The sequence below is a fragment of the Streptomyces sp. NPDC048659 genome (genome assembly GCF_040650575.1).
Classification (GTDB): Bacteria; Actinomycetota; Actinomycetes; order Streptomycetales; family Streptomycetaceae; genus Streptomyces.
On sequence record NZ_JBEZHM010000056.1, the window covers coordinates 1 to 54,857 of the forward strand.

Genomic DNA, 54,857 nt, shown 5'->3' on the forward strand with positions numbered 1-54,857 from the left:
ACGCCCGGTTACATTCCGAACCCGGAAGCTAAGCCTTTCAGCGCCGATGGTACTGCAGGGGGGACCCTGTGGGAGAGTAGGACGCCGCCGAACAACCCGCCCTTTTAGCTCAGTCGGTAGAGCGTCTCCATGGTAAGGAGAAGGTCAACGGTTCGATTCCGTTAAAGGGCTCAGAGAAAAGGCCCCCGCCATCTGGCGGGGGCCTTTTTGCGTTTCCCGGGCGATGAGAGAGCAAGGGGAGGGGGAGGGCCCAAGCCCTCCGCCTCCCCTTCTTCTAGCGGTTGTGCGGTTCCGGGATACGGAGGGCCAGGATGGCCATGTCGTCCGAGGCCGGCTCCTGGGCGAAGCGTTCGACCGCGCGCAGGACGCGGGAGGCGACCGCGCCGGCCGTCAGGCCCGTACACGACTTGAGGACCTCCGTGAGGCCGTCGTCGCCCAGCATCCTGGTGCCCTCGCGGCGTTCGGTGACGCCGTCCGTGACGCACAGGAGGACGTCGCCCGGGTCCAGGGTGACGGTCTGCTCGTACAGCTCCAGGTCGTCCATGACGCCGAGGAGGGGCTGCGGGTCCGCCGCGGGGCGGACCGTGCCGTCCTGGCTCAGGCGGAGCGGGAGCGGATGGCCGGCGCAGACGACCTTCAGGACCGCCGAGCCGTCCTCCTGCGGGCGCATCTCGCCGTACAGCAGGGTCAGGAAGCGGCTGCGGGCGCCCTCGTCGAGGATCGCCGCGTTGAGGCGCTCCAGGACGGCCGGGCCGCCGAAGCCCTCGCGGGCCAGCAGGCGCAGGGCGTGCCGGGCCAGGCCGGTGACGGCGGCGGCCTCCGGGCCCGTACCGCAGACGTCGCCGATGGCGAAGCCGTACGCGCCGTCGCGGATCGGGAAGAGGTCGTAGAAGTCTCCGCCGACCTCGTTGCCCTCGCCGGCCGCGCGGTAGATGACGTCGACCTCGACACCGGGGACGACGGGGAGGCCCGGCGGCAGCAGGCTGCGCTGGAGGGAGCGGCTGATGGCCGTGCGCTCCGAGTACAGGCGGGCGTTGTCCAGGGCCAGGGCGGCGCGGCGGGAGAGGTCCTCGGCGAGCTCCAGGATCTCCTGGCGGAAGTGGTCGTCCGAGGGCTTGCCGAGGGTCAGCATGCCGATGACGCGGTTGCGGGCCACCAGGGGCAGGACGACCGTCTCGCCGCCCACGGCCGTCGCGGTCGCCAGGGCCGTACCGATGCCGGAGGACACCGGGCCGCCGGGGCCGTCGAGTTCGCGCATCGAGGCGTCCAGGGCCGCGCGGTGCGCGGCGTCGCCCGGGGCGGTCCACACCCGGGCGCCGGGGGTCGTCACCGGGTCGGGCGGGGAGATCGACACGAGGAGGGCCTTCAGGCCGTCGATCAGGTCCTCGTCCTCGTGCAGGACGTAGGAGAGGTACGGGTCGGAAGCCTGGTCCGCGATCGTGTAGACGGCGCACCAGGTGGCCAGGGTCGGGACCGTCATCTGGGCCATCAGGGCCAGGGTCTGGTCGCGGTCGAGGGTGCCGGCCAGCAGGTCGGACGCCTCGACGAGGAAGCTGAGGGAGCCGCGGCGCAGGCGCTCCAGCTCGCCGAGGCGGGCGGACTCGACGGCCAGCGCGATCCGGTCGGCGGCGAACTGGAGGCGCAGGGCCTCCTCGTTGGAGTAGCGGTTGGCGCCTTCCGCGGCGACGCCGAGGGAGCCGGTGAGGCGGCCCTCGACCTTGAGCGGGACCGTGACGACCGAGCGCATCCCGGTGCCTTCGAGGAGGGGTACGGCGCCGGGGACGGCGGCCAGGTCCTCGTGGACGGCGGGCATCCGGGCGGAGCCGTAGCGGCTGGCGCCGGTCTCGACGGGGACGCGGGCGAAGCGCTGGCGGGCGGAGGGCAGGCCCGTGGTGGCCCGTACCTCCAGTTCGGTCTCGTCGTCGGTGGCGAGGAGGAGGAAGGCGGAGTCGCCGTCCAGCATGTCGCGGGCGCGCTCGACCGTGCGCTGGAGGAGGCCGTCGAGGTCGTCGGGGGCCGGGGAGCCGATGAAGACCTCGAAGGGGTCGGCGGCGGTGCGGCTCTCGGGGCCCGCGTCGGCGGCGGCGGGGCGCTGCGGGGTCTGGAGGACGGCGCGCTCGTAGTCGCGGACGAGCAGGCAGACCGTGGACGGCTCGCCCTGGGCGTCGCGGACGCGGAGGTGGGAGGCGTACACGGGGATGACGCGGCCGTCGGCGCAGCGGATGCCGTAGCTGCCCTCCCAGCGGGACAGGCGCAGGGCCTCGGCGAGGCCGGTGCCGATGCCGGGGGTGTGGGGCCAGGCGGCGAGGTCGCCGAGGGGTTTGCCGGTGACCTGCTCGGAGCCGTAGCCGAAGAGCTCCTCGGCGTCCTCGTTCCAGGCGGCGATGGCGCCGCCGCGGTCGATCTGGACGACGGCGACGCGGACGCGGCTCTCGGTGACGGGGAGGAGCGGATCCGGCAGGACGGGGCCCGCGGAGCGGGTGCCGACGGGCCGCTCGGGCAGGTCGAGGTGGAACCAGACGTGCTTGCGGGTGGGGCTGTACTCGACGCCCCAGCGGGTGGCGAGGGCGGCGCAGAGCAGCAGGCCCCGGCCGTTCTCGCGGTCGGGGCCGGTCATGGCGCGGCCCTGCTGGACCGGGATCTCGCGCTCGGGGTAGCGGTCGGCGACCTCGATGCGGACGCCGTCGTCGGCGCGCAGGCAGAGGACGTCGGCGGCGGTGCCGGCGTGGATGACGGCGTTGGTGACGAGTTCGCTGGTGAGGACGACGGCGTCGTCGACGACCTCGGCGTACCCCCAGCCCTGGAGGGTGTCCCGGACGAAGGCCCGGGCGGTGGCCACGGACCGTCCGACGGGATCGAAACTGGCAGCCGCCCGCGCGGTGATCACTGAACTCCTCGTACGCGTCTCGACACCCGGCTCCGCCATGGTCGGTCTGCCCCTCCCGCCGCCTGTGCTCTTTCCGGCCGTCCGTGCCGAACCCCGCCGCCGGGCGGACCGGGGCGGGTGGACAGCCGGATGCCAGGTTACTTACCTTCGCTGTCCCAGCGGATGCCGGTCATCGCTGTTTCCGTCCCTCGGGGGTGGGGACGCTGTGCGAAGCTGCCGAACTGTTATGGCCTGGTTCGGTCACGGTGAAACACTGGGCAGGCTGGTAGCGAGAGACCGAGTGCATGGTCGACCCCTTCGGGAGGGACACGGTGGAGTCTGGCACGACGACGCGGCGCGGTGGCGGTTCGCGGGCGTGGGGGGCCTCCGGTGGCGGGCGGTCCCGGGGTGGCGGCACGGTGCAGGTGGACGCGGCGGCGCTGCAGCGGCTGCTCGGGGCACTGGCGTCGATGCGCGACGGGAACTTCCGCAAGCGGCTGCCGGTCTCCGGCGACGGGGTGATGGCGGAGATCTCCGCCGTCTTCAACGAGCTCGCGGACCGGCAGACGCATCTGACGGGGGAGCTGTCGCGGGTGCGCCGGGTGGTGGGCCGCGAGGGCAAGCTGTCGGAGCGGCTGGAGACCGGGGCCGGCGAGGGGGCGTGGGCGGCGGCCGTGGAGGCCGCGAACGCGCTGGTGGACGAGTTGGCGCGGCCGGTCTCCGAGGTCGGGCGGGTGCTCTCGTCGGTGGCCGAGGGTGATCTGGGGCAGCGGATGGAGCTGCGTTCGGAGGGGGCGGACGGGACGACGCGGCCGTTGCGCGGCGAGTTCCTGAAGGTCGCCCGTACGGTGAACAACCTGGTCGACCAGCTGTCGGTGTTCGCGGACGAGGTGACCCGGGTCGCCCTGGAAGTGGGCACCGAGGGCAAGCTGGGCGGGCAGGCGCAGGTCCGCGGGATGTCGGGTTCGTGGAAGGACCTCACGGACTCGGTCAACACCATGGCGAACCGGCTGACGGCCCAGGTGCGGGACATCGCGCTGGTGACGACGGCGGTCGCGAACGGCGACCTGTCGCAGAAGGTCACGGCGAACGTGGCCGGCGAGATGCTGGAGCTGAAGAACACGGTCAACCGGATGGTGGACCAGCTCTCCTCGTTCTCGTCCGAGGTGACCCGGGTGGCCCGCGAGGTGGGCACGGAGGGGGAGCTGGGCGGTCAGGCCGAGGTGGCCGGGGTCGCCGGGGTGTGGAAGGACCTCACGGATTCCGTCAACACGATGGCGGGAAATCTCACCAATCAGGTGAGGGGTATCGCGGAGGTCACCACGGCGGTGGCCAACGGCGATCTGTCGCAGAAGGTGCGGGTGTCGGCGCGGGGCGAGATCGCGCAGCTCGCGGACACGATCAACCAGATGACGGAGACGCTGCGGACCTTCGCGGACGAGGTGACCCGGGTCTCCGGCGAGGTCGGCGCGCAGGGTCTGCTCGGCGGTCAGGCGCAGGTGCCGGGCGCTGCGGGGACGTGGAAGGACCTGACCGACTCGGTCAACACGGTCTTCCGGAACATCACCACGCAGGTGCGGGACATCGCGCAGGTGACGACGGCGGTGGCCAACGGCGACCTGTCGCAGAAGGTCACGGTGGACGTGGCCGGGGAGATGCTGGAGCTGAAGAACACCGTCAACACGATGGTGGACCAGCTGTCGGCGTTCGGTTCCGAGGTGACCCGGGTGGCGCGGGAGGTCGGCGTCGAGGGTCTGCTGGGCGGTCAGGCCGAGGTGCCGGGCGCGGCGGGGACGTGGAAGGACCTCACCGATTCGGTGAACACGGCGTTCCGCAACCTGACGGGGCAGGTGCGGGACATCGCGCAGGTGACGACGGCGGTGGCCAACGGCGACCTGTCGCAGAAGGTCACGGTCGACGTGGCCGGCGAGATGCTGGAGCTGAAGAACACCGTCAACACGATGGTGTCGCAGCTGTCGTCCTTCGCCGACCAGGTGACCCGGATGGCCAGGGACGTGGGCACGGAGGGCCGCCTCGGCGGCCAGGCCCGGGTCGACGGGGTGTCCGGGCGCTGGCGGGAGCTCACCGACTCGGTGAACTTCATGGCCGGCAACCTGACCTCGCAGGTGCGGCAGATCGCTCAGGTGACGACGGCGGTGGCGCGGGGCGACCTGTCGCAGAAGATCGACGTGGACGCGCGCGGGGAGATCCTGGAGCTGAAGAACACCATCAACACGATGGTCGACCAGCTCTCGGCCTTCGCGGACCAGGTGACCCGGGTGGCCCGCGAGGTGGGTACGGACGGGCGGCTGGGCGGTCAGGCGCAGGTGCCCGGTGTCGCGGGTGTGTGGCGGGACCTGACCGACTCGGTGAACGGCATGGCCGGGAACCTGACGGCGCAGGTGCGCAACATCGCGCAGGTCGCCACGGCGGTGGCGCGGGGCGACCTGTCGCAGAAGATCGACGTGGACGCGCGGGGCGAGATCCTGGAGCTGAAGAACACCCTCAACACGATGGTGGACCAGCTGTCCAGCTTCGCGGACCAGGTGACGAGGGTGGCCCGGGAGGTGGGCACGGAGGGCATCCTGGGCGGTCAGGCCGAGGTGCAGGGCGTCTCCGGCACCTGGAAGGACCTGACCCAGTCGGTGAACTTCATGGCGAACAACCTGACCTTCCAGGTCCGGAACATCGCCGAGGTCACCACGGCGGTCGCGCGCGGCGACCTGTCGAAGAAGATCACCGTCGACGCCAAGGGCGAGATCCTGGAGCTGGTGACGACCGTCAACACGATGGTCGACCAGCTGTCGAACTTCGCCGACGAGGTGACCCGGGTGGCCCGCGAGGTGGGCACCGAGGGCATCCTCGGCGGCCAGGCGCGGGTGCGCGGGGTGACCGGCATCTGGAAGGACCTGAGCGACAACGTCAACCTGATGGCCAACAACCTGACCAGCCAGGTGCGGAACATCTCCCGGGTCTCCGCAGCCGTCGCCAACGGTGACCTGACCAAGAAGGTCACCGTGGACGCGCGCGGCGAGGTCGCCGAGCTCGCCGACACCGTCAACACGATGGTGACGACGCTGTCCTCGTTCGCGGACGAGGTGACCCGGGTGGCCCGCGAGGTGGGCACCGAGGGCGAGCTGGGCGGTCAGGCGCGGGTGCCCGGGGTGTCGGGCACCTGGAAGGACCTGACCGAGTCGGTGAACTCGATGGCCGACAACCTGACGGGTCAGGTGCGACAGATCGCCGCGGTCACCACGGCCATCGCCAAGGGCGACCTCACCAAGAAGATCGACATCGACGCGCGGGGCGAGATCCAGCAGCTGAAGAGCACCATCAACACGATGGTCGACCAGCTGTCGAACTTCGCGGAGGAGGTCACCCGGGTGGCCCGCGAGGTGGGCACGGACGGGCAGCTGGGCGGTCAGGCCCGGGTGCGGGACGTCGAGGGCACCTGGTCGGACCTCACCCAGTCGGTGAACGAGATGGCCGGGAACCTGACCCGTCAGGTGCGGGCCATCGCGGCGGTCGCGACGGCGGTGACGCGCGGCGACCTCAACGTGAAGATCGACGGCGTGGACGCGGCCGGTGAGATCCAGGCGCTCCAGGACAACATCAACACGATGATCTCCAACCTGCGCGACACCACCCTCGCCAACGACGAGCAGGACTGGCTCAAGGGCAACCTGGCGCGCATCTCCGGCCTGATGCAGGGCCGGCGGGACCTGGAGGACGTGGCCTCGCTCATCATGAGCGAGCTGACCCCGGTGGTCTCGGCGCAGCACGGCGCCTTCTTCGTGGCGATGCCGACGGGCTCCGCGCACAACGACGCCGAGCCGCTGGGCGAGGGGGAGGGCTCGTACGAGCTGCGGATGCGCGGCAGTTACGGCTACTCCGCCGGGTCGATGCCGACCTCGTTCCGGCCCGGGGAGACGCTGATCGGGACGGCGGCGGAGGAGAAGCGGACCATCCAGGTCAACGTGCCGCCGGGCTACCTGAAGATCTCGTCCGGGCTCGGCGAGGCGGCCCCGGCGCATGTGATCGTGCTGCCGGTGCTGTTCGAGGGGCGGGTGCTCGGGGTCATCGAGCTGGCGTCCTTCCAGCCGTTCACGCAGATCCAGCGGGACTTCCTCAACCAGATCGCGGAGCTGATCGCGACGACGGTCAACACGATCAGCGTCAACACCCGTACCGAGGTGCTGCTCCAGCAGTCGCAGGAGCTCACCGAGCAGCTGCGGGAGCGGTCGGCGGAGCTGGAGCACCGGCAGAAGGAGCTGCAGAACTCCAACGCGGAGCTGGAGGACAAGGCGGAGCTGCTGGCCCGTCAGAACCGGGACATCGAGGTGAAGAACACCGAGATCGAGGAGGCCCGGCAGGTCCTGGAGGAGCGCGCCGAGCAGCTCGCGGTCTCGATGCGCTACAAGTCCGAGTTCCTGGCGAACATGTCGCACGAGCTGCGCACCCCGCTCAACTCGCTGCTGATCCTGGCGAAGCTGCTCGCGGACAACGCGGACACCAACCTGACGCCGAAGCAGGTGGAGTTCGCCGAGACGATCCACGGGGCCGGCTCCGATCTGCTCCAGCTGATCAACGACATCCTGGACCTGTCGAAGGTCGAGGCGGGCAAGATGGACGTCTCGCCGACCCGGATCGCGCTGGTGCAGCTCGTCGACTACGTGGAGGCGACCTTCCGGCCGCTGACCGCGGAGAAGGGGCTGGACTTCTCGGTGCGGGTGTCGCCCGAGCTGCCGGCCACGCTGCACACCGACGAGCAGCGGCTGCTCCAGGTGCTGCGCAACCTGCTGTCCAACGCGGTGAAGTTCACCGACACGGGCGCGGTGGAGCTGGTGATCCGGCCGGCGGGCGCGGACGTGCCGCAGTCGATCCGGGAGCAGCTCCTGGAGGCGGGGACGCTGCGCGACCCGGACGCGGACCTGATCGCGTTCTCGGTGACGGACACCGGCATCGGCATCGCGCCGGGCAAGATGCGGGTGATCTTCGAGGCGTTCAAGCAGGCGGACGGCACGACCAGCCGCAAGTACGGGGGTACGGGGCTTGGCCTGTCGATCAGCCGGGAGATCGCGCGGCTGCTGGGCGGCGAGATCCACGCGGCGAGCGAGCCGGGCCGCGGCTCGACGTTCACGCTCTATCTGCCGCTGAGCCCCGGTCAGCCGGCGCACCCCGGGCACGGGCACGAACTGCCGGAGACCGCCGAGGCGCACGCGCCGGTGGGGGAGTTCGGCGACGGGCTGGTGCACTTCGCGCCGGCGCCGCCCGCCGAGGCGCGGTCCGGGGCGCTGTTCCGGCACCGGCGCAAGGCGGTCGAGCAGCAGCGGACGGCCGCCCCCGGGCAGCCGGAGCGGACCGGCGCGGCCGAGGCGGAGGAGCGGCACGAGCCCGCTCCGCGCCGCAGCTTCGGCTTCGCGGGGGAGAAGGTGCTGATCGTCGACGACGACATCCGCAACGTCTTCGCCCTCACCAGCGTCCTGGAGCAGCACGGGCTCGCGGTGCTGTACGCGGAGAACGGGCGCGAGGGCATCGAGGTGCTGGAGCAGCACGAGGACGTGTCGGTCGTGCTGATGGACATCATGATGCCGGAGATGGACGGGTACGCGACGACGACGGCGATCCGGCGGATGCCGCAGTTCGCGGGGCTGCCGATCATCGCGCTGACGGCGAAGGCGATGAAGGGCGACAAGGAGAAGGCGCTGGAGTCGGGCGCCTCGGCCTATGTGACCAAGCCCGTCGACCCGGACTATCTGCTGACCGAGATGGAGAAGTGGATGCGGGACGGGGAGGGCTGAGCCGGGCCCGTGGCACCGGTCGGCCGGCGGGAGTCCGGCGGACCGGTGCCATCCGGGTGTGAGAGGCCCGGGGACGGGGAACCTTCTGGTCTCCCACCGCGTTCGACGTACGGGCACGGGGCCGTGCTCAGTGACAATGCGGTGACAGGGTGTGGCGACGGGCGGGGTGCGGCTACGATGACCGGCACAAGGACGGACGGCGCATGGGAGTCGTCTTCTGGGGCGGCGCCAGGTGCTTCCCCCGGCTCGCGGAGCCGGAGCGAGACAGTGCCGGGGCGAGGAGGACGGGGCATGGTGCAGAAGGCCAAGATCCTCCTGGTCGATGACCGGCCGGAGAATCTGCTGGCGCTGGAGGCCATTCTCTCGGCGCTCGATCAGACGCTGGTGCGGGCATCGTCCGGGGAGGAAGCGCTCAAGGCGCTGCTGACCGACGACTTCGCGGTCATCCTGCTGGACGTCCAGATGCCCGGCATGGACGGGTTCGAGACGGCGGCGCACATCAAGCGGCGCGAGCGGACCCGGGACATCCCGATCATCTTCCTGACCGCGATCAACCACGGCCCGCACCACACCTTCCGGGGGTACGCGGCGGGCGCGGTCGACTACATCTCGAAGCCGTTCGACCCGTGGGTGCTGCGGGCCAAGGTCTCCGTCTTCGTCGAGCTGTACATGAAGAACTGTCAGCTCCGCGAGCAGGCGGCGCTGCTGCGGCTCTAGCTGGAGGGCGGCGGGCACAACGGGCACGCCAAGGAGTCCGCGGGGCTGCTCGCCGAGCTCTCCGCCCGGCTGGCGGCGGTCGAGGAGCAGGCCGAGGCGCTGTCCAAACAGCTCGACGACGACTCCGCCGACGCGGCGGCCGTCGCCACCGCGGCCCATCTGGAGCGCAAGCTGACCGGGCTCCGCCGGGCGCTCGACGCGCTGGAGCCGGGCACGGGCGGCACGGCCACGCTGCCCGCGCAGGGCTGACCCGGCGTCACCCCGCCACGCCGAGGGCCGGCGCGGAACATCGGCCGAACGGTATCGGCCGTGAGCCTGTGTCAGTTTCGCGCCCCGTAGCGGCGACACGAACGGGTGAGCTGTTTCCCCGGCCGCGTACACCGGTAACCTCAGCATCATGGCCTCACGTACGTCCGGCAAGGGTTCCCAGGGCACGGCGGGCACCGCGAAGCCGCGCGCCGGCCGTACGACCGGCACCGCGAAGAAGGCGGTGCCCGCGAAGGCGCCCGCCAAGCCTGCCGCGAAGAAGGCGCCCGCCAAGAAGGCGGCGCCCGCCAAGCGCGCGCCCGCGCGCAAGACCGCCGCGAAGAAGGCCGCGCCGCGCCCCGCGCCGTCCCCGACCGGGGGCCTCTACCGGCTCGTGCGCGGGCTCTGGCTCGGTCTCGCGCACGGTGTCGGCGCGATGTTCCGGGGGATAGGGCGCGGAGCGAAGGGTCTCGACCCGGCGCACCGCAAGGACGGCATGGCGCTGCTGCTGCTCGGCGTCGCCCTGATCGTCGCCGCCGGGACCTGGTCCAACCTGCGCGGTCCCGTCGGCGACCTGGTCGAGATGCTGGTCACCGGCGCCTTCGGGCGGCTGGACCTGCTGGTCCCGCTGCTGGTCGGCGCGATCGGCGTCCGGCTGATCCTCCACCCGGAGAAGCCCGAGGCCAACGGGCGGATCGCGATCGGGCTGTCGGCGCTGGTCGTCGGCGTGCTCGGGCAGGTGCACATCGCCTGCGGCTCGCCCGGCCGCGAGGACGGCACCAAGGCCATGCAGGACGCCGGCGGGCTCATCGGCTGGGCCGCCTCCAAGCCGCTCGTCTTCATGATGGGCGAGGTCCTCGCGGTGCCCCTGCTGGTGCTGCTCACGCTCTTCGGGCTGCTCGTCGTCACCGCCACCCCGGTCAACGCGATCCCGCAGCGGCTGCGCGCCCTCGGCGCCCGGCTCGGGATCGTCGAGCCGGAGTACGAGCCGGAGCACGACGACCTGGGCGACGCGCGCGACGCGTACGGCGACGACTGGCGCGAGGCGGGGCCCGGTCCCGCGCGCCCGGCGCGCCGGCGTGCGCCCGGCGCGGGGCCGGGCTACGACCCGGACGGGGCCGACCGGGCGGAGGCCGCGGCCCTGGAGCGGCGCGGCCGGCGCCGTACGCCGTCCTCGTCGGCCTTCGACACGGGCGGGCTCGACCCGGTCGACGTGGCCGCCGCGGCCGCCGCCGCCCTGGACGGGGCCGTCCTCAACGGGATGCCGCCCTCGCCGCTGGTCGCCGATCTGACCCGGGACCTGACCGCCGACCGCGCCGCCGCCGTCGCGGCAGCCGCCGCCGAGGCCGCGGAGGCGCCCGGGGCTCCCGCGAAGCCGGTGCCGACCGCGCGCGGCGCGAAGGGGGCCGGGGAGCGGGCGTCCGGGGGAGTGCCGGACCTGACGAAGCCGGCGCCCGAGCCGACCGACCTGCCCGCGCGCGCCGAGCAGCTCCAGCTCTCCGGCGACATCACGTACTCGCTGCCGTCCATGGACCTGCTGGAGCGCGGCGGGCCCGGCAAGACCCGGAGCGCCGCCAACGACCTGATCGTCGAGTCGCTGACCAACGTCTTCGCCGAGTTCAAGGTGGACGCGGCCGTCACCGGCTTCACCCGGGGCCCGACGGTCACCCGCTACGAGGTGGAGCTCGGCCCGGCGGTCAAGGTCGAGAAGATCACCGCGCTGACCAAGAACATCGCGTACGCCGTGGCCAGCCCCGACGTGCGGATCATCTCGCCGATCCCCGGCAAGTCAGCCGTCGGCATCGAGATCCCGAACACCGACCGCGAGATGGTCAACCTCGGCGACGTGCTGCGGCTGGCCGAGGCGGCGGAGGACGACCACCCGATGCTGGTGGCGCTCGGCAAGGACGTCGAGGGCGGCTACGTGATGGCCAACCTGGCGAAGATGCCGCACATCCTGGTCGCCGGCGCCACCGGCTCCGGCAAGTCCTCGTGCATCAACTGCCTGATCACCTCGGTGATGATAAGGGCGACCCCGGAGGACGTCCGGATGGTGCTCGTCGACCCCAAGCGGGTCGAGCTCACCGCGTACGAGGGCATCCCGCACCTGATCACGCCGATCATCACCAACCCGAAGCGGGCCGCCGAGGCCCTCCAGTGGGTCGTGCGCGAGATGGACCTGCGCTACGACGACCTGGCCGCCTTCGGCTTCCGGCACATCGACGACTTCAACCAGGCGATCCGCGACGGCAAGGTCCAGCTCCCGCCGGGCAGCGAGCGCGAGCTCAAGCCGTACCCGTACCTCCTGGTGATCGTCGACGAGCTCGCCGACCTGATGATGGTGGCCCCCCGGGACGTCGAGGACGCCATCGTCCGGATCACCCAGCTGGCCCGCGCGGCCGGCATCCACCTGGTGCTCGCGACCCAGCGGCCCTCCGTGGACGTCGTCACCGGTCTGATCAAGGCGAACGTGCCCTCCCGGCTCGCCTTCGCCACCTCCTCGCTCGCCGACAGCCGGGTCATCCTCGACCAGCCGGGCGCCGAGAAGCTGATCGGCAAGGGCGACGGCCTGTTCCTGCCGATGGGCGCGAACAAGCCGACCCGTATGCAGGGCGCCTTCGTCACCGAGGCCGAGGTCGCCGTCGTCGTCCAGCACTGCAAGGACCAGATGGCGCCCGTCTTCCGGGACGACGTCACCGTCGGCACCAAGCAGAAGAAGGAGATCGACGAGGAGATCGGCGACGACCTGGACCTGCTGTGCCAGGCCGCCGAGCTGGTCGTCTCGACCCAGTTCGGCTCCACCTCGATGCTCCAGCGCAAGCTGCGGGTCGGCTTCGCCAAGGCCGGCCGGCTGATGGACCTGATGGAGTCGCGCAACATCGTCGGGCCGAGCGAGGGCTCCAAGGCCCGGGACGTGCTCGTCAAGCCGGACGAGCTGGACGGGGTGCTGGCCGTGATCCGCGGGGAGTCCGACGGCTGAGCGGGGGAGTCCGACGGTCGAGGGGAGTGGCCGGAAGACGCCGTGACGAGACCGGGGCGAGACTCACTCGTAAGGGAGCGGGGGCAACCGTTTCCCTTGGGCGTACGTCAAGTTGGAGGGAGGGACAGGACGATGTCCCAGCCTCATGGCGTACAAACGACGCCCGCCCGGTTGCCCCACCCTTTCGTACCACCCATAGACTGAACGTCCAGCAGGTGGCTACACGCTCGAAAGGCGCTCTCGTGTCCATCGGCAACTCCCCCGAATCCCCCGAGGACGACCGGAACTTCCCGGCAGATGACCGGGATTCGATCGGTCGCGCCCTCCAGCAGGCCCGTGTCGCCGCCGGTCTCACCGTCGAAGAGGTCAGCGCCTCCACCCGAGTGCGCGTGCCGATCGTGCACGCGATCGAGGAGGACGACTTCTCGCGCTGCGGCGGCGACGTCTACGCCCGCGGGCACATCCGCACCCTCGCGCGCGCCGTCCGGCTCGATCCGGCCCCCCTGATCGAGCAGTACGACGCCGAGCACGGCGGCCGGCCCGCCCCGACCCCCGCGGCGCCGCTCTTCGAGGCGGAGCGCATCCGCCCCGAGCCGCGCCGACCCAACTGGACCGCCGCCATGGTCGCCGCGATCGTGGCCGTCGTCGGCTTCGTCGGCTTCACCATGTTCAACGGCAACGACGTGCGCGGCAACGGCGCGGTCGCCGAGGGCCCCGCCCCGGCGCCCAAGGCCACCGCCAGCGCCAAGCCCAAGCCGGTGAAGCCCGCCCCCAAGCCCGCGCCCTCCGAGAGCGCCATCGCGGCGGTCCCGCAGGACAAGGTCACCGTGAAGCTCACCGCGACCGACGACAAGAGCTGGATCTCGGCCAAGGCGCACGACGGCAAGCTGCTCTTCGACGGGCTGCTCCTGCCGGGCGAGTCCAAGACCTTCCAGGACGACGAGCGCGTGGACCTCATCCTCGGCAACGCCGGGCCGATCGAGCTCTACGTCAACGGCAAGAAGGTCCAGGACACCTTCGAGTCCGGCCAGGTCGAGCGCCTGTCGTACACGAAGGGCGACCCCGAGGCCGGGTGATCCCGGTGACGTGAGTGACGAGGGTGAACCCTGCGCGACGGAGGTACGGCCGGGACGAAGTAGTCTTGAGTCCATGCCCGAACGCCGTACCGTCGCCCTTGTCACTCTCGGCTGCGCCCGTAACGAGGTGGACTCGGAGGAGCTCGCAGGCCGCTTGGCAGCGGACGGCTGGGAGCTCGTCGAATCCGCCGAGGACGCAGACGTCGCCGTCGTCAACACCTGTGGCTTCGTCGAAGCCGCCAAGAAGGACTCCGTCGACGCCCTCCTCGAAGCCAATGATCTGAAGGACCACGGCCGCACCCAGGCCGTCGTCGCCGTCGGCTGTATGGCCGAGCGCTACGGCAAGGAACTCGCCGACGCGCTCCCCGAGGCCGACGGCGTGCTCGGCTTCGACGACTACGCCGACATCTCCAACCGCCTCCAGACCATCCTCAGCGGCGGCAGTGTCGAGGCGCACACCCCGCGTGACCGGCGCAGCCTGCTGCCGCTGTCCCCGGTGGAGCGCCAGAAGGCCGCCACGTCGGTGGCCCTGCCCGGCCACGGGGCCTCAGCGGCCGCCGAGGCCCCGCAGGCGCCCGAGGCGCCCGTCGCCCCGGAGAACGTGCCGACCGACCTCCCCGACGGCCTGGCGCCCGCCTCCGGCCCCCGCGCGCCCCTGCGCCGCCGCCTGGACACCAGCCCGGTGGCCTCCGTGAAGCTGGCCTCCGGCTGCGACCGCCGCTGCTCCTTCTGCGCCATCCCGTCCTTCCGCGGCTCCTTCGTCTCGCGCCGCCCCTCGGACGTGCTGAACGAGACGCGCTGGCTCGCCGAGCAGGGTGTGAAGGAGGTCATGCTGGTCTCCGAGAACAACACCTCGTACGGCAAGGACCTCGGCGACATCCGCCTCCTGGAGAGCCTGCTGCCCGAGCTGGCCGCCGTCGACGGCATCGAGCGCGTCCGGGTCAGCTACCTGCAGCCCGCCGAGATGCGCCCCGGCCTGATCGACGTGCTCACCTCGACCGAGAAGGTCGTCCCGTACTTCGACCTGTCCTTCCAGCACAGCGCCCCGGACGTGCTGCGGGCGATGCGCCGCTTCGGCGACACCGACCGCTTCCTGGAGCTCCTGGAGACCATCCGCTCCAAGGCCCCGACCGCCGGCGCCCGCTCCAACTTCATCGTCGGCTTCCCCGGCGAGACCGAGGCGGACTTCGCCGAGCTGGAACGCTTCGTCACCCACGCCCGCCTCGACGCCATCGGCGTCTTCGGCTACTCCGACGAGGACGGCACCGAGGCCGCCACGTACGAGCACAAGCTCGACCAGGACGTCGTCGACGCGCGCCTCGCGCACCTCTCCCGGCTCGCCGAGGAGCTCACCGCCCAGCGCGCGGAGGAGCGGATCGGCGAGACCCTGGAGGTGCTGGTCGAGTCCTTCGACGAGGAGGCCGACGGCTGGATCGGCCGCGCCGCGCACCAGGCGCCCGAGACCGACGGCCAGGTGCTGCTCCCGGCGGACTCCGCCGAGGGCCTCGGCCTGGCCCCGGGCCGCATGGTCACGGCCAAGGTCGTGGACACCGAGGGCGTCGACCTGGTGGCCGAGTGCTGCGACGTCCTGGGCGAGCCCCAGGGCCCCGGAGCCGAGGAGGCGGCCAGATGACCGGAGTCCCGGCATCCGCGACGGGCGGGTCCGGTACGCCGGCGCCCCGCGGCAAGCTGGGCACTGCGGCCGTCGAGCAGGCGGGCCTCTGGAACATCGCGAACATCCTCACCATGGTCCGGCTCGTGCTCGTGCCCGGCTTCGTGGTGCTGCTCTTCCAGGACGGCGGGCACGACCCGGCCTGGCGCGCCTGGGCGTGGGCGGCGTTCGCCGTCGCCATGATCACCGACGTCTTCGACGGGCACCTGGCGCGCACGTACAACCTGGTCACCGACTTCGGGAAGATCGCCGACCCGATCGCCGACAAGGCGATCATGGCGGCCGGCCTGGTCTCCCTGTCGTACCTCGGCGACCTGCCGTGGTGGGTCACCGGCGTGATCCTCGCCCGGGAGCTGGGGATCACCCTGATGCGGTTCTGGGTGATCCGGCACGGGGTCATCCCGGCCAGCCGCGGCGGCAAGATGAAGACCCTCGCGCAGGGCACGGCGGTCGGCATGTACGTGCTGATGCTCACCGGTCCACTCGCCACCCTGCGCTTCTGGGTGATGGCGGTGGCCGTCGTGCTGACGGTCGTCACCGGACTCGACTACGTCCGGCAGGCCGTCGTGCTGCGCCGCCGAGGACTGGCCGCGGAGCGCGCGGCGGCGGCCGCGGAGGCGGACGGACGATGAACGAAGCCGCCCGGGTGCTGGAGCTGCTCGCGGAACGGGGCCAGACGCTGGCCGCCGCGGAGTCCCTCACGGGCGGTCTGGTGGCCGCGGAGCTGACCGGGGTCCCCGGGGCCTCGAAAACCTTCCGCGGCTCCGTCACGGCCTACGCGACACCGCTCAAGGCGCTGCTGCTCGGCGTCGACGGCACCCTTCTGGCGGAGCGCGGCGCGGTCGATCCCGAGGTCGCGCTGCAGATGGCGGCGGGTGTGCGGACCCGACTGGGGGCCGACTGGGGCATCGCGACCACCGGGGTCGCGGGGCCCGATCCGCAGGACGGACAGCCCGTGGGGACGGTCTACGTGGCCGTCGCCGGGCCCTCGGGGGAGCGCTGCGGGGCGGGCAAGGTGGCCTCGTTGCGATTGAACGGCGATCGCGCGGAAATCCGTAGAGAGAGCGTGCGGAGCGTGCTCGAATTGCTCCGAGAGCTGCTCGGCGGAGAACACCCGGAAAATGCGCGGGCACAGGATACGGAACAGAACGGGGGAGATTGATGTTTGCAGCCATGAGTGAACACGACATCGCTCCCCGCACGGCCGCGGCGCGAGGCGGTACGGTGGGGCGTGAAGGATGCGGCTACGCGGTCCGAGGAGGGAGCCACCGATGATTCTGCTCCGTCGCCTGTTGGGTGACGTGCTGCGTCGGCAGCGCCAGCGCCAGGGCCGTACTCTGCGCGAAGTCTCCTCGTCCGCCCGAGTCTCACTCGGCTATCTCTCCGAGGTGGAGCGGGGGCAGAAGGAGGCTTCCTCCGAGCTGCTCTCCGCGATCTGCGACGCGCTGGACGTACGGATGTCCGAGCTCATGCGAGAAGTCAGCGACGAGCTGTCACTGGCCGAACTGGCCGCGTCGGCAGCGGCGAGCGAACCGGTGCCGTCGCCGGTCCGCCCGATGCTGAACGCGGTTTCGGTGACGTCGGTGTCCACCGAGCGGGTGACCATCAAGGCGCCCGCCGAGGCAGTGGACGTCGTCGCGGCCTGAGGCCGACGATTTCGATGGTGCGCGACCGAGCCCCGGTCGGCATCCCCTGAGGGGGTGCCGGGCGGGGCTTTCGCTTGGGGTGAGGGCGGCTGGGGCGGGATCGGTTTTCCGGACCGGGGGGATCGGCCTTCTGGAGATGCCGGGTCCCGGTGGGGCGTGCCATGGTGGGGGCACGGCGGGGGGACGGACGACCGGCAGGAGACCCCTATGCCCCACGCCTGCGCGATACGGCGCTCGACGTTCCCTCCGCGCGCCCGGTCTGCCTCCGGTGCGCCCTCCCGCCGGGTGATCCTGCCGCACTAGCGTCGACCGGAGGAGGCGGCCATGGTACGGCGACGGGTTCCGCTGGTGACGCTCACGCTGGTCGCGGTCGGGCTGGTGGCCGGTGGGCTCTGGTGGTGGGCGGTGCTGCGCCTGCTGCTGGTGCCGGGGGAGGCGGGACCGGTCGAGGGGGCGGTGGCCGCGGGCGGCTGGGGGCTGAGCCTGTTGCCGGTGCACGTGGCCGCCTCTTCGCGACGGCGGGCGGCGGCCTCGGGGCGCCCGGACGCTCAGGGGACTCCCGGGGAGGTGCCGGAGCGCCCGGTCACCACGGCATCGCGACGCCGCCGTTGGGGCGGAGGATCTGGCCCGTCGTGAACGACGAGGCGTCGCACGCCAGGTGCAGGACCGCGTGCGCGATCTCCGCGGACTCGCCGACCCGGCCGAGCGGGGAGACGCGGACCATCACGGCCTCGGCCTGCTCCTGCGCGGCCGGCTCGTGGCGGTCGGTCATCGGGGTGCGGATCCAGCCCGGCGCCACCGCGTTCACCCGGATGCCGTGCCGGCCCACCTCGGCGGCGAGCGTCTTCGTCAGCTGCACCACGGCCGCCTTGGCGACGCTGTAGCAGAGCAGCCCTGGGCTCGCGGTGTCCATCGCGCCGGAGGCCATGGTCACGATGGAGCCGGGGACACCGTGCTCGATCATGGCGCCCGCCGCCTCCTGGCAGGCGTGCAGCACGCCCTTGAAGTTGACCGCGAGGACCCGGTCCAGGTCCTCCTCGCGGGTCTCCAGGACCGTGCTCGTGTGCATGATCCCGGCGACCGCCGCCATCACGTGCAGCGGGCCCGCGGCACGCACGGCGGCGGCGAGGGCCGGGCGGTCGGTGACGTCCAGCGCGTGGACGTGCGCGGTGCCGCCGCGCCGCCCGATCCGGGCCGCGGTCTCCTTGAGGCCGTCCTCGTCGCGGTCCGCGCAGTGGACGGCGGCGCCCGCCTCGGCGAGCAGCTCCGCGGTGGCGCGGCCGATGCCGCTCGCCGCGCCGGTGACGAAGGCGGTGCGGCCGGTGAGGTCGTACGCGGTGAGGGCCATGCCCGGACGGTACGACTGGATCTGACGGGGCGTCAATTGGTGGGGGCGGGCGGATCCGGGTGGGACGGCAGGCCGGAGCGGCGGCGGGGGCGCGGCCGGGGGCGAGCCGGGGGACGCGGCTCGGGCCGGGTGGGTGTGTGTGGGCAGGGTGTTCACGGGCCCGGGCCCCGCTGGCAGCCGGGGCACCAGTACGTCACCCGGTCGTCGAGTTCCGCCTTGCGGACCGGGGCGCCGCAGCGCGGGCAGGCGCGGCCCTCGCGGCCGTAGACGTACAGCCGCTCCCCCGACCGCCCGGTCGTGGTGGTGCGGCGGTCCGGGCGGGCCTTGTTCGCCTCCAGCAGGCGGTGGGCGGTGACCGCCAGCCGCTCGGGGACGCCCGGCGGCAGCTCGCCGACCGGCAGCCAGGGGGTGACGGTCGCGAGGAAGGCCAGCTCCGACTTGTACACATTGCCGATCCCGGCGAGGTTGCGCTGGTCGAGCAGCGCCTCGCCGAGCGGGCGCGCCGGGTCGGCGGCCAGGCGGCGGGCGGCCTCCCCGGCGTCCCAGTCGGGGCCCAGCAGGTCAGGGCCGAGATGGCCCACCACCCGCGCCTCGTCGGCGGTCCTCAGCAGCTCCAGGACCGGAAGCCGGTAGCCGTACGCGGTGAATTCCGCGTTCCCCAGGACCGCCCGGAGCTGGTGCTCAGCGCCCCCACGCGGGCGCTGCCCGGTGGCGAACACTCGCCACGCCCCGTCCATCCGCAGATGCGAGTGGAGCGTCAGCCCGCCCTCGATCCGGGCCAGCAGGTGCTTGCCGCGCGGCGTGACGTCGAGCACCCGCCGGCCGGTGAGATCGGCGGTCGCGAACCGGGGCACCCGCAGGTCGGAGCGGGTCAGCACCCGCCCCGCGAGCGCCTCGTCCAGCCGGTGGGCGACGGACCAGACGGTGTCTCCTTCGGGCATGGGGCCATGATGCCCCGGCGAGCGGCGGGGGAGCGGCCCGCCCCGCGCGGGCCCGCTGGTCAGGCGCGCAGGCGGAGGCCCCTGGGGGTCGCGTGGAAGCCCGCGGTCTCCAGGGCGCGGGACAGGGGGGAGGTCAGGGCCGCCGCCCCGTTGATCCGCTCCACCGTCACCGTGCCGAGCGAGCCCGCCTTCGCCGCCGAGGCCAGGGCCTCCGCCGCCGCCCGCAGCACAGGGGAGTCCGGGTCCGTCGGCCAGGACAGCAGCGTCTTGCCGCCCCGCTCCATGTAGAGCGCCAGCTCGCCGTCGACCAGGACGACCATCGCCCCCGCCTTGCGGCCCGGCTTGTGGCCGGCGCCCGTCGGCGGCTCCGGCCAGGACAGGGCGGCCCCGTACGCGTTCGCCGGGTCGGCCGCCGCCAGGACCACCGCGCGCGGGCACGCGCCCTCCTCGACGCCCCGGTCCCGCGCGGTGGCCGCCGCGCGCAGCCGGTCCACGGCGCCGTCCATGGCGAACTGGGCCGCGCCGAGACCCTCGACCACATAGCCGCGGCGGGCCTGGCCGCTGTCCTCGAACGCGGACAGGATCCGGTACGTCGCCGAGAAGCCGCCCGCCACGCCCTCGGCCGCCACCGCGCCCCGGGTCACCACCCCGTGCCGGTCCAGGAGCGTGCGGGCCAGGGCGTGCGCCCGGTGCGTCGGCTCAGGCTCCGGCGGGGGCAGCAGCGACCACCGGCCGCTCACCGTCGGCGGCCCCGTGCGGGAGGCCGGACGGGAGGCGGCGCCCAGCGTCCCGTACCGCCCGCGCGGGACCGTGCGCCGGGCGCGGTGGGCCGTGGCGCCGGCCGTGCGGCCCGAGCCGAGCAGGGCGCGCAGGGGGGCCAGCGTGTCGTTGGTGAGCCGTCCCGACCAGGCCAGGTCCCACAGCGCGTCGGCGAGCTGCGGGTCCGTCGCGTCCGGGTGGGTGGCCGCCCGCACCTGGTCGGCGATCTGGCGGAAGAACAGCCCGTACCCCCCGGAGAGCGTCGTCAGGAGGGACTCGTGCAGGGCCGTCTGCTCCAGCGGGTGCGGCGGGGGCAGCAGCAGCGGGGCCGCGTCCGCCAGATACAGCGAGATCCAGCCGTCCTTGCCGGGCAGCGCCCCCGCGCCCGCCCAGACGACCTCGCCGGTCGTGGTGAGCTCGTCGAGCAGGGCCGGGGAGTAGTCCCGCACCCGGGACGGCAGGATCAGCTTCTCCAGGGCCGAGGCCGGCACCGGGGCGCCCTGGAGCTGCTCGATCGCGCGGGCCAGGCCGTCGATCCCGCGCAGGCTGCTGCTCCCCAGGTGCTGCCACTGGGGCAGGAACGTGGCGAGGGCGGCCGGGGCGACCGGCTCCAGCTCGTGCCGCAGGGCCGCGAGGGAGCGGCGCCGCAGCCGGCGCAGCACGGCCGCGTCGCACCACTCCTGGCCGATGCCCGAGGGGTGGAACTCGCCCTGCACGACCCGGCCGGCCGCCGCCAGCCGCTGGAGGGCGCCGTCGGTGACCGCCGTGCCCAGGCCGAAGCGGGCGGCGGCGGACGAGGAGGTGAAGGGGCCGTGGGTCCGGGCGTGCCGGGCCAGCAGGTCGCCCAGCGGGTCCTTCACCGGCTCCGTGAACGCCTCGGGCACCCCGACCGGCAGCGCCGTGCCGAGCGCGTCCCGCAGCCGGCCCGCGTCCTCGATCGCCGCCCAGTGCTCGGCGCCCGCGATCCGCACCCGGATGGCCCGGCGGGCCCGGCCCAGCTCCGGCGCCCAGTCGGGGTGGGCGCCCCGCGCGGCCAGCTCCGCGTCGGTGAGCGGCCCCAGCACCCGGAGCAGGTCGGCCACCCCCTCCACGTCCTTGATCCGCCGGTCCTCCGTCAGCCACTGGAGCTCGCGCTCCAGCTCGGCGAGCACGTCCGGGTCGAGCAGCTCGCGCAGCTCCGCCTGCCCGAGGAGCTCGGCGAGCAGCCGGGAGTCCAGCGACAGGGCCGCCGCGCGGCGCTCGGCGAGCGGCGAGTCGCCCTCGTACAGGAACTGGGCGACGTAGCCGAAGAGCAGGGAGCGGGCGAACGGGGACGGCTCGGGGGTGGTGACCTCGACCAGGCGGACCCGGCGGGCCTCGATGTCCCCCATGAGCTCGGTGAGGCCCGGGACGTCGAAGACGTCCTGGAGGCACTCGCGCACCGCCTCCAGGACGATCGGGAAGGAGCCGAACTCGCTCGCCACCTCCAGCAGCTGCGCCGCCCGCTGGCGCTGCTGCCACAGCGGGGTGCGCTTGCCCGGATTGCGCTTGGGCAGCAGCAGGGCGCGCGCGGCGCACTCGCGGAACCGGGAGGCGAACAGCGCCGAGCCGCCCACCTGGTCGGTGACGATCTGCCCGATCTCGCCCTTGTCGAAGACGGCGTCGGCGGCGCCGACGGGCGCCTGCTCGCCGTCGAAGGCGGTGTCCGCGAAGCGGCCCGGGTCCACCGGGCCGCCGCCGCTCGGGCCGCCGGAGCCGCTCGGGCCGCTGCCCGGGGCGCCGTCCAGGAGGTCGAGGCCCATCAGGTCGGCGTCCGGCAGGCGCAGCACGATGCCGTCGTCGGCGTGCATCACCTGCGCGTCCATCCCGTACCGCTCGGCGAGCCGGGCGCCGAGCGCCAGCGCCCACGGGGCGTGCACCTGCGCCCCGAAGGGCGAGTGGATGACGATCCGCCAGTCGCCCAGCTCGTCCCGGAAGCGCTCCACCAGGATCGTGCGGTCGTCCGGCACGTGCCCGCACGCCTCGCGCTGCTCGGCGAGATAGCCGATCACGTTGTCCGCCGCCCAGGCGTCGAGACCGGCGGCCACCAGCCGCAGCCGGGCGTCGTCCGGCCGCAGCGAGCCCACCTCGCGCAGGAAGGCGCCCACCGCGCGGCCCAGCTCCAACGGCCGGCCGAGCTGGTCGCCCTTCCAGAACGGCAGCCGGCCCGGCACGCCCGGCGCGGGCGAGACCAGCACCCGGTCGCGGGTGATGTCCTCGATCCGCCAGGACGTCGTGCCCAGCGTGAAGACGTCGCCGACCCGCGACTCGTACACCATCTCCTCGTCGAGCTCGCCGACCCGGCCGCCGCCCTTCTTCGGGTCGGCGCCCGCCAGGAACACCCCGAACAGGCCCCGGTCCGGGATCGTGCCGCCCGAGGTGACGGCGAGCCGCTGGGCGCCCGGGCGGCCGGTGACCGTGCCCGCCACCCGGTCCCACACCACGCGCGGTCGCAGCTCTGCGAAGGCGTCCGAGGGATAGCGGCCGGCCAGCATGTCCAGGACCGCCGTGAACGCCGACTCCGGCAGCGAGGCGAACGGCGCCGCCCGCCGGACCAGCGCCAGCAGGTCGTCCGCCTGCCAGGTGTCCAGCGCGACCGTCGCCACCAGCTGCTGGGCCAGCACGTCCAGGGGGTTGGCCGGGACCCGCAGGGACTCGATGGAGCCGCTGCGCATCCGCTCGGTCACCACGGCCGCCTGGACGAGGTCGCCCCGGTACTTCGGGAAGACCACGCCCGTGGACACGGCCCCCACCTGGTGCCCCGCGCGGCCGACGCGCTGGAGCCCGGAGGCGACCGAGGGCGGCGACTCGACCTGCACCACCAGGTCCACCGCGCCCATGTCGATGCCCAGCTCCAGGCTGGACGTGGCCACCACGGCGGGCAGCCGGCCCGCCTTCAGGTCCTCCTCCACCAGGGCCCGCTGCTCCTTGGAGACCGAGCCGTGGTGCGCGCGGGCCAGCAGCGGCGGGGCGCCCTGGGCCGACCCCGACTGGGCCATGATCTCGGCGGGCGGCCTCCCGTCGGGCAGGGCCTCGCCGGTGGCCCGCTCGTACGCGATCTCGTTCAGCCGGTTGCACAGGCGCTCGGCGAGGCGGCGGGAGTTGGCGAAGACGATCGTCGAGCGGTGGGCCTGCACGAGGTCGGCGATCCGCTCCTCCACATGCGGCCAGATCGACGGCCGGTCGCCGCCTTGCGCCCCGCCGGAGGCGTCCGAGGCGGGGGAGCCGCCCAGCTCGCCCATGTCCTCCACGGGCACGACCACCGACAGGTCGAATTCCTTGCCGGACGGGGGCTGGACGATCTCCACCTTCCGCTGCGGCGAGAGATAGCGCGCCACCTCCTCCACCGGCCGGACCGTCGCCGACAGGCCGATCCGGCGGGCCGGCCGGGGCAGCAGCTCGTCGAGCCGCTCCAGGGAGAGCGCCAGATGCGCGCCGCGCTTGGTCCCGGCGACCGCGTGGACCTCGTCCAGGATGACCGTCTCGATGCCCGCGAGGGCGTCCCGGGTGGCCGAGGTCAGCATCAGGAACAGCGACTCGGGCGTGGTGATCAGGATGTCCGGCGGCCGGGTCGCCAGCGCCCGCCGCTCGGCGGGCGGGGTGTCGCCGGAGCGGATGCCCACCCGCACGTCCGGCTCGGGCAGCCCGAGCCGCACCGACTCCTGGCGGATGCCGGTCAGCGGCGAGCGCAGATTGCGCTCGACGTCGACCGCGAGCGCCTTCAGCGGCGACACGTAGAGCACCCGGCAGCGCTTCTTGGCGTCGGCCGGCGGGGGCGTGGCGGCCAGCCGGTCGAGCGAGGCGAGGAAGGCGGCGAGCGTCTTGCCCGAACCCGTCGGCGCGACCACCAGCACGTCCGATCCCGCGCCGATGGCCTGCCAGGCGCCCTCCTGCGCCGCCGTGGGCGCGGTGAAGGCCCCGGTGAACCAGCCGCGGGTCGCGGGGGAGAACGAGTCGAGCGCGGACCTGACCATGCCCCCCATCGTGCACCCCGGCACTGACAACCGCCCGGACCTGGGGAAACCGGCTCGTGGCGGCGGAGCGGCGTGGCGCAGAATGGGGGCATGGCGAACGGCGACGCGGGGCACGGACGCGCGGCCCGGGAGCACGCGGCGGCGGGCGAGCCGGTCGGACGCGGCGAGCGGGCGCGGTACTGGCGCCCGGCCGGGCTCTCCGTGGACCTGCTGCACGCGCACTACGTCCGCAAGGAGTTCGCCCGGCACACCCACGAGAGCTTCGTCTTCGCCGCGATCACCGAGGGCGTCGAAGCCTTCCATTACGGCAGCGACCTGGTCCGGGCAGGACCCGGGCAGATCGCCCTGGTCAACCCGGACACCCCGCACACCGGGCACGCCGGGGTGCCCGAGGGCTGGACGTACCGCACGATCTACCCCGAGGCCGAGCTGGTCGCCGCCATCGCCGCCGACACCCTCGCGGTGCGGGGCGCCGTCGGCTTCGTGGATCCGGTCGTCGACGACCCGTACGCCGCCCAGCTCGTCATCGGGGTGCACCGGGCCGCCGAGGAGGGCAACGCGCTGGCCGCCGACAGCCTGCTGCGGCTGGTGACCGCGCGGATGCTGCGCAGCCACGGCGGGCGGGTCCGGCCGCTGGCCCCGCGCGCGGCCGGGGCCCGGGACGCGGCCCGCGCGCGGGCCGTCCTGGAGGAGCGGATGGCCGAGCCGCCGACCCTGGAACGGCTCGCCGCCGAGCTCGGCACCAGCCCCTTCGCGCTGCTCAGGGCCTTTCGCGCCGCCTATGGGATGCCGCCGCACACCTGGCTCACCGACGCCCGGGTCCGGCGCGCCCGGCGGCTGCTCGACGCGGGCACGCCCCCGGCGCAGGCCGCCGTCGCCGTCGGCTTCACGGACCAGCCGCACCTCAACCGGCACTTCACCCGGAGCGTGGGCGTGCCCCCGGGGGCGTACCAGCGCGCCCGGCGCTAACGGGCGGAGTACGCGTCGGCGCCCGGGACGGCCGGCGGGCGCGCTGGTACGCCGGTGGGGTGCGCAAGAACGTACAAGACTCCGTCCGCCGTCCTCCCGTACCGTCCCCGACGTGGCAGAACAGACAGCACCCCCGCACATACGCGAAGCATCCGCACCCCCCGGGAAGAGCGACGCGGCCGTCGTCCGTGACGCCCTCGGGGTGGGCGTCGCCGTCGGGCTCTCCGGCTTCGCCTTCGGCGTCACCTCCGCGGGCGCGGGCCTCAGCCTGCTCCAGACCTGCGCGCTCAGCCTGCTGGTGTTCACCGGCGCCTCACAGTTCGCCCTGGTGGGCGCGCTCGCGGCGGGCGGGAACCCGTTCACGGCCGCCGCCGGGGCGTTCTTCCTCGGCACCCGCAACGCCTTCTACGGGCTCCGGCTCAGCCAGCTGCTCGCCTTCCGGCGGATCGTCCGGCCCTTCGCGGCCCAGTGGGTGATCGACGAGACCACGGCCGTCGCCCTCGCCCAGCCGGACCGGCGCACCGCGCGGCTCGGCTTCACCGTGACCGGCCTCGCCCTGTACGTGCTGTGGAACCTCACCACCCTGCTCGGCGCGCTCGGCGCCGAGGCCATCGGCGACACCGGCGCCTGGGGGCTGGACGCGGCCGGGCCCGCCGTCTTCCTCGCGCTGCTCGCGCCCATGCTGAAGTCGGCCACCGAGCGGGCCACCGCGGCCCTCGCGGTGCTCCTCGGCCTCGGCCTGCTGCCGGTCCTGCCGGCGGGTGTCCCGGTGCTGGCCGCCGCGCTCGCCGCGCCCGCCGTGCTCTGGTTCCGCGGCCGCCTCGACCGCGCGGGGGAGGGCCGATGAACGTCTGGCTCGCCATCGGCCTCACCGCCGCCGGGTGCTACCTGGTCAAACTGCTCGGCCTGCTGGTGCCGGCCGACACCCTGGAACGCCCGCTGGTCCAGCGCCTCGCGGCCCTCGTGCCCGTCGCCCTGCTGGCCGCCCTCACCGCCCAGCAGACCTTCAGCAGCCAGGGCGCCCTCGCCCTGGACGCCCGCGCCGCGGGCCTCGCGGCGGCGGGCCTCGCCCTGGTCCTGCGCGCGCCCTTCCTGGTGGTCGTCGCCGCGGCGGTGCTCGTCACGGCGGGGGTACGGGCGCTGGGCGGCTGACAGCGCCCCGCGCGGGGCGCTGTCAGATCGCGCGGCCGTGGGCCCGCAGGGTCCGCAGCGCCTCCACGGTCACGATCGGCCGCCACTCCAGGGCCGAGCCGGGCGCCCACTGCCGCCAGCCGATCGGCCAGCCGCCGTCCTCGTCCTGGCTCGCCGCGAGGTGGTCCAGGGAGCGGGCCATCTCCTCGTCCGTGAACCAGCGGCGGGCCAGCGAGTCGGGCACGCGCGCGTAGTCGTGCGGGAAGTGGTGCTCGCCCGGCGCGTAGCCGTCCGCCACCGGGAAGTCCTCCGGCCGGTCCGGGTCGAGCACCGCGAGCCGCTGTTCGCGCACCAGCCGCCCGAGCCGGTCGCTCGCGGCCTGGGCCCGGGAGCGGTCCGGGACCCCGTCGAGGAAGGCGACCGCCGCCTGGACCTCGTACGGATGGGACTTCTCCAGCGACTCGACGGCCGCCCAGCAGAACTCGGTGGCCCGGAACAGCCACGCGTGCCAGACCTGGTTGCGGTGGAGCAGCCCGACCACGGGGCCGGTGGAGAGCAGCGCGCCCGGCGGCCGGTCGACGACGGGCACGAACGGGGCCGCGGGATAGCCGCGCTGCGAGGGGTGGATCGCGGGCAGCGCGCCCTCGGGGGTCGACACCTCGGTCAGATAGCGGCAGATCCGCTCGATCCGCAGCCCGCCGCAGCGGCCGACCGAGTCGAGCACCCGCAGGGCGTGGGCGGTGTGCAGCGGCTGGCTGACCGGACCGCGCAGGTCCGGTTCGAGGGCGTGGCCGTAGCCGCCGTCCTCGTTGAGGTACGCGCCGAGGGCGGTCTCGACCGGGTCGGCGCCGCCGCGCAGGAAGTGGTAGGCGAACCGGCGCTGTTCGAGCACGCGGGCGGTCAGCCAGACGAAGTGCTCGGCCCGGGCGAGTGGGGAGGCGTTCTCTGGGGGTTTTCCGGCCATGTTCCGACCGTAGGGCGCACAGCCCGTCTGACAAGGGCTTAGGGCCGGGCTGCACCCTTGAGAGCGCGATACTGGTCTCATGCGGTTGACGATTTTCTGGGAGCGGATGGCCGACCACTTCGGGGCCGGGTACGCGGAGAGCTTCGCCAAGGACCATGTGATGGCCGAGCTCGGCGGGCGGACGGTGCACGAGGCGCTGGACGCGGGCTGGGAGGCCAAGGACGTGTGGCGGGCGGTCTGCGCGGCCGTCGGCGTACCCGCCGAGAAACGATGATGTGACGGGCCCTGGCCGGAATGTCCGGACGGTGCGCGAGACTGGCGGGGTGGCCACCGACGACGCGAACGACACCTCTGCTCCCGACTCCGCCGCGAGCGCGGCCGGCGGCGTGACCGCGACCACCCCGGAGCCCGGGGCGGGCGCCGGGGCCCCCGCCGCGAGAATGCCGCGCTGGCTGCCCCGGGCGTTGGTGCTCGCGCTCGCCCTCTACGCCTGTTTCCAGCTCGGCAGCTGGGCCTTCCACCAGCTCGTCGGGCTGCTGGTCAACATCCTGCTCGCCTTCTTCCTGGCGCTGGCCATCGAGCCGGCGGTGGGACGCATGGCCGCGCGGGGGATGCGCCGGGGCCTCGCCACCTTCATCGTCTTCTTCGGCGTCCTGGTCGCGAGCGTCGGCTTCGTCGTGCTGCTGGGCTCGATGCTCGCGGGCCAGATCGTCGACATGGTCGAGAACTTCCCCAAGTACCTCGACTCGCTGATCAACTGGACCAACCAGCACTTCCACACCGACCTGTCCCGGGTCGAGGTGCAGGACAGCGTGCTGCGCTCCGACTGGCTGCAGAAGTACGTCCAGAACAGCGCATCCGGCGTCCTGGACGTGTCCACCACCCTGCTCGGCGGTCTTTTCAAGCTCCTGACGATCTTCCTTTTCTCCTTCTACTTCGCCGCCGACGGGCCCCGGCTGCGCCGGGCGCTGTGCTCCGTGCTGCCCCCGGCCCGCCAGACCGAGGTGCTGCGGGCCTGGGAGATCGCCGTCGACAAGACGGGCGGCTACCTCTACTCGCGCGGGCTGATGGCGCTGATCTCCGGCGTGGCGCACTTCGTGCTCTTCGAGATCCTTGGTGTCCCGTACGCGCCGGCGCTCGCGGTCTGGGTCGGCCTGGTCTCGCAGTTCATCCCGACCATCGGCACGTACCTGGCGGGCGCGCTCCCGATGCTGATCGCGTTCACCGTCGACCCCTGGTACGCGCTGTGGGTGCTGGTCTTCGTCGTGGTCTACCAGCAGTTCGAGAACTACATGCTGCAGCCGAAGCTGACCTCCAAGACGGTGGACATCCACCCGGCGGTCGCCTTCGGCTCGGTCATCGCGGGCACCGCGCTGCTGGGGGCGGTCGGCGCGCTGATCGCCATCCCCGCCGTGGCCACCCTGCAGGCGTTCCTCGGGGCGTACGTGAAGCGGTACGACGTGACCGACGACCCCCGGGTGCACGGGCACCGGGGCTACGGCGAGGCCGTGGTCGCCCGGCTCCAGAAGGCCCTGCACCACAAGAAGGAGCAGGCGGGCGCGGGCCGGGAGGCCGGGTCGGAACCGGGGCGCGGATAGGCCCTCCGGGACCGGCGTGGTGCGCTTGACACGAAAATCGAACATCCATTCTCATGAGAAGCAGAGCCGAGGAACCACGGGCTTTTCGCCGAGTTATCCACAGGCTGGAAGAGGCGCCGGGGCCCATTGTCAGTGGCAGGGGTTAGCGTCTTTCACATGAAGCGATCGACTCAAGCAAACCGGGTGGAACCCATGGCAGGAACCGACCGCGAGAAGGCGCTCGACGCCGCGCTCGCACAGATCGAACGGCAATTCGGCAAGGGTGCCGTGATGCGCATGGGCGAGCGCTCGAAGGAGCCGATCGAGGTCATCCCGACCGGATCGACCGCCCTGGACGTCGCGCTCGGCGTCGGCGGCCTGCCGCGCGGCCGAGTCGTCGAGGTCTACGGCCCGGAGTCCTCCGGCAAGACGACCCTGACCCTGCACGCCGTCGCCAACGCGCAGAAGGCCGGCGGACAGGTCGCCTTCGTGGACGCCGAGCACGCGCTCGACCCCGAGTACGCCCGCAAGCTGGGCGTCGACATCGACAACCTGATCCTGTCCCAGCCGGACAACGGCGAGCAGGCCCTTGAGATCGTCGACATGCTGGTCCGTTCCGGCGCCCTCGACCTGATCGTCATCGACTCCGTCGCCGCGCTCGTCCCGCGCGCGGAGATCGAGGGCGAGATGGGCGACTCGCACGTCGGTCTGCAGGCCCGCCTGATGAGCCAGGCGCTGCGGAAGATCACCAGCGCGCTCAACCAGTCCAAGACCACCGCGATCTTCATCAACCAGCTCCGCGAGAAGATCGGCGTGATGTTCGGCTCGCCGGAGACCACGACCGGTGGCCGCGCGCTGAAGTTCTACGCCTCCGTGCGGCTCGACATCCGCCGCATCGAGACCCTCAAGGACGGCACGGACGCGGTGGGCAACCGCACCCGCGTCAAGGTCGTCAAGAACAAGGTCGCGCCCCCCTTCAAGCAGGCCGAGTTCGACATCCTCTACGGCCAGGGCATCAGCCGCGAGGGCGGCCTGATCGACATGGGCGTCGAGCACGGCTTCGTGCGCAAGGCCGGCGCCTGGTACACGTACGAGGGCGACCAGCTCGGCCAGGGCAAGGAGAACGCCCGCAACTTCCTGAAGGACAACCCCGACCTCGCCGACGAGATCGAGAAGAAGATCAAGGACAAGCTGGGCGTCGGCGTCCGGCCCGAGGAGTCCTCGGCCGAGACCGGCGCGGACGCGGTGAGCGGCTCGGGCGAGGCGGCCGCCGACGGCGGCTCCGTCCCGGCACCGGCCAAGGCCGCCAAGGTGACCAAGGCCACCGCGGCCAAGAGCTGAACCGGTGACGGGCCGCACCGAATGGCCGGACGACAGCCCCGACTCGTCGAGGGCCGAGAAGGAGCTGTCGTCCCAGGATCCGGCTGAGCGGGCGCGGGCGATCTGCCTGCGCCTGCTCACCGGGACCCCCCGCACCCGCAAGCAGCTCGCCGACGCCCTGCGCAAGCGGGAGATCCCCGACGAGGTCGCCGAGGAGGTCCTGTCCCGCTTCGAGGACGTCGGGCTCATCGACGACGCCGCCTTCGCCGGGGCCTGGGTCGAGTCCCGGCACCACGGCCGGGGCCTCGCCCGCCGCGCGCTCGCCCGCGAGCTGCGGACCAAGGGCGTGGACGCCACGCTCATCCAGCAGGCCGTCGAGCGCCTCGACTCCGACCAGGAGGAGACCCGGGCGCGCGAGCTCGTCGACCGCAAGCTGCGCGCGACCCGCGGCCTGGAGCGCGACCGGCGGCTGCGCCGCCTCGCCGGGATGCTCGCCCGCAAGGGCTACCCCGAGGGCATGGCCCTGCGGGTGGTCCGCCAGGCCCTGGCGGAGGAGGGCGAGGACACGGACGGCTTGGACGAGCCGTACTAGCGGGGCCGAGCCGCGCCGACCCGACCCGCCCCGGACCCGCCCCGGACCCGACCCGGACCGGGCCCGGACCCGAGGTCACCGGCCCCGAGACCCCCGGCCCCAGCCCCCGCCCTCCCCCTCGCCCGCCCGCGGCCTACCCGCCCGTCCCCCTCGCCGGGAGGAGGACCGGGAGGCCCGCCGACTTCCATGCCTGGAAGCCGCCGATGACGTCCGTCGCGCGGTGGAGGCCCAGTTGGCGCAGGGACGCGGCGGCCAGGGAGGAGGCGTAGCCCTCGTTGCAGAAGACCACCACGCGCAGGTCATGGCTGTTCGCCTGGGGTGCGCGGTGGCTGCCCAGGGGGTCCAGGCGCCATTCCAGCTCGTTGCGCTCCACGACCAGGGCGCCCGGGATCAGGCCGTCCCGTTCGCGCAGCGCCGCGTAGCGGGTGTCGACCAGGAGGGCGTCGCCCGCCTCGTACGCCTCGTACGCGGTGCGCGCGTCGACGCGGTCCAGGCCCGCCCGGACCCGCTCGAGGAGCTCGTCGATGCCGACCCGCTCGTTCGCCGCCCCGCTCACTGCCAGTCCTCCGGGCGCTCGACCTGCTCGAGGCGGAGCACCGGGCCCGAGCGGCTGAAGCGCCGGATCAGCGGGAGCGGCGGATAGTAGGCGTGCACCGAGACCGCGTGCTCCGACACGGACTCGTTGAGCACCTCGTGCACATGGTGGCGGCCGAAGGCGCGGCCCTGGCCCGCCGGGAGCTCCCGGCGGCGGTCCACCCCGTCCGCCAGCTCCAGGTTCTTCCAGCCGCCGGCCGGCAGCCGTACGGCCAGGGAGTTCTCCTTGAGGGCCCCGCGCGCGGTGGCGAAGGCGCCCAGCGACTCGGCGTGGTCGTGCCAGCCGGTGCCCGTGCCGGGCGGCCAGCCGATCAGCCATGCCTCGCTCCCGCCGGGCCCGTCGAGGCGCACCCAGGTGCGGCCCTCCGGGTCGAGCGGCAGGGAGGTGATCAGCGCGGTGTCGGCGGCCGTGCGCCGGACGAAGTCCAGCAGATCGGCCGAGGTGGGGGAGCCGGCCCGGGAGCCGGGAACGGGCAGGGGGGCGTGCTGTGTCTGGGACACGGAAGACCGTCCTGAGGGTTCGCGAAAGCGCGCACGACCGGGCCGGCGCGCGAAGAAGCGGAAGAAGGATGCGAATTCAGCAGGACGGACGACACATGCAGCCCGCGTAGCGGACCAGGTCCATATGGACCCTCCGCCACAGGCGCACATCGGTGTCGGTCACGTTCCGGAGTACACCATGCGCGCCTGTGAGGGTCAATTGACGTCCGCAGTCCGGTCACTGTCCGTGGACGTCTCCTGGACATCCGGGCTTCCGCCGCGCAGCGCGTCCGCCGCGGCGTGCAGTTCCTCGGGGCGGACCCCGGCGAACGCGGCGGCCAGGTGCCCGTCCGGGCGGACCAGCAGCACGGCGTGGGCCGGGGCGCCGGGGTAGCCCTCCGTCACCAGGAGCTCGGCGGGGGCCGGCAGGGCGTCCACCGCCTCGGCCAGCCGCGGCATCACGCCCGCGCTCATCCAGTGCCGCCGGTCCCACACCCCGGTGCCCGGGGCGACCAGGACGACCAGCGACCGCCCCTGGCCGAGCCGGTCCCGCAGCCGCACGGTGGTGCCGTCGGGGGCCGTCACCCGGACGTCCTCCGCCGGGGTCCCGTCGGGTGTGCCGACCGGGATGCGCCCCTCGGAGGGCGGCGGGGCCAGCGGGGAGTGCGGGTAGGCGGGCGGCGCGCCCAGCGGGCCGCGCCCCAGGTGCCCCTCGGTGAGCAGCGCGTCGTGCCCGCGCCCGCTCCCCGGCAGGTAGGTGCGCAGACCCCCGCCGCCGCGCAGCGCGGGCAGCGACTGGTCGGCGGCCCGCAGCCGGGCGGCGACGGCCGCGCGCCGCTCGCTCTGGTAGCTGTCGAGCAGCACGGGCGAGGCGTCCCGGTGGTGCCAGGCGCGGGCGAGCTTCCAGGACAGGTTGTCGACGTCCCGCAGCCCCTCGTCCAGCCCCTGGGTGCCGACCGCGCCCAGCAGGTGCGCCGCGTCCCCGGCGAGGAAGACCCGGTCCACCCGCCAGCGGCGGGCGAGCCGGTGGTGCACGGTGTACACGCCGGTGTCGATCAGGTCGTACGGCGGGGTGCTGCCCTCGCACCAGCCGGCCAGGGTGTCGCGGATCCGGGTCACCAGCGCGTCGGGCGTGACCAGGTCGCCGCGCGGCGGCAGCAGCCAGTCGATCCGCCACACCCCGTCGGGCAGCGGCCGGGCCGTGATCTCCTCGCCCGCGCCGCGCCACGGCGGCTGACGGTGCAGCAGGGCCTCGCCGGGCCAGGGGAGTTCGGTGCGCAGCGCGGCGACCGCGTGCCGCTCCACGGCCGTGCGGCCGGGGAAGCGCACCCCGAGGAGCTTGCGCACGGTGGAGCGGGCGCCGTCGCAGCCGACCAGGTGGCTGCCGCGCCACCAGGTGCCGTCGGGCCCGCGGGTGTGCGCGCCGACCCCGTGCGCGTCCTGCTCGACGGTGTCGACCCGTGAGTCGGGGACGAGGGTGATCAGCGGGTGCCGCGCGATCGCGTCGCGCAGGCCGCGGGCGAGGGCGTGCTGGGGGATGTGCAGGGGCGCGGGCGGGCCCTCGGTCCCGTCGGCCGCGCCCGCGTCGCCGGGGAGCCCGAGGTCGAGCGGGACGTGCCGGGTCTGCTGCTTGCGCCGAAGGGAGCGCCAGCCGACCCAGCGGACCCCCTCGTCACGCAGGGTGGTGCAGCCGAGCCGCTCCAGCAGGGCGGCCATGTCGGCGCGCAGCACGACGGTGCGGGCGGGGCGTGGCTCCTCCTTGCCGGGCCCCTCGTCGAGGACGACGCTGGGCACGTCCTGGGCGGCCAGGGCGAGGGAGAGCGCGAGGCCGACGGGCCCCGCGCCCACGATGATCACCGGGTCCACGGCGCGGCTCCTGAAGGCCGTACGGTCATGCGGGTAGCACAGCGAGAGGTGGCGCGGGCCCGGAGCTTGATCACAGAACGTATGCAACCCACTGCGGGTGCGTGCGTCAAGTGACAGGGGCAGCGGCGGTCGCCACTGCCCCCGGATGATGTCACATGCCGTCAGTTCTTCGTGATGGCAGGGCCGTCGGCGGGGCCGGCGGTGCCACCGGTGGTGGCGCCGGTGCCGAGCGGCGCCGGCCCGGTCCCCGCGTCGGGTGCCGCCGCGGACGTGCCGCCGCCACCGGTCCTGGACCGGCTGCCGCGCCGCTCGATCCAGGTGGCGAGCGCGGAGAGGGCCAGGCAGAGCGCGATGTAGATGACGCCGAAGACCACGATGACGGAGACGTACGGGTACTTGCCGTCGACCAGGGTGTTGGAGGCGATCAGCTGGGCCGAGTACAGCAGCTCGGGGTAGAGGATCATGTAGCCGAGCGAGGTGTCCTTGAGGGTCACCACGAGCTGGCTGATGATCGTCGGCAGCATGGCCCGGACCGCCTGCGGCAGCAGGACGGTGGTCATCACCTGGGTCTTGCTCATGCCGAGCGCGTACGCGGCCTCGCGCTGCCCGCGCGGCACGGCGTTCACGCCGGCCCGCAGCACCTCGGCCTGGACGCAGCCGTTGTAGATCGACAGGCCGAGCGCCAGCGCCCACATCGAGTAGTCGGTGAGGAAGGCGACCCAGACCGCGTAGATCGTGATCAGCAGCGGCAGCGAGCGGAAGACCTCGATGAAGCCGGTGGCCGCCCAGCGGACCGGCTTGTGGTCGGAGAGCCGGGCGACGGCGAGCAGCACGCCGAGGACGAGGGAGCCGACGGCCGCGAGGCCGAACGCCTTCAGCGTGGCGAGCAGCGCGTCGGCGATGTTCTGCCGGATGCCCGCGTAGTTGAAGATGTCCCACATCCCGGGGGCGAGGTGCCCCTTCTCGTTCAGCCGGACCACACTCACGGCGAGCAGGGCCAGGATGAGGAGGGTGCCGAGGACGGCGTAGATCCGGTTGCGGACGCGGGCCTTGGGGCCGGGGGCGTCGAAGAGAACGCTGGCGCTCATCGGGCGACCTCCATGGTGCGCTCAAGGAGTCGGAAGAGACCGCTGATGGCGAAGGTGATGACGAGGTAGGCGATGGCGACCCAGACGAAGACCGGGGCGATCGCGTAGCCCTGCTCGCTCATGAGCGTCTGCCAGCCGAAGAGTTCGGTGACGCTGAAGGCGCCGGCGATGGCGGAGTTCTTGGTCAGCGCGATGAAGATGGAGCTCAGCGGGGGCAGCACGGTCCGGGTGGCCTGCGGCAGCACGATCAGCCGCAGCGTCTGCGCGAAGCTCATGCCCAGCGAGCGGGCGGCCTCGGCCTGGCCGAGCGGCACGGTGGAGATGCCGGAGCGGACGGCCTCGCAGACGAAGGTGGAGGTGTAGAAGCCCAGCGCGAGCGAGGCGAGCACGAAGGGGCTCATGCCCGGGAAGAAGATCTCCGGGACGACGAAGAAGAAGACCAGGAAGAGCAGGGTCAGCGGGGTGTTGCGCAGCAGCGTCACCCAGGCGGTGCCGAAGAAGCGCAGCGGGGGGACGGGGGAGACCCGGAAGCCGGCGACGACGATGCCGAGGACCAGGGCGATGACCGAGCTGACGGCGGTGATCGACACGGTTCCTATGAATCCGTCGCGGAACTCCGGGAAATGGTCGAGCAGTACGTTCATGAGGACTCCGCGTCGGCAGTCAGCGGCGGGCGGGCGGTGGGCGGGGCGGCGGCGTGGGGGCAGGGCACGGGGCGCCCCGTAGCGCCGGGCGCGTACGGGGCGCTCACGCGCGAGCCGGTCAGTAGCGCACGATCGCCGGCGGCGCGGTGTAGGCGGAGCCGGAGAGGCCCAGGGTGGCCTCGTAGATCTTCTTGTAGGTGCCGTCCTTCTCGAACTTCTCCAGGACGTCGTTGACCTTGTCGCGCAGGACCTTGTCGTCCTTGTTCATGCCGATGCCGTAGGGCTCCTCGGTGAACGGCTTGCCGACGACCTTGAGCTTGCCGGCGTTGGCGGCGGCGTAGCCCTTGAGGATCGAGTCGTCGGTGGTGACGGCGTCGACCTGGTTGGTGAGCAGCTGCTGGACGCAGTCGGAGTACTTGCCGAGCTCGATGGTCTCCGCGCCGTACTGCGGCTTCTTGATCTCCTGGAGCGGGGTGGAGCCCGTGATCGAGCAGACCTTCTTGCCCTTGACCGACTCGGGGCCGGTGATCGAGGTCTCGTCCTTGCGGACCAGGAGGTCGGCGCCGGCCTTGTAGTACGGGCCCGCGAAGCCGACCTGCTCCTTGCGCTTGTCGTTGATGGTGTAGGTGCCGACGTAGTAGTCGACCTGGCCCGTGGAGATGGCGGTCTCGCGGAGCTTGGAGTTGACGGTCTTCCACTCGATCTTGTCGGGGGAGAAGCCGAGCTCGGCCGCGATCATCTTCGCGATCTCGATGTCGAAGCCGGAGCGCTCCTTGGTGGCCTGGTCCTCGAAGCCCAGGTACGGCTGGTCGGCCTTGGAGCCGATGACGAGCTTGCCGCGCTCCTTGGCCTTCTTGAACGTCGGGGAGTTCAGGTCCACCCCGCTCGCGACGGCGTACGTGGGCAGCTTGGGCGCGGCCGAGTCGCCGGGCTTCGTCGCGGGCTTGTCGCCGGCCGAGCCCTCCTTGCCGCCGCAGGCGGTCGCGGTCAGGGCGAGTACGGCGACGGCCACGGCCGCGGTCTTGCGGAGCTTCATCGTGAACATCCCTCAGGTCGTGGGTGGTTGATCGGCGGTGTGCGTGTGGCGCGTCGCCGAGGGCGGCCGGGGGCGCCGGCCGGACGGCGTCAGTGGTGCAGGATCTTCGACAGGAAGTCCTTGGCCCGGTCGCTGCGCGGGTTGCTGAAGAACTCGTCCGGCGTGGCCTGTTCGACGATCTTCCCGTCGGCCATGAAGACCACGCGGTTGGCGGCCGAGCGGGCGAAGCCCATCTCGTGGGTGACGACCACCATCGTCATGCCGTCCCTGGCCAGCTGCTGCATGACCTCCAGGACCTCGTTGATCATCTCCGGGTCGAGCGCCGAGGTCGGCTCGTCGAACAGGATGACCTTCGGGTCCATGGCCAGGGCGCGGGCGATGGCCACGCGCTGCTGCTGCCCGCCGGAGAGCTGCGCCGGGTACTTGTCGGCCTGGGTGCCGACGCCGACCCGGTCCAGGAGCGCGCGGGCCTTGGCCTCCGCTGCCTTCTTCTCCGTCCTGCGGACCTTGATCTGGCCCAGCATCACGTTCTCCAGCACCGTCTTGTGCGCGAAGAGGTTGAACGACTGGAAGACCATGCCGACGTCGGCCCGCAGCCGCGCCAGCTCCCGGCCCTCCTGGGGCAGCGGCTTCCCGTCGATCGTGATGGCGCCGGAGTCGATCGTCTCCAGCCGGTTGATCGTGCGGCACAGCGTGGACTTGCCGGACCCGGAGGGCCCGATGACCACCACGACCTCGCCGCGGGCGATGGTCAGGTCGATGTCCTGGAGGACGTGCAGAGCGCCGAAGTGCTTGTTCACGTCGGACAGTACGACCAGGTCGTCCGCGGCCGGTGCGGCGTCCTGGGAACCCTTGGTCACTGACTCTCCGCTCATCGGCTTCTGGCTCCGTCCTGCTCGGTTGGGGAGGACACTAGAGACCGGGTGTGACGTGCGTCATCAGATCTGAGCGAAGTTTGAGGATAACGATCCGGTCGCACCCGGGCACTCTGCGTGAAGAGGGCGCCCGGCGCCGTACCGGGTGGATAACGGAAACGCCGGGGTAACGGGGGGAGACTTGACTGTGGCCGTCGCCATCGGCGTTCATGCCCTGATACACACGTAGCCGGCGGTACCCACCCGGCCGGCGCGATACGCGCGGAGAGACCACACGGAGGAGGGCCATGAGACTGCTGCTCGTCGAGGACGACGACCACGTCGCCGCCGCGCTCTCCGCGATCCTCGCCCGGCACGGCTTCCACGTCACCCACGCCCGCAACGGCGAGGAGGCGCTCCAGGCCGTGCTGCCCGCCGCGCACGGCGAGCGCCCCTCGTACGGGGTGATCCTGCTCGACCTCGGCCTGCCCGACCAGGACGGCTACCAGGTCTGCGGCCGGATCCGGAAGCTCACCGCCACCCCCGTGATCATGGTGACCGCGCGCGCCGACGTCCGTTCCCGGATACACGGGCTCAACCTCGGCGCCGACGACTACGTGGTCAAGCCCTACGACACCGGCGAGCTGCTCGCCCGCATCCACGCGGTCAGCCGCCGCACCGCCGCCGGCGAGGACGGCACCGGCGCCGCCGAGGAGGGCACCCTGCGCCTCGGCCAGGTCACCATCGCGCTGCCCACCCGCCGGGTCAGCGTCGACGGCGACGAGGTCGCGCTCACCCGCAAGGAGTTCGACCTGCTGGCCCTGCTCGCGCAGCGGCCCGGCGTCGTCTTCCGCCGCGAGCAGATCATCAGCGAGGTCTGGCGCACCAGCTGGGAGGGGACCGGCCGCACCCTGGAGGTGCACGTCGCCTCGCTGCGCTCCAAGCTGCGGATGCCCGCCCTGATCGAGACCGTGCGGGGCGTCGGCTACCGCCTGGTCGCGCCCGCCGCCTGATCCCGGACCCGCCGGCACGTGCGCACCCGACTCCTCCCGCTCCTCATCGTCCTGATGGCCGGCGTCCTGCTGGCCCTCGGCTTCCCGCTCGCCGCCGGAGTCGCCGCCTCCGAACAGCAGCGGGTGGTGGTGGACCGGCTGGACGACTCCGCCCGGTTCGCCGCGCTCGCGCAGTTCGTCGACGAGTCGGTCATCGGCCCCGACGAACGGCGGACCACCCTCAGCGGCGAACTCGCCAGCTACCACGACGTCTACGGCATCCGCGCCGGTGTCTTCTACCGCAACAACCGTGCCATGGCCGCCGCCCCCGAGGACTGGGTCGTACCGTACGAGGGGGAGAGCAGGCGCGCGTTCAACGAGGCGCTGCTGGGCCGCCGCAGCCACGACCCGCCGCAGGTCTGGCCCTGGCAGGGCGATGCCCGGCTCACCATCGCCTCCCCGGTCGTACGGGACGGGGACGTCGTCGCCGTCGTCGTCACCGACTCGCCCACCGGGCAGCTCCGCAGCCGCATCCTGCACGGCTGGCTGCTGATCTTCGCCGGCGAGTCCGCCGCCATGCTGCTCGCCGTCGGCGCCGCCTTCCGGCTCACCGGCTGGGTCCTGCGGCCCGTCCGGATCCTGGACGCCGTCACCCACGACATCGCCACCGGCCGGATGGCCTCACGCGTCGCCGCCGCCGGGGGCCCGCCCGAACTGCGCCGCCTGGCCCGCTCGTTCAACGAGATGGCCGACAACGTCGAGGACGTCCTGGAACAGCAGCGGGCCTTCGTCGCCGACGCCTCCCACCAGTTGCGCAACCCGCTCGCCGCGCTGCTGCTCCGCATCGAGCTGCTCGCCCTGGAGCTGCCCGAGGGCAATGAGGAGATCGCCTCCGTACGCACCGAGGGCAAGCGGCTCGCCCAGGTCCTCGACGACCTGCTCGGCCTGGCGCTCGCCGAGCACGCCGACGCCGACCTCAGGCTCACCGACATCGGGGCGCTCACCGCCGAGCGGGTCGCCGCCTGGCGCCCGGTCGCCGACGAGAAGGGCGTGGCGCTGCTCGCCGACACCGCCGCCGTCACCGCCTGGGCGGACCCGGTGGCACTGTCCAGCGCCCTCGACGCGGTGATCGACAACGCCCTGAAGTTCACCCCGCCCGGCGAGGACGTCGCCGTCCGCGTGGCGCTGAGCCCCGGCGGCCGGACCGTCACCGTGGAGGTCGCCGACCACGGGCCGGGCCTCACCGACGAGGAGCTGGAGCGGGTCGGCGACCGCTTCTGGCGCTCGCCCCTGCACCAGAACGTCAAGGGCTCCGGCCTCGGCCTCTCCATCGCCCGGGTGCTGCTCACCGCCGGGGGCGGCGCCGTCTCCTTCGCCCGCCACGAGCCGCACGGGCTCAAGGTGACCGTCGCCGTCCCGCGCGACGAGCCGCGCCGGGTGGCCGGGCGGCCGGCCGGTCAGGGTTTCACGGAGCGGTAGTACCGCCGGGCGCCCTCGTGCAGGGGCAGCGGCTCGGTGTAGATCGCGGTGCGCAGGTCGACGAGCTGCGCCGGGTGGACCTGCCCGCCGATCCGGTCCCGGCTGCCGATCACGGTCCGGGTCAGGCCCTCCACCAGGGCCGGGTCGGCCGCGTCGGTGGTGACCAGGATGTTCGCCACCGCGAGGGTCCGCACCGGGTTGCCGTCCTGGGCGAGGCCGTACGCGTCGGCGGGGATCACCGCCGAGCGGTAGTAGCGGGTGGACTCGCCCACGTCGTGCAGGCTGTCCACCAGCGGCTCGTCGAGCGGTACGAGGCGGACCGGCGTGCGCTCGGACAGCTTCTGCACGGCCTCGGTGGGCAGTCCGCCGGACCAGAAGAAGGCGTCGAGGCGCTTGCGCTCCAGCAGGCCCGGCATGGTGTCGATGCCCGCCGAGACCGGCCGGATGTCGAGGTCCGGGGTGACCCCGGCCGCAGCCAGCACCCGGTCGGCGATCAGCCGCACGCCGGAGCCCGGCTGCCCGACGCCCACCCGCAGCCCGCGCAGATCGGCCACCGACTGCACGGACGAGCCCTTCGGGACGACGAGCTGGACGTAGTCGTCGTAGAGCCGGGCGCAGCCGCGCAGCCGCTCGAAGCCGGGCCTGCGGTCGCGCTGGTACTGGGCCACCGCGTCCGCCGTCGCCACGGTGAAGTCCGCCTCGCCGGACGCGAGCCGCGCGAGGTTCTGCTGGGAGCCCTCGCTGTTGCGGAGCGTGATCGACACGTCCGGCAGATCGCGGTGGAGGGCTTCCTGGAGCAGCTTCCCGTACCGCTGGTACACCCCGGAGGGCACGCCGGTGCTGAAGGTGACGTGCCCGCTCGGGGGCTTCGCGCCGAACGGCGCCAGCCACCAGACCAGGGCGCCCGCCAGCACCAGCAGCGCCGCCGAGACCTTGAGGACGCGGCGGCGGGCGGTACGGGTGAGCGCGGGGAGCATGGCGCGATCCTGCCAGCTCGCTCCCCGTCCTGACCAGGGCGGACCGGGCAGGAGCGGGGAGCAAGGCAGGCCGGGGCCGGGAGCCGGGGGCCGGCCGGTACGGCGAGGTACCGGCCGGTGCCGCTCAGTAGGCGAAGCCGGACTTGCCGGTCACCGAGGTCGTCACATGGGTGATCTGGCTGCCGGGCGGCAGGGCGCTGGTCGTCGCCGTGCCGGTGGTCCCGGTGGTGCTGCCGTCGCCGAGCTGCCCGACGTCGTTGGCGCCCCAGCCGATCACCGAGCCGTCGTCGAGGGCGGCGAGGGTGAAGTTGAGGCCGCCCGCGATGTCCTGGACGCCCTTGAGCTGGTCGAGGACGACGGGGGTGGTGCGGTTGGCGTTGGTGCCGTCGCCGAGCTGCCGGTCGGTGTTCTTGCCCCAGGCGGCCACGCTGCCGTCGTCGAGGACGGCGAAGGCGGTCGCGTTGGTGGCGAAGACCGAGGCCACGGCGTCCAGGTAGGCCACGTCCACCGCCTTGTTGCTGTCGGCGGTGGAGTCGTTGCCGAGCTGGCCCTCGGCGCCCTTGCCCCAGGACTTCACCGTGTTGTCGGCGGTGAGCGCGAGCACGTACTCGCAGCCCACGGCGATGGCCTCGACGTTCTCCACGTCCGGCACCTTCTGCGGGGTCTCGCGGGTGGTGTTGTTCCCGGTGCCCAGGCGCCCGTTGTCGCCCTTGCCCCAGGTCCAGACGGTGCCGTCCTGGCGCAGCGCCACGCTGAAGTCGCAGCCGGCGCCGACGTCCTTGACCTTGTCGAGGCTCTGGACGGGGATCGGCGTCCTGTACGGGTTGGTGGTGTCCTGGCCGGTGCCGAGCTGCTTGGAGGCGTTGCTGCCCCAGGCCAGCACCCGGCCGCCCTTGACGGCGAGGACGTGGTTGAGCCCGGCGGAGACCGCGCTGACGCCGGTGAGGCCGGTGACGGTGCCGGGGAAGCTCTGGTTGACGATGGTCCCGTTGCCGAGCTGGCCGGTCTGGTTGGCGCCCCAGGACTTCACGGTGCCGTCCTTGAGGAGGGCGACGGAGAAGGCGTTGGCCGCCGCCGCGGCCCCGCCTCCGCCGCCGGAGACCTTGCGGACGTCGTCGCGGGCGATGCCGGTGACGGCGGCGGGTGTCTGCTGGGTGAGCACGGATCCGTTGCCGAGCTGCCCCTGCCCGTTCTCGCCCCAGCCGCGCACCCAGGGGTCGGTGCCGGCGGCGGAGGCGGGGGCGGGGAGGGCGGCGAGGGGGAGGGCCGCCAGGGACAGGGCGGCGAGGAGGGTGAGACGCAGGGGTGGGGTCATCTGCGTGCCTTTCTGGTGCGGGGGGTCGTCAGTAGGCGTAGCTGGTCCGCCAGGGAAGGGCGGCCGGCACGCGGGTGGTGCCGCTGCCCGGGGGCAGGGCGGTGACGGGGGTCGTGGATGCGGTGGTGGTGCCGTCGCCGAGCTGGCCGACGGTGTTGTCGCCCCAGGCGACGACGGACTCGTCGTCCAGGACGGCCACCGTGTGCTTCCAGCCCGGGGACAGGGCCCGTACGCCGCTGAGGGCGGGCACGGGCACGGGGGTGGTGCGGTCGGCGGTGGTGCCGTCGCCGAGCTGGCCGGAGGCGTTCCAGCCCCAGGCGCGGACCGTGCCGTCGTCGAGCAGGGCGAAGCTCTGGTACCAGCCGCCGTGGACGGCGGTCACCCCGGACAGGTCCTTCACGTCCACGGGGGAGGGGCTGTTCGCGGTGCTGTCGTCGCCGAGCTGGCCGTTGGCGTTGCGCCCCCATGCCTTGACCGTCCCCTCGGCCGTGAGGGCCAGGGAGTGGTGGCAGCCGGCGGACAGGGCCACGACCTCGGTGAGACCGGGCACCCGCTTGGGGGTGTTCTGGTTGTCGAGCGAGCCGATGCCGAGCTGGCCGCTCGTGTTCTGGCCCCAGGACCAGACCGTGCCGTCCTGGCGCAGGGCGAGCGCGTGACCGCAGCCCACCGCGATGTCCGTGACACGGCTCAGGCTCTGCACGGCGACGGGCCGCCCGGCGTCGGCGTTCCCGCCGTTGCCGAGCTGACCGGAGGCGCCCGCGCCCCAGGTCCACACCCGTCCGCCGCGCACGGCGGCGGCGAAGCCGTTTCCGGCGCCGATGTCCGAGACGCCGGAGAGCCCGGCCACGGCGGCGGGCTGGGCCCGGGCGGCGGTGGTCCCGTCGCCGAGCTGCCCGTTGGCGTTGGCGCCCCAGGACTCCAGGGTGCCGTCCCGCAGGAGGGCCACCGCGAAGTCCGTGGTGGCGCCGCCACCACCGGCGGCGAGCTCGCGCAGCTCGTCGCGGCGCAGCCCCCGCACGGCGGACGGCGTCTGCTGGTCGAGGGTGGCGCCGTTGCCGAGCTGACCGGAGCCGTTCAGCCCCCAGGTCCGTACCCAGGGATCGCTCGGCCCCGCGTGGGCCGACGTGCCCGGGGTGAGCAGGGCGCCCAGCGTGAGGGCGGCGCACAGGAGGGAGCGGTACGTCATGGCGTACGCACCCCGCTCAGTACGCGTACGTCGTGTTGCCGCCCAGCGAGACCGCCACGTCCTTGACCTTCGAGCCCTCGTTGAGGATCTTCACCGACTCGAAGCGGGACACGGTCGTGCCGTTGCCGAGCTGGCCCTCGCTGTTGTTGCCCCAGGCGAAGACCTCGTCCGCCGTCACCGCGACCCCGTGCCGGGCGCCCGCCGCGAGGTGCTGGACCCCTTCGAGGCGGGGGATCTCGACGGGCGCGCTGCGGTTGGTCCGGGAGATGTTGTCGGCGAAGGACTCGTCGGCCTCCAAGAGCTGCCCGTACTGGTTGTTGCCCCAGCCCCAGACGTGACTGTCGCTGGTCTTGGCGTAGTTGTGGAAGGCGCCCGCCTCGATCTCGGAGACGCCCTCCAGCCAGTCGACGTCGACGGGGACGGTGGAGGACTTGGTGCCGGAGTTGCCGAGCTGGCCGTAGAGGTTGTAGCCCCAGGACTTCACGGTGTCGTCGGCGGTCAGCGCGAGCGCGTGATAGCAGCCCGCGTCGATGGAGACGATGTTCTCCAGGCCCGACACCTGCCGGGGGACCGAGCTGGTGGCCCGGCCGCCGTTGCCGAGCTGGCCGTGGATGCCGCGGCCCCACGCGTACACCTTGCCGTTCTCCAGGAGCGCCAGGCTGAAGTCGCAGCCGGCCGAGATCTGCTTGACCTTGGGCATCCCCTGCACCCGGTCGGGGACCGTGCGGCTGTCGCCGGTGCGGTTGTTGCCGAGCTGGCCGTACGCGTTGTCGCCCCAGGAGTAGACCTGGCCGCTGGTGTCGAGCGCGAGGGCGTGCCTGCCGCCCGCCGCGATGTCCTTGACGTTGGTCAGCCGCGGCACGGTCGTGGGCACGGTCTGGTTGTCGTTCCCGCCGTTGCCGAGCTGGCCCGAGGAGTTGTGGCCCCAGGACTTCACGGTCTTGTCGGTGCGGGCGAGCACGAACGAGTCGGCGGAGGAGGTGCCGCCCGCCGACATCTGGTCGACGTCGCCGCGGAAGAGGCTGGTCACCGAGGTGGGCGACAGGCTGTCGTTCAGGGTGCCGTTGCCGAGCTGCCCGGTGCGGCCGGCGCCCCAGCTCAGCACGGTCGGATTGCCCTCGTTGGCGGCGGCCGGCGGGGCGAGGGCCGGGAGCGCGGTCAGCGCGGCGGCCCCGGCGAGGGCGGCGGCGAGGTTCCGGCCCAGCCGGCGGCGCAGCGGGGCGCGTCGGGTTCGGGACATGGGTCTGCTCTCCTTCGTGGGGGACAAACGGGAGCGCGAGGGCCCGCGGGCATGGCGTGCCAGGGGCCGGGTGGGACGGCCGGGACGGGCCGTCGGACACACCAGCAGCCTTGCCGACGGTGATCATGGGCGCGACCGGGGGGCGCCGAAACACCCGGTTGCCGGACGCCCGTTCGAGGCCGGGTCTCCGGGGGCGAAGTCACCTGTTCGGGGCGGCGTCCGAGGGACCCCGGGCGGGCGGGGGCGGCGGGCGGCCGATCGGCGGCGCCCGGTCGGGTGAGTGGCCAGCCCCGGGGCGGCGGCCCCGCGCACGCACCGCCCCGGAATCCATCCGGACGGGTACGGGACGGAGGCCGGGGCGCGCTCTCCGGCGCCGCCGCCGGACGGCCCGTCCGGAGCCGTCCGGCCGTGCTCCGCCGAAGCGGTGAGCGGGACGCGGGGCCCCGCCCGCCCCGTGTGTCCTGCGTCCGCGCCGAGCCGGGTCCGGTTAGCGTCGGAACGCGCTTGGCGATCTTGACGGCGGTCCCTGCCGTGGCCCGGGCGCCGTTCCCGCGACCCTCAATTCACCCTCGTCCCCAGGGAGTTGTGCCATGTCCTCCGCTCTCGCCGTACGGCGTGCGCTCGGCGCCGCCGTCCTCGCCGCCGCCCTCGCGCTCGCCGCCGCCCCGGCCGCCCTCGCGGCCCCGCCCGTCCCCCGCGCGGAGGAGTGCCCGCCGGACGACCAGGCGTGCAAGGACCAGCAGGCGAACGCCCAGGAGGCGAAGGAGATCGAGGAGCAGCAGCAGAAGACCAAGGAGTCGGCGGCCCAGGCCGACAAGGACATCAAGAAGGTCGGCAAGGACCTGGAGGAGTGCAAGCCCGGCTCCGCGAGCTGCATGGACACGCTCGCCAAGGGCAACGGCGAGAAGGAGGGCCTCGCCGACATGACATCCACCGTCGGTGCCTTCAAGCCCGACCCGGGCACCAACGCCGGGGACGCCGCCGCCGACACCTGCGCGGACTTCCCGGCCTCGCTGCCCGCCGGCTCCGCCGACCCGGGCCAGTCGCCGTTCCCGGTCTCGCAGCTCTGCTCGCTGCTGGGCTCCTGAGCGGAAGGGCCTCGCCTCTCCCGTACGTCCTCGCCTCTCCCGTACGTCGCCGTCCCTCCCGTACGCCCCTCGTCCCCGAAGGGAACCCCCATGCCCTCGCGCCGTCCCGCGCTGCTCTTCCTCCCCGCCCTGGCCCTCGGTCTCGCCGTGCCCCTCGCCCCGCCCGCCCACGCGGAGGAGGGGCCCGGCGAGCCGCCCGCCGCGCGGGCCGTCACCGCCGACGGGAAACCGGCGCGGATCGCCGACGTCCTGAAGCAGTGCGAGGCGGACGGCACTTCCTGCCGCTTCGTCATCGACCCCAAGAGCGGCCGGGAGTTCGCCACCGCCGTCCGCTCGCTCGGCAACGCGGTCGTCAACTGCACCGCCAGCGACATGAACGTGGACCGCACCGTCACCCTGCGCACCTCCAGCACCGACAACATCGGCGGCGAGATCTCCGGGAAGATCACCGCCGAGGGCACCGTCAGCGCCTCCGGCGAGGTCAACACCAACCTCACCAACGACCTCACCAACGAGAACAAGACGCCCAACCTCAAGGACGGGCCGACCTCCACCAACGGCACCAAGACCAGCGTCGCGGTCGGCGGCAAGGTCGCCGGCTCGCTCAGCGCCAAGCTCGCCTTCGAGGCCGCCTTCAAGGCCACGTTCTCCAAGTCCTGGACCGTCGACAACACCGAGACGACGACCTACAAGAGCACCGTGAAATCCTTCGACATGCTGGTCTTCGGGGCCAGTTCGTCGATGCGGCGGGTCGTCGGCAGGCTCCTCACCGGCTCCGGCGCCGCCATTCTCGGCATCGCCGTGGACAGCCCCTCCATGGTGAACTCCAGCACCTTCGTCGCCCAGACCTACTCCGCCCCCGAGAGCCTCTGCGGCCGCAAGCGCCCCACCCAGAACACCCAGCCCGACGGTGACAACAACACCCGCGCCCTGCCCGCCGCCCGCGCGCCCCGGGAAGTCCCCGCCCGCACCGCGCTCGCGCCGGGCGCCCGGCCGAAGGGGTCGGTCGTCCTCCACCCGACCGCTCCGGCCGGCTCCTGACGGCGCCCGCCACCCCGGCCCTCACGCCCGTCCCCGCTCCGTAGAACGTCCCGCCCTTGGCACGCACCACCCCCCCCCGAGGAGTCCGTCCCATGTCTCCCTCCCTCCGCTCCCTCGCAGCCCTCGGCGCCGCCGGACTGCTGCTCCCCACCGCGTACGGCGGACCGGCCGCCCCCGCCGCCGGGGCGCCCGCCACCCAGACCGTCACCGTCCTCAACGGCGACTTCGCCGACCCCGTCATGAAGGGCGACGGCCCCACCACCGTCGGCCTCGACTTCTGGGACGGCCAGAACCAGCGCTACTCGCCCGCCGCCTCCGGACGGACCGACAACGCCCACGGCGTCGCCCTCCAGAAGGACGGCAACACCCTCCGGCAGCGGCTGCGCGGCGTACGGGCCGGGGCCAGGGTCACCGTCTCCTACGAGGACAGCCCGGCCGTCTCCAAGGAGTGCACCGGCGAACAGGTCGTCGACGGGCAGCCCTACACCGTCGAGGGCTCCGGCGGCACGGTCCAGCCGGTGACCACGGCGGGCGACCCCGACCGGGTCAAGGGCAAGCCGGGGCCCGGCCGTTGGACCGCCCGCACCTACACCTTCACAGCCGGCGAGAACGAACCCCTGCTCACCTTCGCCTCCAAGGTCACCGACGCCAAGACCCATGTGACCTGCACCCCGATGATCGCCCGCATTCGCGCCGTCGAGGTCCCGCCCGCCGTCGACAGGACCGTGGACAAGACCGCGCTCGGCACGGCAGAGGCGTACAAGGGCAACGAGCGGGAGAAGACCCTCCACAACGCGGCGGCGGCCTGCAACGGCGAGAACGCCTGCGTCTTCCGCCCCGACACCCGCACGTCCTTCCGCTACTACGACCGCGCCCGGGTCGTCGGGGAGGCGTTCGTCAACTGCACCCGCAACACCCTCGAACACCACCGCACGCTGTCCTTCACCGAGCGCTCCTACGACAGCATCGCCCAGACCTACGCCGCCAACGGCCTGGCCCTCAACGAGGTGGCCAGGCTGCCCACTTCGGGCGACCGGACCGAGGACGAGAAGCGGATCAAGGAGCGCCCGATGGCGGGCCAGTTCTCCCTCGCGTACGAGCAAAGCTGGCAGCGGGCCTGGCAGTGGTTCAGCGGCGACCAGCGGGCCGTCGTCGAGCGAATCCAGCCCGGCGAGGTCAGCTGGGTCGAGCTCCAGCCCAGCCGCGAGCGGGTCGAGGGCTGGTTCCTGAGCAAGAAGGACGACTACCGGCTGCACGCCGTGATCGACGGCCCCTCGCGCGCCGTGCCGGACCGGCTGCTCCAGCGCACCGGCCCGATGGCCGAGTCGGAGAAGCAGCGCTGCGCCTCCAACCGGCCGATGACCACCACCCCGGTCGGCTCCGACGCCCCCGCCCACTCCTCCGACAAGGGCGTCCGGAGCGTGCCGGTGCCCGCCGCGACGAGTCCCCGGGCGTTCCGGACCGTCCCGCTCAACTGACCCCGAAGCGATCCCCGAAGCGATCCCCGAAGCGATCCCCGAAGCGATCTCCGAAGCGGTCCTCGAAGCGATCCCCGGCAGGCGGCGTCAGCGGCGCCGCCTGCTCCCGCAGCCAGCCGAGCAGCGCGGCGACCCTGGTGTCCCGCTCCGGCGGGCGGGGGCTGAGCAGCCCGTAGCCGGTGCCGTCGGCGACGAAGCCGTACGGGGCCGCCAACTGCCCCCGCACCAGGTCGTCGTGGACGAGCGCGTACGGCCCGACGGCGACGCCCACCCCGGCGACGGCGGCCTGGAGCGCCAGGTAGAAGTGCTCGAAGGTCTGGTCGGGAGCGGGAGCGGGAGCGGGAGCCGGAGCGGGAGTCCCGGGAGACTCCCGTCCCGTCAGGCGCCGCCAGTCCGCCCAGGCGGCCGGCCGGGTGCTGGTGTGCAGCAGGGGCACCGGCTCCCCGGCGGTCAGCCGCGCGGCGAGCCCGGGGTGGCAGACCGGGCCGATCCACTCGTCGAAGAGCGGCACCCGGCTCACCCCCTCGGGTACGGCGAAGTCGTCCCGCCGCACCGCCGCGTCCACCGTGTCCCGGGCGAAGGCCACCGGCCCGCCGCCCGCCGACAGGTGCACGGTCAGCTCCGGGTGCCGGGCGGCGAGGTCCGGCAGGCGCGGGATCAGCCAGCGCATCAGGAGCGTCGGCTCGCAGGACAGCGCGAGCGGCCCGCCGCGCTGCCGGCCCGAGACCTCCAGGGCCGCCGCCTCGACCAGGTCGAGCGCGTCCCGGACCGCAGCGGCGAGGCGGCGGGCCTGCGGGGTGGGGCGCAGGGAGCGCGGGCCCCGCTCGAAGAGGGGCGTGCCGAGGGCCCGCTCCAGATTCCGCACCTGGCGGCTGACGGCCCCGTGGGTGACGTGCAGCTCCTGGGCCGCCCGGGTCATGCTCGCGTGGCGCACGGTCGCCTCGAAGGGCAGGAGCGTGTTCAGCGGGGGCAGGTCGGGCCGGCTCATGTGTGAAATCTACTCACAGGCGGGGTGAGAAGGAATCGCTTGTCCAGCGGGTTCGCACGGGCCAGTGTTGATCACGTCACGTGACGCGACACACGTCCTGCGACGCCGTGCCACGTCACGCCACGCCACGGAACCCGAGCCGAGGGGCACCCCACCCGATGGAGCCGTCCACCCTGTCGTGCGTCGTCCTCGCCGACGACCTCACCAGCGCCGCCGACGGCGCCGTCCCCTTCCGCAGGGCGGGCCACCCGGCCCTGGTCCTCTTCGCGCCGCCCGCGCCCGGCGCCGAGGCCCCGGGGCCCGGCGTCACCGCCGTCGACCTGGGCACCCGGCTGCTCGCCGAGCCCGAGGCGGCCGCCCGGACCCGGGCGGCGGCCGTCGCGTACGCGGGCGCCGGCCTGCTGCTCAAGACGGTCGACTCGACCCTGCGCGGCCACGTCGCCGCCGAACTCCGCGCCGCCCTCGCGGGCTCGGGCCGCCGGGCGGCCGTCCTCGCCCCCGCCTTCCCCGCCGAGGGGCGCACGACGGTCGGGGGCGTCCAGTACGTCCGGGGGGTACGGGTCGACGAGAGCGAGTTCGCCCGCGACCCGGCCCACCCGGTCCGCACCGCCGAGCTCGCCGCGCTGCTGCCCGAGGCCGTCGCCGTCGACGCGGACCGGCTCGGACTCCTCGCCGGAGACGGGGTGTTCACGTGCTCGGCGGCCACGGACGAGGAGCTCGACGCGCTCGTCGCCGCCGTGCCCCGGCCCGACGAGGTGCTGTGGGTCGGCTCCCCGGGCCTCGCCGCCGCGCTGGCCCGCCGCCACGGCCGCGCCCCGTCCCGTACCGCCGCCCTCCCCGTATCGCCGCCCGTCCGTCGGCCGCTGGCCGTCGTCGGCAGCGCCAACCCCGCCAGCCGGCGCCAGCTCGCCGCGCTGTACGAGCGCGCGGGCGCCGCCGGGGCGGTCGCCGGGGACCCGGCGGCGGCCCTCGCCGCCCTGCGCGCCGCGGCGGCGCCCCTGCTCGCGCTGCACACCCCCGACGCGCGGGGCGCCGACCCCGCCGAGCTGACCCGCAGGATCGCCGCCGCGGCGGCCGGGGCGGTGGCCGAGGGCCTGGCCGACGGGCTCGTGCTCACCGGCGGGGAGACCGCCGCCGCCGTCCTCGGCGTCCTCGGCGCCACCGGCGTGGAGCTGCGGGACGAACCCGAACCGGGCATCGCCCGAGGCACCCTGCACGGCCCCGCCGCCCCCCGCCTCCCCGTCCTCGTCAAGGCGGGCGGCTTCGGCGACGACGGCGCCCTCGTCCGCCTCTGCGCGCTCCTGACGACGGCCGGGGACGCGCGGTGAACCGCCGCCCCGGCCCCCGCCCGCTGGCCCTCACCATGGGCGACCCGCACGGCATCGGACCCGAGATCACCGTCAGGGCCTGCGCCGACCCCGGGCGCCCCGCCCCGGTCCTCGTCATCGGCGACCCCGGCGTCCTCGCCCGCGCCTGCCGCGTCACCGGCGTCCCGCTGACCGTCCGGACGGTCGAGACTCCCGCCGAGGCCACCCGCGGCGACGCGCCGCACGGCGGGCCCGGCGGACCGGGCGTCCTGCACGTGCTCCCCGAGGGCCCCGCCCTCCCGGCCGAGCTCGCCCTCGGCACCGTGGACGCCCGCGCGGGCGCGGCCTCCTTCGCGTATGTGCGCCGGGCGATCGAGCTGGCGCTCGCCGGCGAGGTGCGCGCGATCACGACCGCGCCGATCAACAAGGAGGCCCTCGGCCTGGCCGGACTGCCCTACCCCGGCCACACCGAGATCCTGGCCGAGCTGTCCGGGACCGAGCGGTACGCCATGATGCTGGCCAACGACGAGCTGCGGACCGTCCTCGTCACCGTCCACCAGTCGCTGCGCGACGCCATCGACGCCCTCACGCCCGAGCGGGAGCTGGACATCATCCGGCTCGCCCACCGGGCCCTCGGGCCCGGCGCCCGGATCGCCGTCGCGGGACTCAACCCGCACGCGGGGGAGAACGGCCTCTTCGGCCGCGAGGACCTCGACGTCATCGCCCCCGCCGTGCGCGCCGCCCGCGCGGAGGGCATCGACGCCAGCGGGCCGCACCCCGCGGACACCGTCTTCATGCGGGCCCGCGCGGGCGAGTTCGACGTGGTCGTGGCGCAGTACCACGACCAGGGCCTGATCCCGGTGAAGTACCTGGGCCTGGAGCACGGCGTGAACATCACCCTCGGCCTGCCGTTCGTCCGCACCAGCGTCGACCACGGCACCGCGTTCGACCTGGCGGGCACCGGGACCGCCGACCCCGCCAGCCTGCTCACCGCCCTGCGGCACGCCGCCGCACTCGCCGACCGCGCGGACACCCACACCGAGGCCCGCGCGGACGCGCACGCGAAGACCCGCGCGGACACCCCGGCCGATCCCGCCGCCCACTCCTGAAGGGGGACCCCATGGACTTCATCTTCATGCTCACCCGCGCCGACCGGACCGTCACCGACTGCCTCCACGTCCTGGACTCCGTCCGCGGCCTCGGCATCACCCACATCGGCTTCAAGGACGTCGGCGTGGACCCGGCGACCCTCTCCCGCCTGCACGAGCAGATCAGGGAGCTCGGCGCCACCAGCCACCTGGAGGTCGTCTCCACCGGCCGCGCCCAGGCCCTCGACTCCGTACGCGCGGCCGCCGACCTCGGCGTCGACTGGCTGATGGGCGGGGTCTGGATCGAGGAGACCCTGGCCCTGCTCGACGGCACCCCCGTCCGCTACCTGCCCTTCGCGGGCGAGCCCCAGGGCCACCCCACCCGCCTCGCGGGCACCCCGGACCGCATCGCCGCGGACTGCCGCCGGGCCGAGGCCGCAGGCTGCGCCGGGGTCGACCTGCTCGCCCACCGGGCCACCGAGGCGGACCCGCTCGACCTGGTCCGGGCCGCCCGCGCCGCCACGGAGGGCCGGCTGGTCGTGGCCGGCTCGCTGTCCACCCCGGCCCAGGTCCACGCGCTCGCCGAGGCGGGCGCCGACGCCTTCACGGTGGGCTCCGCCGCCTTCGCGGGCGCCGTCCGCCCGGCCGCCGGAGGGCTTGCCGCGCAGCTCACGGCCCTGGTCGAGGCGAGCGGCGGCCCGAGGTAGCCGGACACTCCCGGAGCCCCCTTACCCTTGTGAGGTGACCAGCAGCAAAGACGGGACCGGAGCAGTGGCCGAGGCGGGCGTGACGCGCACCTACGAAGTACGCACCTACGGGTGCCAGATGAACGTCCACGACTCCGAGCGGCTCTCCGGCCTCCTGGAGGAGGCGGGTTACGTCAAGGCCCCGGCGGACGCCGACGGCGACGCCGACGTCGTGGTCTTCAACACCTGCGCGGTCCGCGAGAACGCCGACAACAAGCTGTACGGCAACCTCGGCCGGCTCGCCCCGCGCAAGGCCGGGCGTCCCGGGATGCAGATCGCCGTCGGCGGCTGCCTGGCGCAGAAGGACCGCGACACCATCGTCAAGAAGGCCCCCTGGGTCGACGTGGTCTTCGGCACGCACAACATCGGCAAGCTGCCCGTCCTCCTGGAGCGCGCCCGCGTCCAGGAGGAGGCTCAGGTCGAGATCGCCGAGTCGCTGGAGGCGTTCCCCTCCACGCTGCCGACCCGCCGCGAGTCCGCGTACGCCGCCTGGGTCTCGATCTCCGTCGGCTGCAACAACACCTGCACCTTCTGCATCGTCCCGGCGCTGCGCGGCAAGGAGGAGGACCGCCGCCCCGGCGACATCCTCGCCGAGGTCGAGGCGCTGGTCGCCGAGGGCGTCTCGGAGATCACCCTGCTCGGCCAGAACGTGAACGCGTACGGCTCCGACCTGGGCGACCGCGAGGCGTTCAGCAAGCTGCTGCGCGCCTGCGGCCGGATCGAGGGCCTGGAGCGCGTCCGCTTCACCTCCCCGCACCCCCGCGACTTCACCGACGACGTCATCGCCGCCATGGCCGAGACGCCGAACGTGATGCCGCAGCTGCACATGCCGATGCAGTCCGGCTCCGACACGGTCCTGAAGGCGATGCGCCGCTCGTACCGCCAGGAGCGCTTCCTCGGGATCATCGAGAAGGTGCGCGCCGCGATCCCGCACGCCGCCATCTCCACCGACATCATCGTGGGCTTCCCCGGCGAGACCGAGGAGGACTTCGAGCAGACCATGCACGCCGTCCGCGAGGCCCGCTTCGCGAACGCCTTCACCTTCCAGTACTCCAAGCGCCCCGGCACCCCCGCGGCCACCATGGAGGGGCAGATCCCCAAGGAGGTCGTCCAGGAGCGCTACATGCGCCTGGTCGCCCTCCAGGAGGAGATCTCCTGGGAGGAGAACAAGAAGCAGGTCGGCCGCACCCTGGAGGTCATGGTCGCGGAGGGCGAGGGCCGCAAGGACGGCGAGACCCGCCGCCTCTCCGGCCGCGCCCCCGACAACCGGCTCGTCCACTTCACCCAGCCGGACGAGGACGTGCGTCCGGGCGACGTGGTGACCGTCGAGATCACCTACGCCGCCCCCCACCACCTCCTCGCCGAGGGCCCGACCACCGGCGTCCGGCGCACCCGCGCGGGCGACGCCTGGGAGAAGCGCAACGCCGAGGCCGCCGCCAAGCCGGCCGGTGTACTGCTGGGGCTGCCGAAGATCGGCGTCCCGGAACCGCTGCCCGCCGCCGACGCGCCGGCCTGCGGAAGCCACTGAGGACCGGGCCGCCAGGCCACCGGGCCACGAGCAGAGGGGGCAGCATGGGACGGTGGGCCGTCATCGCCCAGTTCGGCCGCAACGAGGGGTACGTCACCGAGGTGGTCGCCCGGGTGACCGGCACCCGGGACGACGCCCGGGAGGCGCTCGTCGAGGCCGCGCGGTGGTACCGCAGGCCGCGCCGGGAGAAGCGCCGTGAGGTGTACCGCCTCCCGGACGGCGACAGCCACCTGCTGGTCCTCCAGGGCGCCGTGACCCGCCTGGAGATCACGCTGACCATCGCGGAGCTGCTCTACGCCTCCGACGACGGTCCCGACGCGCCCGAGGGCCCGGACACGGCCGCCTGGGCCGCCGGGCCCGCCGGGGGCGCGGACGGTCCGGGGCGGTCTCCCGAGGACGGGCGCCCCGCGCAGTAGGCTGCGGATCATGCTTGTCGCCGCCGCCGTGTGCCCCTGCCCCCCGCTGCTCGTGCCCGCCGTCGCGGCCGGTGCGGCGGCCGAGCTCGACGACGCGCGGTCGGCCTGCTCCGACGCGCTCTCGGTGCTCGCCGCCGCCCGCCCCGACCGGCTCGTCGTCGTCGGCCCCGCCGGGGAGGGCGCCCGGGGCGTCCACCCCGCCGGGGCGGCCGGCTCCTTCGCCGGCTTCGGCGTCGACCTGACCGTACGGCTCGGCTCCGGGCCCGGCGGGGAGCGCCCGCTGCCCGCCTCGCTCGCGGTCGCCGCCTGGCTCCTGGAGCACACCGGCTGGGCCGACGCGCCCGTCGAGGGGCTCGGTGTCGGCGAGGACACGGAGCCCGCGCGGTGCGCCGCGACGGGCCGGGAGCTCGGCGCCTCGGCGGAGCGCGTCGCCCTGCTCGTGATGGGCGACGGCAGCGCCTGCCGCACCGTGAAGGCGCCCGGCTACTACGACGAGCGCGCCGAGGGCTTCGACAGCGGGGCCGCCCACGCGCTCGGCACGGCCGACCCGGCCGCCCTGCTCGCCCTGGACCCGGACCTGGCCCGCGCGCTGCTGGCGACCGGCCGGGCCCCCTGGCAGGTGCTCGCGGGCGCCGCCGAGGGCGCGGGCCTGGAGGGCCGGCTGCTCTACGAGGACGCCCCCTACGGCGTCGGGTACGCGGTCGCCGCCTGGAGCTGAGCCGGGCCAGGGCCGCCCGGCCCGGCTCCGGACGTACGACGGCGGACGGCGGGACGGGGGTCTCGGCGGGGGCCGGCGGGGCGGTCTCGGCGCCTCCCCCGAGGAGCCGGG

44 protein-coding genes, 1 tRNA gene, 1 rRNA gene and 1 pseudogene are annotated in these 54,857 nt (G+C 73.6%); 29 read left to right on the forward strand and 18 right to left on the reverse strand.

The features are described from left to right. Both rrf and AB0C99_RS31725 read left to right on the forward strand, forming a co-directional pair. Nucleotides 1–93, forward strand: a 5S ribosomal RNA gene (gene rrf, locus AB0C99_RS31720); the annotation flags it as partial. A gap of 5 nt (nucleotides 94–98) precedes the next feature. Continuing rightward, nucleotides 99–171 (forward strand) — tRNA-Thr (locus AB0C99_RS31725). A 103-nt stretch (nucleotides 172–274) separates the two neighbouring features. On the opposite strand, the gene AB0C99_RS31730 is transcribed toward AB0C99_RS31725, so the two are convergent. Further along, nucleotides 275–2,926 (reverse strand): SpoIIE family protein phosphatase, encoded by a 2,652-nt coding sequence (locus AB0C99_RS31730; RefSeq protein ID WP_362482527.1) that lies wholly within the window; start codon nucleotides 2,924–2,926, stop codon nucleotides 275–277. 410 nt (nucleotides 2,927–3,336) lie between these two features. Here AB0C99_RS31730 and AB0C99_RS31735 point away from each other — a divergent pair, with 410 nt between their 5' ends. From AB0C99_RS31735 to AB0C99_RS31775, 9 genes and pseudogenes are all read left to right on the forward strand, one after another. Beyond that, nucleotides 3,337–8,667, forward strand: coding sequence for a HAMP domain-containing protein (locus AB0C99_RS31735; RefSeq protein ID WP_362482637.1), 5,331 nt, complete (start codon nucleotides 3,337–3,339; stop codon nucleotides 8,665–8,667). 291 nt (nucleotides 8,668–8,958) lie between these two features. Continuing rightward, nucleotides 8,959–9,633 (forward strand): annotated as a pseudogene (locus AB0C99_RS31740) (response regulator). A 148-nt stretch (nucleotides 9,634–9,781) separates the two neighbouring features. Further along, on the forward strand, nucleotides 9,782–12,610 hold the full coding sequence (locus tag AB0C99_RS31745; RefSeq protein ID WP_362482529.1) for a DNA translocase FtsK: 2,829 nt from the start codon (nucleotides 9,782–9,784) through the stop codon (nucleotides 12,608–12,610). A 242-nt stretch (nucleotides 12,611–12,852) separates the two neighbouring features. Then, complete coding sequence (locus tag AB0C99_RS31750; RefSeq protein ID WP_362482532.1) at nucleotides 12,853–13,686, forward strand: helix-turn-helix domain-containing protein; 834 nt, start codon at nucleotides 12,853–12,855, stop codon at nucleotides 13,684–13,686. Between the two features lie 73 nt (nucleotides 13,687–13,759). Further along, on the forward strand, nucleotides 13,760–15,319 hold the full coding sequence (gene rimO, locus AB0C99_RS31755; RefSeq protein ID WP_362482534.1) for a 30S ribosomal protein S12 methylthiotransferase RimO: 1,560 nt from the start codon (nucleotides 13,760–13,762) through the stop codon (nucleotides 15,317–15,319). Further along, nucleotides 15,316–15,990, forward strand: coding sequence for a CDP-diacylglycerol--glycerol-3-phosphate 3-phosphatidyltransferase (gene pgsA / locus AB0C99_RS31760; RefSeq protein ID WP_362482536.1), 675 nt, complete (start codon nucleotides 15,316–15,318; stop codon nucleotides 15,988–15,990). The genes rimO and pgsA overlap by 4 nt, the downstream gene beginning before the upstream one ends. Further along, nucleotides 15,987–16,520 carry a CinA family protein gene (locus tag AB0C99_RS31765; RefSeq protein ID WP_362482539.1) on the forward strand — a complete coding sequence of 178 codons (534 nt, stop codon included), beginning with the start codon at nucleotides 15,987–15,989 and terminating at the stop codon, nucleotides 16,518–16,520. Before pgsA ends, AB0C99_RS31765 begins: the two co-directional genes overlap by 4 nt. Before the next feature lie 109 nt (nucleotides 16,521–16,629). Next, nucleotides 16,630–17,004, forward strand: coding sequence for a helix-turn-helix transcriptional regulator (locus AB0C99_RS31770; protein ID WP_362482542.1), 375 nt, complete (start codon nucleotides 16,630–16,632; stop codon nucleotides 17,002–17,004). Between the two features lie 324 nt (nucleotides 17,005–17,328). Next, nucleotides 17,329–17,640, forward strand: coding sequence for a hypothetical protein (locus AB0C99_RS31775; protein WP_362482544.1), 312 nt, complete (start codon nucleotides 17,329–17,331; stop codon nucleotides 17,638–17,640). Here AB0C99_RS31775 and AB0C99_RS31780 read toward each other — a convergent pair. From AB0C99_RS31780 to AB0C99_RS31790, 3 genes are all read right to left on the reverse strand, one after another. Further along, nucleotides 17,588–18,352 (reverse strand): SDR family NAD(P)-dependent oxidoreductase, encoded by a 765-nt coding sequence (locus AB0C99_RS31780; RefSeq protein WP_362482547.1) that lies wholly within the window; start codon nucleotides 18,350–18,352, stop codon nucleotides 17,588–17,590. The genes AB0C99_RS31775 and AB0C99_RS31780 overlap by 53 nt on opposite strands. 152 nt (nucleotides 18,353–18,504) lie before the next feature. Next, nucleotides 18,505–19,293, reverse strand: a complete 789-nt coding sequence (locus AB0C99_RS31785; protein ID WP_362482550.1) for a DNA-formamidopyrimidine glycosylase family protein — start codon at nucleotides 19,291–19,293, stop codon at nucleotides 18,505–18,507. Nucleotides 19,294–19,352: 59 nt separating this feature from the next. Then, entirely contained in the window at nucleotides 19,353–24,044 is a 4,692-nt protein-coding gene (locus AB0C99_RS31790; protein ID WP_362482552.1) for a DEAD/DEAH box helicase, read from the reverse strand. 90 nt (nucleotides 24,045–24,134) lie between these two features. Here AB0C99_RS31790 and AB0C99_RS31795 point away from each other — a divergent pair, with 90 nt between their 5' ends. From AB0C99_RS31795 to AB0C99_RS31805, 3 genes are all read left to right on the forward strand, one after another. Beyond that, on the forward strand, nucleotides 24,135–25,013 hold the full coding sequence (locus AB0C99_RS31795) for an AraC family transcriptional regulator (RefSeq protein WP_362482554.1): 879 nt from the start codon (nucleotides 24,135–24,137) through the stop codon (nucleotides 25,011–25,013). A 112-nt stretch (nucleotides 25,014–25,125) separates the two neighbouring features. Further along, the gene (locus tag AB0C99_RS31800; protein ID WP_362482557.1) at nucleotides 25,126–25,860 is read left to right on the forward strand and encodes an AzlC family ABC transporter permease; all 735 of its coding nucleotides are present in this window, start codon (nucleotides 25,126–25,128) and stop codon (nucleotides 25,858–25,860) included. Then, entirely contained in the window at nucleotides 25,857–26,165 is a 309-nt protein-coding gene (locus AB0C99_RS31805) for an AzlD domain-containing protein (RefSeq protein ID WP_362482560.1), read from the forward strand. Before AB0C99_RS31800 ends, AB0C99_RS31805 begins: the two co-directional genes overlap by 4 nt. Before the next feature lie 22 nt (nucleotides 26,166–26,187). On the opposite strand, the gene AB0C99_RS31810 is transcribed toward AB0C99_RS31805, so the two are convergent. After that, nucleotides 26,188–27,108 (reverse strand): hypothetical protein, encoded by a 921-nt coding sequence (locus AB0C99_RS31810; RefSeq protein WP_362482563.1) that lies wholly within the window; start codon nucleotides 27,106–27,108, stop codon nucleotides 26,188–26,190. 79 nt (nucleotides 27,109–27,187) lie between these two features. On the opposite strand from AB0C99_RS31810, the gene AB0C99_RS31815 reads away from it, so the two are divergent. The 4 genes from AB0C99_RS31815 (at nucleotide 27,188) to recX (ending at nucleotide 30,597) form a co-directional block, all read left to right on the forward strand. Continuing rightward, entirely contained in the window at nucleotides 27,188–27,382 is a 195-nt protein-coding gene (locus AB0C99_RS31815) for a DUF3046 domain-containing protein (RefSeq protein ID WP_362482566.1), read from the forward strand. 112 nt (nucleotides 27,383–27,494) lie between these two features. Next, complete coding sequence (locus AB0C99_RS31820; RefSeq protein ID WP_362482640.1) at nucleotides 27,495–28,706, forward strand: AI-2E family transporter; 1,212 nt, start codon at nucleotides 27,495–27,497, stop codon at nucleotides 28,704–28,706. Between the two features lie 192 nt (nucleotides 28,707–28,898). After that, a complete protein-coding gene (gene recA / locus AB0C99_RS31825; RefSeq protein WP_362482568.1) occupies nucleotides 28,899–30,026 on the forward strand; it encodes a recombinase RecA in 1,128 nt (375 codons plus the stop codon). A 4-nt stretch (nucleotides 30,027–30,030) separates the two neighbouring features. Continuing rightward, nucleotides 30,031–30,597, forward strand: coding sequence for a recombination regulator RecX (gene recX / locus AB0C99_RS31830; protein ID WP_362482571.1), 567 nt, complete (start codon nucleotides 30,031–30,033; stop codon nucleotides 30,595–30,597). Nucleotides 30,598–30,730: 133 nt separating this feature from the next. Here the strand turns inward: recX and AB0C99_RS31835 are convergent, their stop codons facing one another. From AB0C99_RS31835 to AB0C99_RS31870, 8 genes are all read right to left on the reverse strand, one after another. Then, nucleotides 30,731–31,153 carry a rhodanese-like domain-containing protein gene (locus AB0C99_RS31835; protein WP_362482574.1) on the reverse strand — a complete coding sequence of 141 codons (423 nt, stop codon included), beginning with the start codon at nucleotides 31,151–31,153 and terminating at the stop codon, nucleotides 30,731–30,733. After that, a complete protein-coding gene (locus AB0C99_RS31840) occupies nucleotides 31,150–31,692 on the reverse strand; it encodes a cysteine dioxygenase (protein WP_362482577.1) in 543 nt (180 codons plus the stop codon). The genes AB0C99_RS31835 and AB0C99_RS31840 overlap by 4 nt, the downstream gene beginning before the upstream one ends. Nucleotides 31,693–31,768: 76 nt before the next feature. Beyond that, on the reverse strand, nucleotides 31,769–31,855 hold the full coding sequence (locus AB0C99_RS31845; RefSeq protein WP_358477332.1) for a putative leader peptide: 87 nt from the start codon (nucleotides 31,853–31,855) through the stop codon (nucleotides 31,769–31,771). 32 nt (nucleotides 31,856–31,887) lie between these two features. Next, nucleotides 31,888–33,537 carry an FAD-dependent monooxygenase gene (locus tag AB0C99_RS31850; RefSeq protein WP_362482580.1) on the reverse strand — a complete coding sequence of 550 codons (1,650 nt, stop codon included), beginning with the start codon at nucleotides 33,535–33,537 and terminating at the stop codon, nucleotides 31,888–31,890. Nucleotides 33,538–33,698: 161 nt separating this feature from the next. Continuing rightward, nucleotides 33,699–34,625, reverse strand: coding sequence for an amino acid ABC transporter permease (locus tag AB0C99_RS31855; RefSeq protein ID WP_362482583.1), 927 nt, complete (start codon nucleotides 34,623–34,625; stop codon nucleotides 33,699–33,701). Beyond that, entirely contained in the window at nucleotides 34,622–35,269 is a 648-nt protein-coding gene (locus AB0C99_RS31860; protein WP_362482586.1) for an amino acid ABC transporter permease, read from the reverse strand. Before AB0C99_RS31860 ends, AB0C99_RS31855 begins: the two co-directional genes overlap by 4 nt. 118 nt (nucleotides 35,270–35,387) lie before the next feature. Then, nucleotides 35,388–36,305 (reverse strand): glutamate ABC transporter substrate-binding protein, encoded by a 918-nt coding sequence (locus AB0C99_RS31865; protein WP_362482589.1) that lies wholly within the window; start codon nucleotides 36,303–36,305, stop codon nucleotides 35,388–35,390. A gap of 89 nt (nucleotides 36,306–36,394) precedes the next feature. Then, nucleotides 36,395–37,180, reverse strand: coding sequence for an amino acid ABC transporter ATP-binding protein (locus tag AB0C99_RS31870; RefSeq protein ID WP_362482592.1), 786 nt, complete (start codon nucleotides 37,178–37,180; stop codon nucleotides 36,395–36,397). Nucleotides 37,181–37,467: 287 nt separating this feature from the next. On the opposite strand from AB0C99_RS31870, the gene AB0C99_RS31875 reads away from it, so the two are divergent. Then, the gene (locus AB0C99_RS31875; protein ID WP_362482595.1) at nucleotides 37,468–38,172 is read left to right on the forward strand and encodes a response regulator transcription factor; all 705 of its coding nucleotides are present in this window, start codon (nucleotides 37,468–37,470) and stop codon (nucleotides 38,170–38,172) included. An 18-nt stretch (nucleotides 38,173–38,190) separates the two neighbouring features. Then, nucleotides 38,191–39,630: a HAMP domain-containing sensor histidine kinase gene (locus AB0C99_RS31880; protein WP_362482598.1), complete on the forward strand. Its 1,440-nt coding sequence runs from the start codon at nucleotides 38,191–38,193 to the stop codon at nucleotides 39,628–39,630. Here the strand turns inward: AB0C99_RS31880 and AB0C99_RS31885 are convergent. The 4 genes from AB0C99_RS31885 to AB0C99_RS31900 all read right to left on the reverse strand — a co-directional run bounded on the left by AB0C99_RS31885 (nucleotide 39,609) and on the right by AB0C99_RS31900 (nucleotide 44,348). Next, nucleotides 39,609–40,607 carry a TAXI family TRAP transporter solute-binding subunit gene (locus AB0C99_RS31885; RefSeq protein ID WP_362482601.1) on the reverse strand — a complete coding sequence of 333 codons (999 nt, stop codon included), beginning with the start codon at nucleotides 40,605–40,607 and terminating at the stop codon, nucleotides 39,609–39,611. The genes AB0C99_RS31880 and AB0C99_RS31885 overlap by 22 nt on opposite strands. A gap of 124 nt (nucleotides 40,608–40,731) precedes the next feature. Continuing rightward, on the reverse strand, nucleotides 40,732–41,922 hold the full coding sequence (locus AB0C99_RS31890; protein ID WP_362482604.1) for a chromosome condensation regulator RCC1: 1,191 nt from the start codon (nucleotides 41,920–41,922) through the stop codon (nucleotides 40,732–40,734). 28 nt (nucleotides 41,923–41,950) lie between these two features. Continuing rightward, a complete protein-coding gene (locus tag AB0C99_RS31895; RefSeq protein WP_362482606.1) occupies nucleotides 41,951–43,108 on the reverse strand; it encodes a chromosome condensation regulator RCC1 in 1,158 nt (385 codons plus the stop codon). Between the two features lie 16 nt (nucleotides 43,109–43,124). Further along, on the reverse strand, nucleotides 43,125–44,348 hold the full coding sequence (locus AB0C99_RS31900) for a sialidase (protein ID WP_362482608.1): 1,224 nt from the start codon (nucleotides 44,346–44,348) through the stop codon (nucleotides 43,125–43,127). Nucleotides 44,349–44,938: 590 nt separating this feature from the next. Here AB0C99_RS31900 and AB0C99_RS31905 point away from each other — a divergent pair. The 3 genes from AB0C99_RS31905 to AB0C99_RS31915 all read left to right on the forward strand — a co-directional run bounded on the left by AB0C99_RS31905 (nucleotide 44,939) and on the right by AB0C99_RS31915 (nucleotide 47,955). Beyond that, nucleotides 44,939–45,436, forward strand: a complete 498-nt coding sequence (locus AB0C99_RS31905; RefSeq protein ID WP_362482611.1) for a hypothetical protein — start codon at nucleotides 44,939–44,941, stop codon at nucleotides 45,434–45,436. A gap of 90 nt (nucleotides 45,437–45,526) precedes the next feature. Further along, nucleotides 45,527–46,477: a hypothetical protein gene (locus tag AB0C99_RS31910; protein ID WP_362482614.1), complete on the forward strand. Its 951-nt coding sequence runs from the start codon at nucleotides 45,527–45,529 to the stop codon at nucleotides 46,475–46,477. A 92-nt stretch (nucleotides 46,478–46,569) separates the two neighbouring features. Beyond that, a complete protein-coding gene (locus tag AB0C99_RS31915; RefSeq protein WP_362482617.1) occupies nucleotides 46,570–47,955 on the forward strand; it encodes a hypothetical protein in 1,386 nt (461 codons plus the stop codon). Here the strand turns inward: AB0C99_RS31915 and AB0C99_RS31920 are convergent. Next, a complete protein-coding gene (locus tag AB0C99_RS31920; RefSeq protein ID WP_362482618.1) occupies nucleotides 47,948–48,943 on the reverse strand; it encodes a LysR substrate-binding domain-containing protein in 996 nt (331 codons plus the stop codon). The two genes, AB0C99_RS31915 and AB0C99_RS31920, sit on opposite strands and share 8 nt — an antisense overlap. Nucleotides 48,944–49,101: 158 nt before the next feature. On the opposite strand from AB0C99_RS31920, the gene AB0C99_RS31925 reads away from it, so the two are divergent. Genes AB0C99_RS31925 through AB0C99_RS31950 form a run of 6 tightly spaced genes read left to right on the forward strand, consistent with a single transcriptional unit; the run spans nucleotide 49,102 to nucleotide 54,746 of the window. Beyond that, the gene (locus AB0C99_RS31925) at nucleotides 49,102–50,271 is read left to right on the forward strand and encodes a four-carbon acid sugar kinase family protein (RefSeq protein WP_362482621.1); all 1,170 of its coding nucleotides are present in this window, start codon (nucleotides 49,102–49,104) and stop codon (nucleotides 50,269–50,271) included. After that, nucleotides 50,268–51,359: a 4-hydroxythreonine-4-phosphate dehydrogenase PdxA gene (pdxA, locus tag AB0C99_RS31930; protein ID WP_362482624.1), complete on the forward strand. Its 1,092-nt coding sequence runs from the start codon at nucleotides 50,268–50,270 to the stop codon at nucleotides 51,357–51,359. The genes AB0C99_RS31925 and pdxA overlap by 4 nt, the downstream gene beginning before the upstream one ends. Nucleotides 51,360–51,370: 11 nt before the next feature. Continuing rightward, nucleotides 51,371–52,045 carry a HisA/HisF-related TIM barrel protein gene (locus tag AB0C99_RS31935; RefSeq protein ID WP_362482627.1) on the forward strand — a complete coding sequence of 225 codons (675 nt, stop codon included), beginning with the start codon at nucleotides 51,371–51,373 and terminating at the stop codon, nucleotides 52,043–52,045. Nucleotides 52,046–52,079: 34 nt separating this feature from the next. After that, a complete protein-coding gene (gene miaB / locus AB0C99_RS31940) occupies nucleotides 52,080–53,612 on the forward strand; it encodes a tRNA (N6-isopentenyl adenosine(37)-C2)-methylthiotransferase MiaB (protein ID WP_362482629.1) in 1,533 nt (510 codons plus the stop codon). Nucleotides 53,613–53,656: 44 nt separating this feature from the next. Further along, nucleotides 53,657–54,028 (forward strand): hypothetical protein, encoded by a 372-nt coding sequence (locus AB0C99_RS31945; protein WP_362482631.1) that lies wholly within the window; start codon nucleotides 53,657–53,659, stop codon nucleotides 54,026–54,028. Between the two features lie 10 nt (nucleotides 54,029–54,038). Beyond that, nucleotides 54,039–54,746, forward strand: coding sequence for a class III extradiol dioxygenase subunit B-like domain-containing protein (locus tag AB0C99_RS31950; RefSeq protein ID WP_362482634.1), 708 nt, complete (start codon nucleotides 54,039–54,041; stop codon nucleotides 54,744–54,746). Nucleotides 54,747–54,857 lie beyond the last annotated feature (111 nt).

Bases quoted from the DNA above. Each gene is read 5' to 3' on its own strand.
- AB0C99_RS31865 (WP_362482589.1), bottom strand. From the start codon at position 36,305: ATGAAGCTCCGCAAGACCGCGGCCGTGGCCGTCGCCGTACTCGCCCTG.
- AB0C99_RS31775 (WP_362482544.1), top strand. From the start codon at position 17,329: ATGGTACGGCGACGGGTTCCGCTGGTGACGCTCACGCTGGTCGCGGTC.
- AB0C99_RS31950 (WP_362482634.1), top strand. From the start codon at position 54,039: ATGCTTGTCGCCGCCGCCGTGTGCCCCTGCCCCCCGCTGCTCGTGCCC.
- AB0C99_RS31810 (WP_362482563.1), bottom strand. From the start codon at position 27,108: ATGGCCGGAAAACCCCCAGAGAACGCCTCCCCACTCGCCCGGGCCGAG.
- AB0C99_RS31900 (WP_362482608.1), bottom strand. From the start codon at position 44,348: ATGTCCCGAACCCGACGCGCCCCGCTGCGCCGCCGGCTGGGCCGGAAC.
- AB0C99_RS31815 (WP_362482566.1), top strand. From the start codon at position 27,188: ATGCGGTTGACGATTTTCTGGGAGCGGATGGCCGACCACTTCGGGGCC.
- AB0C99_RS31875 (WP_362482595.1), top strand. From the start codon at position 37,468: ATGAGACTGCTGCTCGTCGAGGACGACGACCACGTCGCCGCCGCGCTC.
- AB0C99_RS31925 (WP_362482621.1), top strand. From the start codon at position 49,102: ATGGAGCCGTCCACCCTGTCGTGCGTCGTCCTCGCCGACGACCTCACC.
- AB0C99_RS31895 (WP_362482606.1), bottom strand. From the start codon at position 43,108: ATGACGTACCGCTCCCTCCTGTGCGCCGCCCTCACGCTGGGCGCCCTG.
- AB0C99_RS31920 (WP_362482618.1), bottom strand. From the start codon at position 48,943: ATGAGCCGGCCCGACCTGCCCCCGCTGAACACGCTCCTGCCCTTCGAG.
- AB0C99_RS31785 (WP_362482550.1), bottom strand. From the start codon at position 19,293: ATGCCCGAAGGAGACACCGTCTGGTCCGTCGCCCACCGGCTGGACGAG.
- AB0C99_RS31790 (WP_362482552.1), bottom strand. From the start codon at position 24,044: ATGGTCAGGTCCGCGCTCGACTCGTTCTCCCCCGCGACCCGCGGCTGG.
- AB0C99_RS31935 (WP_362482627.1), top strand. From the start codon at position 51,371: ATGGACTTCATCTTCATGCTCACCCGCGCCGACCGGACCGTCACCGAC.
- rimO (WP_362482534.1), top strand. From the start codon at position 13,760: ATGCCCGAACGCCGTACCGTCGCCCTTGTCACTCTCGGCTGCGCCCGT.
- AB0C99_RS31860 (WP_362482586.1), bottom strand. From the start codon at position 35,269: ATGAACGTACTGCTCGACCATTTCCCGGAGTTCCGCGACGGATTCATA.
- AB0C99_RS31735 (WP_362482637.1), top strand. From the start codon at position 3,337: ATGCGCGACGGGAACTTCCGCAAGCGGCTGCCGGTCTCCGGCGACGGG.
- AB0C99_RS31915 (WP_362482617.1), top strand. From the start codon at position 46,570: ATGTCTCCCTCCCTCCGCTCCCTCGCAGCCCTCGGCGCCGCCGGACTG.
- AB0C99_RS31905 (WP_362482611.1), top strand. From the start codon at position 44,939: ATGTCCTCCGCTCTCGCCGTACGGCGTGCGCTCGGCGCCGCCGTCCTC.
- AB0C99_RS31765 (WP_362482539.1), top strand. From the start codon at position 15,987: ATGAACGAAGCCGCCCGGGTGCTGGAGCTGCTCGCGGAACGGGGCCAG.
- AB0C99_RS31910 (WP_362482614.1), top strand. From the start codon at position 45,527: ATGCCCTCGCGCCGTCCCGCGCTGCTCTTCCTCCCCGCCCTGGCCCTC.
- AB0C99_RS31795 (WP_362482554.1), top strand. From the start codon at position 24,135: ATGGCGAACGGCGACGCGGGGCACGGACGCGCGGCCCGGGAGCACGCG.
- AB0C99_RS31780 (WP_362482547.1), bottom strand. From the start codon at position 18,352: ATGGCCCTCACCGCGTACGACCTCACCGGCCGCACCGCCTTCGTCACC.
- AB0C99_RS31945 (WP_362482631.1), top strand. From the start codon at position 53,657: ATGGGACGGTGGGCCGTCATCGCCCAGTTCGGCCGCAACGAGGGGTAC.
- AB0C99_RS31770 (WP_362482542.1), top strand. From the start codon at position 16,630: ATGATTCTGCTCCGTCGCCTGTTGGGTGACGTGCTGCGTCGGCAGCGC.
- AB0C99_RS31870 (WP_362482592.1), bottom strand. From the start codon at position 37,180: ATGAGCGGAGAGTCAGTGACCAAGGGTTCCCAGGACGCCGCACCGGCC.
- pgsA (WP_362482536.1), top strand. From the start codon at position 15,316: ATGACCGGAGTCCCGGCATCCGCGACGGGCGGGTCCGGTACGCCGGCG.
- AB0C99_RS31745 (WP_362482529.1), top strand. From the start codon at position 9,782: ATGGCCTCACGTACGTCCGGCAAGGGTTCCCAGGGCACGGCGGGCACC.
- AB0C99_RS31805 (WP_362482560.1), top strand. From the start codon at position 25,857: ATGAACGTCTGGCTCGCCATCGGCCTCACCGCCGCCGGGTGCTACCTG.
- AB0C99_RS31855 (WP_362482583.1), bottom strand. From the start codon at position 34,625: ATGAGCGCCAGCGTTCTCTTCGACGCCCCCGGCCCCAAGGCCCGCGTC.
- AB0C99_RS31730 (WP_362482527.1), bottom strand. From the start codon at position 2,926: ATGGCGGAGCCGGGTGTCGAGACGCGTACGAGGAGTTCAGTGATCACC.
- recA (WP_362482568.1), top strand. From the start codon at position 28,899: ATGGCAGGAACCGACCGCGAGAAGGCGCTCGACGCCGCGCTCGCACAG.
- AB0C99_RS31890 (WP_362482604.1), bottom strand. From the start codon at position 41,922: ATGACCCCACCCCTGCGTCTCACCCTCCTCGCCGCCCTGTCCCTGGCG.
- AB0C99_RS31885 (WP_362482601.1), bottom strand. From the start codon at position 40,607: ATGCTCCCCGCGCTCACCCGTACCGCCCGCCGCCGCGTCCTCAAGGTC.